49 protein-coding genes (2 of these 49 running past the window's edge) are annotated in these 57,671 nt (G+C 49.1%); 15 read left to right on the top strand and 34 right to left on the bottom strand.

Annotated elements, in window-relative coordinates:
* Nucleotides 1-320: the end of an iron-hydroxamate ABC transporter substrate-binding protein gene (locus F4V51_RS05135; protein WP_153977133.1), read on the top strand. The gene continues 634 nt to the left of window position 1, outside the view; only the last 320 of its 954 coding nucleotides appear in the window; its start codon lies off the left edge, out of view; it ends in the stop codon at nucleotides 318-320.
* A 140-nt stretch (nucleotides 321-460) separates the two neighbouring features.
* On the opposite strand, the gene F4V51_RS05130 is transcribed toward F4V51_RS05135, so the two are convergent.
* From F4V51_RS05130 to F4V51_RS05115, 4 genes are read right to left on the bottom strand one after another with little or no spacing between them, the layout of a single operon-like run.
* Nucleotides 461-883, bottom strand: coding sequence for a macro domain-containing protein (locus F4V51_RS05130; RefSeq protein ID WP_153977132.1), 423 nt, complete (start codon nucleotides 881-883; stop codon nucleotides 461-463).
* A 43-nt stretch (nucleotides 884-926) separates the two neighbouring features.
* Nucleotides 927-1,820 (bottom strand): TIGR02452 family protein, encoded by an 894-nt coding sequence (locus F4V51_RS05125; RefSeq protein ID WP_153977131.1) that lies wholly within the window; start codon nucleotides 1,818-1,820, stop codon nucleotides 927-929.
* Between the two features lies 1 nt (nucleotide 1,821).
* A complete protein-coding gene (locus tag F4V51_RS05120) occupies nucleotides 1,822-2,298 on the bottom strand; it encodes a riboflavin biosynthesis intermediates N-glycosidase (protein ID WP_153977130.1) in 477 nt (158 codons plus the stop codon).
* A gap of 33 nt (nucleotides 2,299-2,331) precedes the next feature.
* Nucleotides 2,332-3,261: an NUDIX hydrolase gene (locus tag F4V51_RS05115; RefSeq protein ID WP_153977129.1), complete on the bottom strand. Its 930-nt coding sequence runs from the start codon at nucleotides 3,259-3,261 to the stop codon at nucleotides 2,332-2,334.
* A gap of 423 nt (nucleotides 3,262-3,684) precedes the next feature.
* On the opposite strand from F4V51_RS05115, the gene F4V51_RS05110 reads away from it, so the two are divergent.
* From F4V51_RS05110 to F4V51_RS05095, 4 genes are all read left to right on the top strand, one after another.
* Complete coding sequence (locus tag F4V51_RS05110) at nucleotides 3,685-4,836, top strand: DUF418 domain-containing protein (protein ID WP_153977128.1); 1,152 nt, start codon at nucleotides 3,685-3,687, stop codon at nucleotides 4,834-4,836.
* Between the two features lie 224 nt (nucleotides 4,837-5,060).
* A complete protein-coding gene (locus tag F4V51_RS05105) occupies nucleotides 5,061-5,495 on the top strand; it encodes a MarR family winged helix-turn-helix transcriptional regulator (RefSeq protein ID WP_153977127.1) in 435 nt (144 codons plus the stop codon).
* Nucleotides 5,496-5,555: 60 nt separating this feature from the next.
* The gene (locus F4V51_RS05100) at nucleotides 5,556-7,337 is read left to right on the top strand and encodes an ABC transporter ATP-binding protein (protein ID WP_153977126.1); all 1,782 of its coding nucleotides are present in this window, start codon (nucleotides 5,556-5,558) and stop codon (nucleotides 7,335-7,337) included.
* Complete coding sequence (locus tag F4V51_RS05095) at nucleotides 7,321-9,150, top strand: ABC transporter ATP-binding protein (protein ID WP_236146697.1); 1,830 nt, start codon at nucleotides 7,321-7,323, stop codon at nucleotides 9,148-9,150. Before F4V51_RS05100 ends, F4V51_RS05095 begins: the two co-directional genes overlap by 17 nt.
* Nucleotides 9,151-9,251: 101 nt before the next feature.
* Here the strand turns inward: F4V51_RS05095 and F4V51_RS05090 are convergent, their stop codons facing one another.
* The 8 genes from F4V51_RS05090 to F4V51_RS05055 all read right to left on the bottom strand — a co-directional run bounded on the left by F4V51_RS05090 (nucleotide 9,252) and on the right by F4V51_RS05055 (nucleotide 20,867).
* Complete coding sequence (locus F4V51_RS05090) at nucleotides 9,252-10,829, bottom strand: ATP-binding protein (protein ID WP_236146696.1); 1,578 nt, start codon at nucleotides 10,827-10,829, stop codon at nucleotides 9,252-9,254.
* Nucleotides 10,830-11,157: 328 nt separating this feature from the next.
* On the bottom strand, nucleotides 11,158-12,177 hold the full coding sequence (gene mglC, locus F4V51_RS05085; protein WP_153977124.1) for a galactose/methyl galactoside ABC transporter permease MglC: 1,020 nt from the start codon (nucleotides 12,175-12,177) through the stop codon (nucleotides 11,158-11,160).
* A 14-nt stretch (nucleotides 12,178-12,191) separates the two neighbouring features.
* The gene (locus F4V51_RS05080; protein ID WP_153977123.1) at nucleotides 12,192-13,697 is read right to left on the bottom strand and encodes a sugar ABC transporter ATP-binding protein; all 1,506 of its coding nucleotides are present in this window, start codon (nucleotides 13,695-13,697) and stop codon (nucleotides 12,192-12,194) included.
* Nucleotides 13,698-13,770: 73 nt separating this feature from the next.
* Nucleotides 13,771-14,832, bottom strand: coding sequence for a galactose ABC transporter substrate-binding protein (locus F4V51_RS05075; RefSeq protein WP_153977122.1), 1,062 nt, complete (start codon nucleotides 14,830-14,832; stop codon nucleotides 13,771-13,773).
* Nucleotides 14,833-14,966: 134 nt separating this feature from the next.
* Complete coding sequence (locus F4V51_RS05070) at nucleotides 14,967-16,124, bottom strand: substrate-binding domain-containing protein (protein WP_162009897.1); 1,158 nt, start codon at nucleotides 16,122-16,124, stop codon at nucleotides 14,967-14,969.
* Entirely contained in the window at nucleotides 16,111-17,928 is a 1,818-nt protein-coding gene (locus tag F4V51_RS05065) for a cache domain-containing sensor histidine kinase (protein WP_153977120.1), read from the bottom strand. The genes F4V51_RS05070 and F4V51_RS05065 overlap by 14 nt, the downstream gene beginning before the upstream one ends.
* Nucleotides 17,925-19,649: a response regulator gene (locus tag F4V51_RS05060; protein WP_153977119.1), complete on the bottom strand. Its 1,725-nt coding sequence runs from the start codon at nucleotides 19,647-19,649 to the stop codon at nucleotides 17,925-17,927. Before F4V51_RS05060 ends, F4V51_RS05065 begins: the two co-directional genes overlap by 4 nt.
* 300 nt (nucleotides 19,650-19,949) lie before the next feature.
* Entirely contained in the window at nucleotides 19,950-20,867 is a 918-nt protein-coding gene (locus F4V51_RS05055; protein ID WP_153977118.1) for a tyrosine-type recombinase/integrase, read from the bottom strand.
* A 169-nt stretch (nucleotides 20,868-21,036) separates the two neighbouring features.
* On the opposite strand from F4V51_RS05055, the gene F4V51_RS05050 reads away from it, so the two are divergent.
* Both F4V51_RS05050 and F4V51_RS05045 read left to right on the top strand, forming a co-directional pair.
* On the top strand, nucleotides 21,037-21,237 hold the full coding sequence (locus tag F4V51_RS05050) for a cold-shock protein (RefSeq protein WP_095288763.1): 201 nt from the start codon (nucleotides 21,037-21,039) through the stop codon (nucleotides 21,235-21,237).
* A gap of 110 nt (nucleotides 21,238-21,347) precedes the next feature.
* The gene (locus F4V51_RS05045) at nucleotides 21,348-21,620 is read left to right on the top strand and encodes an HU family DNA-binding protein (RefSeq protein WP_153980568.1); all 273 of its coding nucleotides are present in this window, start codon (nucleotides 21,348-21,350) and stop codon (nucleotides 21,618-21,620) included.
* Nucleotides 21,621-21,894: 274 nt separating this feature from the next.
* Here the strand turns inward: F4V51_RS05045 and F4V51_RS05040 are convergent, their stop codons facing one another.
* The 6 genes from F4V51_RS05040 to F4V51_RS05015 form a co-directional block, all read right to left on the bottom strand.
* On the bottom strand, nucleotides 21,895-22,695 hold the full coding sequence (locus F4V51_RS05040; protein ID WP_153977117.1) for an ABC transporter ATP-binding protein: 801 nt from the start codon (nucleotides 22,693-22,695) through the stop codon (nucleotides 21,895-21,897).
* Between the two features lie 22 nt (nucleotides 22,696-22,717).
* Complete coding sequence (locus F4V51_RS05035) at nucleotides 22,718-23,734, bottom strand: ABC transporter ATP-binding protein (RefSeq protein ID WP_095288761.1); 1,017 nt, start codon at nucleotides 23,732-23,734, stop codon at nucleotides 22,718-22,720.
* Nucleotides 23,735-23,738: 4 nt separating this feature from the next.
* Entirely contained in the window at nucleotides 23,739-24,575 is an 837-nt protein-coding gene (locus tag F4V51_RS05030) for an ABC transporter permease (RefSeq protein WP_095288760.1), read from the bottom strand.
* 1 nt (nucleotide 24,576) lies between these two features.
* Complete coding sequence (locus F4V51_RS05025) at nucleotides 24,577-25,587, bottom strand: ABC transporter permease (RefSeq protein WP_095288759.1); 1,011 nt, start codon at nucleotides 25,585-25,587, stop codon at nucleotides 24,577-24,579.
* 71 nt (nucleotides 25,588-25,658) lie between these two features.
* Nucleotides 25,659-27,470 carry an ABC transporter substrate-binding protein gene (locus F4V51_RS05020; protein ID WP_153977116.1) on the bottom strand — a complete coding sequence of 604 codons (1,812 nt, stop codon included), beginning with the start codon at nucleotides 27,468-27,470 and terminating at the stop codon, nucleotides 25,659-25,661.
* A 190-nt stretch (nucleotides 27,471-27,660) separates the two neighbouring features.
* On the bottom strand, nucleotides 27,661-29,349 hold the full coding sequence (locus F4V51_RS05015) for a methyl-accepting chemotaxis protein (RefSeq protein ID WP_153977115.1): 1,689 nt from the start codon (nucleotides 29,347-29,349) through the stop codon (nucleotides 27,661-27,663).
* A 343-nt stretch (nucleotides 29,350-29,692) separates the two neighbouring features.
* Here F4V51_RS05015 and F4V51_RS05010 point away from each other — a divergent pair, with 343 nt between their 5' ends.
* Together F4V51_RS05010 and F4V51_RS05005 are read left to right on the top strand one after the other, a co-directional pair.
* The gene (locus tag F4V51_RS05010) at nucleotides 29,693-30,187 is read left to right on the top strand and encodes a MarR family winged helix-turn-helix transcriptional regulator (RefSeq protein WP_153977114.1); all 495 of its coding nucleotides are present in this window, start codon (nucleotides 29,693-29,695) and stop codon (nucleotides 30,185-30,187) included.
* 30 nt (nucleotides 30,188-30,217) lie between these two features.
* Nucleotides 30,218-31,159: an NADP-dependent oxidoreductase gene (locus F4V51_RS05005; protein WP_153977113.1), complete on the top strand. Its 942-nt coding sequence runs from the start codon at nucleotides 30,218-30,220 to the stop codon at nucleotides 31,157-31,159.
* A 144-nt stretch (nucleotides 31,160-31,303) separates the two neighbouring features.
* On the opposite strand, the gene F4V51_RS05000 is transcribed toward F4V51_RS05005, so the two are convergent.
* The gene (locus tag F4V51_RS05000) at nucleotides 31,304-33,313 is read right to left on the bottom strand and encodes a CotH kinase family protein (RefSeq protein ID WP_153977112.1); all 2,010 of its coding nucleotides are present in this window, start codon (nucleotides 33,311-33,313) and stop codon (nucleotides 31,304-31,306) included.
* A 123-nt stretch (nucleotides 33,314-33,436) separates the two neighbouring features.
* Nucleotides 33,437-35,545 (bottom strand): RICIN domain-containing protein, encoded by a 2,109-nt coding sequence (locus tag F4V51_RS29360; RefSeq protein ID WP_153977111.1) that lies wholly within the window; start codon nucleotides 35,543-35,545, stop codon nucleotides 33,437-33,439.
* 486 nt (nucleotides 35,546-36,031) lie between these two features.
* Here F4V51_RS29360 and F4V51_RS04990 point away from each other — a divergent pair, with 486 nt between their 5' ends.
* The gene (locus tag F4V51_RS04990) at nucleotides 36,032-36,583 is read left to right on the top strand and encodes a hypothetical protein (protein WP_153977110.1); all 552 of its coding nucleotides are present in this window, start codon (nucleotides 36,032-36,034) and stop codon (nucleotides 36,581-36,583) included.
* A 59-nt stretch (nucleotides 36,584-36,642) separates the two neighbouring features.
* On the opposite strand, the gene F4V51_RS04985 is transcribed toward F4V51_RS04990, so the two are convergent.
* The 6 genes from F4V51_RS04985 to F4V51_RS04960 all read right to left on the bottom strand — a co-directional run bounded on the left by F4V51_RS04985 (nucleotide 36,643) and on the right by F4V51_RS04960 (nucleotide 40,706).
* Nucleotides 36,643-37,398, bottom strand: a complete 756-nt coding sequence (locus F4V51_RS04985; RefSeq protein WP_153977109.1) for an amino acid ABC transporter ATP-binding protein — start codon at nucleotides 37,396-37,398, stop codon at nucleotides 36,643-36,645.
* Between the two features lie 33 nt (nucleotides 37,399-37,431).
* Nucleotides 37,432-38,091: an amino acid ABC transporter permease gene (locus tag F4V51_RS04980; RefSeq protein ID WP_095288749.1), complete on the bottom strand. Its 660-nt coding sequence runs from the start codon at nucleotides 38,089-38,091 to the stop codon at nucleotides 37,432-37,434.
* 109 nt (nucleotides 38,092-38,200) lie between these two features.
* Nucleotides 38,201-38,971: an amino acid ABC transporter substrate-binding protein gene (locus F4V51_RS04975; protein ID WP_153977108.1), complete on the bottom strand. Its 771-nt coding sequence runs from the start codon at nucleotides 38,969-38,971 to the stop codon at nucleotides 38,201-38,203.
* Nucleotides 38,972-39,103: 132 nt separating this feature from the next.
* The gene (locus tag F4V51_RS04970; RefSeq protein WP_153977107.1) at nucleotides 39,104-39,661 is read right to left on the bottom strand and encodes a DUF4825 domain-containing protein; all 558 of its coding nucleotides are present in this window, start codon (nucleotides 39,659-39,661) and stop codon (nucleotides 39,104-39,106) included.
* The gene (locus F4V51_RS04965) at nucleotides 39,658-40,350 is read right to left on the bottom strand and encodes a permease prefix domain 1-containing protein (RefSeq protein WP_153977106.1); all 693 of its coding nucleotides are present in this window, start codon (nucleotides 40,348-40,350) and stop codon (nucleotides 39,658-39,660) included. The genes F4V51_RS04970 and F4V51_RS04965 overlap by 4 nt, the downstream gene beginning before the upstream one ends.
* Nucleotides 40,350-40,706 carry a PadR family transcriptional regulator gene (locus F4V51_RS04960; protein ID WP_110756034.1) on the bottom strand — a complete coding sequence of 119 codons (357 nt, stop codon included), beginning with the start codon at nucleotides 40,704-40,706 and terminating at the stop codon, nucleotides 40,350-40,352. Before F4V51_RS04960 ends, F4V51_RS04965 begins: the two co-directional genes overlap by 1 nt.
* Before the next feature lie 194 nt (nucleotides 40,707-40,900).
* On the opposite strand from F4V51_RS04960, the gene F4V51_RS04955 reads away from it, so the two are divergent.
* Nucleotides 40,901-41,395, top strand: a complete 495-nt coding sequence (locus tag F4V51_RS04955; RefSeq protein WP_153977105.1) for a hypothetical protein — start codon at nucleotides 40,901-40,903, stop codon at nucleotides 41,393-41,395.
* 84 nt (nucleotides 41,396-41,479) lie between these two features.
* Here the strand turns inward: F4V51_RS04955 and F4V51_RS04950 are convergent, their stop codons facing one another.
* Nucleotides 41,480-42,985, bottom strand: a complete 1,506-nt coding sequence (locus tag F4V51_RS04950; protein ID WP_153977104.1) for an alpha-glucosidase/alpha-galactosidase — start codon at nucleotides 42,983-42,985, stop codon at nucleotides 41,480-41,482.
* A 189-nt stretch (nucleotides 42,986-43,174) separates the two neighbouring features.
* Entirely contained in the window at nucleotides 43,175-44,185 is a 1,011-nt protein-coding gene (locus tag F4V51_RS04945) for an AraC family transcriptional regulator (protein WP_153977103.1), read from the bottom strand.
* A gap of 177 nt (nucleotides 44,186-44,362) precedes the next feature.
* Here F4V51_RS04945 and F4V51_RS04940 point away from each other — a divergent pair, with 177 nt between their 5' ends.
* Nucleotides 44,363-44,974 (top strand): histidine phosphatase family protein, encoded by a 612-nt coding sequence (locus F4V51_RS04940; protein WP_236146695.1) that lies wholly within the window; start codon nucleotides 44,363-44,365, stop codon nucleotides 44,972-44,974.
* Between the two features lie 215 nt (nucleotides 44,975-45,189).
* Here the strand turns inward: F4V51_RS04940 and F4V51_RS04935 are convergent, their stop codons facing one another.
* Nucleotides 45,190-47,532 (bottom strand): rhamnogalacturonan lyase, encoded by a 2,343-nt coding sequence (locus F4V51_RS04935; RefSeq protein WP_153980566.1) that lies wholly within the window; start codon nucleotides 47,530-47,532, stop codon nucleotides 45,190-45,192.
* Nucleotides 47,533-48,115: 583 nt separating this feature from the next.
* Between F4V51_RS04935 and F4V51_RS04930 the strand changes: the two genes are divergently transcribed.
* Together F4V51_RS04930 and F4V51_RS04925 are read left to right on the top strand one after the other, a co-directional pair.
* Nucleotides 48,116-48,592: an RNA polymerase sigma factor gene (locus F4V51_RS04930; protein ID WP_162009896.1), complete on the top strand. Its 477-nt coding sequence runs from the start codon at nucleotides 48,116-48,118 to the stop codon at nucleotides 48,590-48,592.
* A gap of 204 nt (nucleotides 48,593-48,796) precedes the next feature.
* The gene (locus F4V51_RS04925) at nucleotides 48,797-51,601 is read left to right on the top strand and encodes a chitinase N-terminal domain-containing protein (RefSeq protein ID WP_416226514.1); all 2,805 of its coding nucleotides are present in this window, start codon (nucleotides 48,797-48,799) and stop codon (nucleotides 51,599-51,601) included.
* Between the two features lie 240 nt (nucleotides 51,602-51,841).
* On the opposite strand, the gene phnE (F4V51_RS04920) is transcribed toward F4V51_RS04925, so the two are convergent.
* The 4 genes from phnE (F4V51_RS04920) to F4V51_RS04905 all read right to left on the bottom strand — a co-directional run bounded on the left by phnE (F4V51_RS04920) (nucleotide 51,842) and on the right by F4V51_RS04905 (nucleotide 55,456).
* Nucleotides 51,842-52,648 carry a phosphonate ABC transporter, permease protein PhnE gene (gene phnE, locus F4V51_RS04920; RefSeq protein ID WP_095361135.1) on the bottom strand — a complete coding sequence of 269 codons (807 nt, stop codon included), beginning with the start codon at nucleotides 52,646-52,648 and terminating at the stop codon, nucleotides 51,842-51,844.
* Nucleotides 52,645-53,499, bottom strand: a complete 855-nt coding sequence (gene phnE, locus F4V51_RS04915; protein ID WP_153977101.1) for a phosphonate ABC transporter, permease protein PhnE — start codon at nucleotides 53,497-53,499, stop codon at nucleotides 52,645-52,647. Before phnE (F4V51_RS04915) ends, phnE (F4V51_RS04920) begins: the two co-directional genes overlap by 4 nt.
* Nucleotides 53,496-54,293, bottom strand: a complete 798-nt coding sequence (gene phnC / locus F4V51_RS04910) for a phosphonate ABC transporter ATP-binding protein (protein WP_153977100.1) — start codon at nucleotides 54,291-54,293, stop codon at nucleotides 53,496-53,498. The genes phnE (F4V51_RS04915) and phnC overlap by 4 nt, the downstream gene beginning before the upstream one ends.
* A 176-nt stretch (nucleotides 54,294-54,469) precedes the next feature.
* Complete coding sequence (locus F4V51_RS04905) at nucleotides 54,470-55,456, bottom strand: phosphate/phosphite/phosphonate ABC transporter substrate-binding protein (protein ID WP_153977099.1); 987 nt, start codon at nucleotides 55,454-55,456, stop codon at nucleotides 54,470-54,472.
* A gap of 252 nt (nucleotides 55,457-55,708) precedes the next feature.
* Between F4V51_RS04905 and F4V51_RS04900 the strand changes: the two genes are divergently transcribed.
* Nucleotides 55,709-57,313, top strand: a complete 1,605-nt coding sequence (locus tag F4V51_RS04900) for a bifunctional metallophosphatase/5'-nucleotidase (protein ID WP_153977098.1) — start codon at nucleotides 55,709-55,711, stop codon at nucleotides 57,311-57,313.
* A gap of 57 nt (nucleotides 57,314-57,370) precedes the next feature.
* On the opposite strand, the gene F4V51_RS04895 is transcribed toward F4V51_RS04900, so the two are convergent.
* On the bottom strand, nucleotides 57,371-57,671 hold the 3' portion of the coding sequence (locus F4V51_RS04895) for a hypothetical protein (protein WP_153977097.1). The gene runs 8 nt beyond the window's last position; 301 of the gene's 309 nt are visible here — the last part of the coding sequence; its start codon lies off the right edge, out of view — the gene reads right to left on this strand; it ends in the stop codon at nucleotides 57,371-57,373.

Below are 57,671 nucleotides of genomic sequence, written 5' to 3'. Positions count from 1 at the left end.
TGGGGCCGATCTTGTATGATGATCTTGGACTGACCCCTGCCAAAGGCATATCGGATATTGATTCCACCAAGCCTTATCAGGTGATCTCCCGCGAGGTGCTGCCTGATTTCGATGCAGATGCCATCTTCGTAGTGGTGAACTCGGATGAGGAAGCGGAGAACATGTTCAAAGAACTGCAAAACAACCCGATCTGGCAAGGGCTAAAAGCCGTTAAAGCCGGTCACGTGTACACGATCGGCGCGCAGCCTTGGCTGGACTACTCTGCCATTGGCAATAAAATGGCGCTGGATGAGGCCAAAGAGATGTTTACCCAAAAATAAACCAACACCTTAATGGAAAAATCATAAAAAAACCTCGCTTGCGAACTGGAGAGGGAACGGCAGACTTGCTGTCCTGTTCTCCTCTGTCCGAAGCAGAGGTTCTTTCTCTATATATTAATGAAAGCCAGGCATTCCTCATCTTATAAGATACAAACGACAATCTCAACATCCGTGTCAGCAAACGTATCCTGAATAATGCCGCTTACTTTGTCCCACTTCAGTCTGTCGAGTCCGCAACCAATCTGCGGCATGGCCAGCTTACTGATTTCTTGTTCTACACAGACGTCTCGCATCGATTGCACCGCTTGGGTAAACGATGAATAGGTCGGTTTATTCGAAAACTTCGCCTTGGTTACCAGATTTAACGTACGCCCCACCGGGTAACACCGTCCAATCTCAAGCGCTTCCTGCTTCGCCTGCTCCTGTAGAACCTGAAGCCCGAACCTTTCCCGAAACTGTACTGCAATACCCGCCCCCATGCGAGCATCAGCGGAAATACAATGAGCGAGCGTATAAGCTTCATCCATTGCAAACAAATCCTTTTGGATCTCACGAAATTGCATCTCAATCCTCCTTCTTCACATCTTAAAATGACTTACTTGCTGTTCAGAGCAATTGTTCTTGAAACGCCTTGATTATTCTCTGTCCAGCTGATCTATCCAACACAGCAAATACAATCCGCTCAAAGGACTGCCTGAAATTCTCCTGTACCAGGACATCATGGAAATACCTCGCCACATCCATCGGGTCATTCCGGAACACCCCGCAACCATAAGCACCCAGAACAAGGGTACGATGACCATTCATCGCTGCCACGTCCAAAATATACCGAATTCGCTCCTTCATGACCGATTCGATCTGCTGGTCATCTGCCTGCTCCCGTTCCTTCACAACGCCAGCATTTACGGCAGGTGCCGTAATAAAAGAAGTCGTGTAATATTGGGCTAGCAGCCGATCCTCATCATCACGTATGACCGGTACACCCGGCGAATAGATCATATAGTCTGAATATAGACAGGTGCGCAGCTTACGATTATGATCATACATTTCATTCATTTGAGAAATACAAGGATATAACCCGGAAGCCCGGGCGAGACTCTCTTCCTGTGCCTGACTTCCACCCAGGAAACCTCCGCCCGGATTTTTCGCTGAGGCAAAGTTCAGGCAAACGACATCCGTTCTCCCCTCTTCTACCACGAGACGTGAAGCTGCGGCAAGCGTCGTCTCACCGGTGACTTCAATCTTGGCAGCTGCAGACTTAGGCGCTCCCTGTAATTGGCGCACCTGCTCCCGAAGTGCCGGAAGCTCATCCGGACGGTATAAAACGGAACCCTGAATCGCTCGTTTCAAATCTTCATCAATCGAAACCCTGCGGTCATATCCGTTAATGTACTGCCCCTCTTCCAGGATGGTCAGTGTTTCCTGGGCAATACGGGCCCGACTCGAGCGCTGATTCGTGCTTTTTAGCTGATTATTTTTCTTATGCTGGTTAGCATTCATTCTAAACACTTCCTATCTCATCTCTTAGCCGGGTCAGAATCTCACCCAGCCAGTTGGTTCCCCGCCATGTTCTGCGATGGCGGATACGTGGATCTTCTTCTGCCAGTCCAACGCCCCAGATCCGGTCATCCGGGCTTGCTTCCACAAGGGTCGTTCCACGGGTGGCGAGCAATGCGGCAAGCAGTTCTTCATTTTGTGTGAATTTGGCGTGATTGCCTTCATAAACAATGCGTTTGCAGCTTGCTTCCCATATCTCTTGGTTGAACCCAGCTACCTGTCTGCCCAGCTTTTTTTGTACTGATGCTGAGCTTGCCTTCAAAATCTTGTCCGCCATGGCCTGATCGCCAAATAGCAGTGCTTTTTGATGCATCATGTATTGTTCAGCACTCGTATAACCGATTCCGTTCACCGTAAAATCAGCCGGATGCCACTGGGAAAAGGGTGACGCGGTACGCCAAAAAAAAGTAAACTTCTCCATGATTCCTTATGTCCTCCTTTCAATACAAAAAAATTATGTCGTCATACGCTCCGGGTTCAATCTGTATAGACGGGAAGGACGATGTCCTGCATTGCCCGTAAACTCTCCGGTTTCGATCACCCAATCCGCGATTTTGCGCCGGAAGGCTGCAGCCAGCAGCTTTTTGCCACCAATAATCTCATAGACCTTCTGCAGGGCAGTCAGCGTAAATGTCTCCGGCATCAGATTAAAAGCAATATCCGTGTATTCCACTTTGGCTCTCAATCGTTCCAGGGCATAATACATGATCTTGGCATGGTCAAACGCTATGCCCTCCACTTCCAAGATGGTCATGCTGCTGCTTCGCACGCTTCCTTCCACAGCTTCCTTCACCTCAATGACAGCCGATAGCTCCTCTGTTCCGTTCGACAACGTCAGCTGAACTCTTCGTTCCGTCGTACGACCTCGTTCATGAATATGACGTTTCTCCTCAAGAAGCCGCTGTTCTACCCTGAACCAGTCCGCATCGCTCGCATCATCGCCTGCTTCCAACTCAAGCTCGCTGCTATCAACTAGCGCCATGTACGAGCAGCTGATCACTCTTGTACGAGGATCACGATGCACATCGCCCCACGTGTACAACTGCTCCAGATAGATGTCATCCAGCCCGGTCTCTGTAACCAGCTCGCGGCGTGCTGCATCTTCCAGGGATTCCTGCATGGACACGAATCCACCCGGCAATGCCCACTTGCCCATATAGGGATGACCACCGCGGCGAATCATTAGCAGCTGCAGTGCCGGCTCAGCAAGTTTGCGATAATTGGACTGAGCTTCGCTCCTTATCGTGAAGACAAGCATATCTACTGTCACCGAAGGACGCTCATAATCACCTGCATCATATGTCTCCAGAAACTGCTGCTCGCTTATATTGCCATGATTCAGATGGTCCAATGGTCGGCCCTCCGAATAACCTTCATTTGTCATATTTAAAACCCCATTCTGTTATTAACAAAATGTTATTAACAATTCGATAATAAGAAGTTAACACATCTATTATCCTTCGTCAATATTTCCCATACCTAAAAATAAGAACTGCTGTACTGGTTAGGATGGGGTGGGTGTTAAACTGCATCATTTCAATGTACAAGGAAATAACTTCCTGTTAAATTCCTGATTCAGGAAAAAAAGGGTTGACGATGCGAAGCGGAGGTCTGTATACTGTGTATATTGATATATACAGTATACACAGCGAACACAGCTTGCATAGTAAAAGTGTGAGATGGAAAGGCAGGCTTGGTGGCTACCCGCAGCAATTATTTCAGTACAACTGTGTTATATCCATTTAAGTACAACTGTGTTATATTAATTTCAATTCATTCGTATTAATAAGGGGGATGTTTCGCGGGAATGAAAAGAATCGTATTATTGGATGTTCTTAGAGGCTTTGCGATTATCGGTACATTGGGGACGAATATTTGGCTTTTTGCATACTTAGGTTCTCTGAACAAAATGTTTGGCGATCCGCTTCAACCCTGGTGGACCTCGGGTGATCGTTTACTGCAAACACTGATGCTTATGCTGGTGAACGGAAAATTCCTCGGACTGCTTACTCTTCTCTTCGGGGCAGGCATGGAATTAAAGCGGCAAAAAGCACTTCGTGAAGGATATGTCTGGCCAGGGGTTTACATATGGACATGTGTGCTGCTGCTTATTGATGGATTGCTGCACTACACGTTAGTCTTGGAATACGATGTGCTGATGAGTTATGCAATTACTGGCATAATCGTGTCCTTCATCATCAACCGTTCCCGCCGCTTTATTTTGATCGTGATGGGGCTCATGGGTGGTATACATCTCATCGGAGTGGGCGGAATTACCGCACTGTTGGCCCTTACAGAGAGTGGTGCCACTCTCAATAACATGGACGTGATTGCCAAGCTATACGCCACGGGAACATGGTGGGAGCAGGTTCTATTCCGGCTGGACAACTTTGCTTTCTTTCGAACAGAGTCCATCATCATCATTCCGCTGAATATATTTCTATTCCTGCTGGGTTCCATGCTCATGCGTGCAGGCCTATTCTCAGACGAGGCATCTGGACGTTTAAGACGCCGCAAATGGATGAATTTCGGGCTTGCCGCCGGCATTCCTCTGAACCTGCTCCTGCTGGTGCCGGGAGGCAGCATGGATTTGTTTGTTCGGTACATCAGTGCACCGATCCTTACGTTCGGCTATCTTGGGCTAATTGCTTACATGCTGGAGAAAAATAGGTTCGCCGGTCTGTTCAGGCGGTTCGAAGAGATTGGCAAGATGGCATTGAGCTGTTACATTCTGCAAAATATTCTGGCTTCCGCCATCTTTTACGGATGGGGTCTGGGACTCGGTGGTTATCCCCCTTCGCTTGTGATTGTGTTACTGTGGGCCGGCATCTGTATTGTATTGATGTTATTCTCACATGCATGGCTGCTCAAATTTAAATCGGGACCGGTCGAATGGTTATGGCGCAAGCTCTCCATCTCTCCTGCCGTCAAGTCACAGTCACGGACGGAACAGATGTAATATCTAAATGGTTCCCTGAATTGAGCAACACAGTATTTCTCCCTCTTTAGTTCGAGCTGCGGATCTGTTCCGGAGCTCTTTTACTTATGTTGCACAACCCTGCATCGCTCCGTGCTGGGGATACGATGCCCTCGATTTCTAATTTCCACCTTACAAATGCCTTGACGGTATGTAAGATCAAACTTATGATTTAGTTAGTCGACTAATTAATAGGAGGGTAGTATATGCATTCAGCCCGCAGCGAACGGCTGCTCGGACAATTATCCGAACTTGTGAAGCTGCATCGCTATAAAGTTCATGAGAAGCTGGTTAACCACCCCGAGCTGTACCCCGGACAACCTCCACTGCTGTTCCAGCTTGACCGTGAAGATGGTCAAACCCAGAAAAGTCTGGCCGAGAAGCTTAGCCGTACTCCTGCAACCGTTACAGTCATGCTGAAACGCATGGAAACATCGGGATATGTAAGGCGTGAAGCCGATCCGAATGACCAGCGCAGTCTGCGTGTCTATTTGACCGACCAGGGCCGCAGCGCGCTCAAGGATTTGAGTGAGGTATTTCAGGAACTGGAGCTCCAGGCTCAGGAAGGATTTACGCCAGAAGAAACGCAACTCATGTCAGCGCTTGCACAGCGTATGGTTCACAACCTTCGTGAATCCTGAATGACGCATGGAATTGTAGCAGCATGATTTTAGACTTCATTGAATGAGGTGATTTTCCTATTGTGGACGTTGAAACGATTTTTGGCGCCTTATAAGTCAGCCGCCATACTCGCCCCACTCCTCATGGTGCTGGAGGTAGCCATGGACCTGCTTCAACCGAAGCTGATGTCCAGTATTGTGGATGATGGCGTGCTTGCCGGTGACCTGCCCCATATTGTACGCACAGGGCTGTTCATGCTTTTGTTTGCCCTCATTGGCTGGGTTGGCGGAGCAGGCTGTACACTCTTTTCCAGCAAAGCGTCTGTTGGATATGGCACTGATCTGCGCCAGGAGCTGTTCGACCATATTCAAACCTTTTCCTTCCGTAATTTGGACACATTCCAGGAAGGATCGCTCATCACGCGTCTAACGAGCGATATTACGCAGATGCAGACCTTTGTACAGATGCTCCTGCGAATGTTCATCCGGTCACCGATGCTGATCATCGGCAGTATTATTATGGCATTTACAATCAGTATCAAGCTGGCGCTGATCCTCATGATGACCGTACCCGTTCTCTTTGTCATTCTGTATATTCTCATATCCGCTTCCTATCCTCTGTTTGCCAGCGTGCAGAATAAGCTGGATCAAGTCAACGCCGTTCTGCAGGAAAATCTCGCTGGGATTCGTGTCGTCAAGGCTTTTGCACGGGCAGGCACGGAGAAAAAGCGTTTCAATCAATCCAATGAGGATTATACGGGAACAGCGGTGAAAGCCTGGCGCATTGTTACGCTGAATGCACCTGTACTCAGCCTGATGCTGAACGCGACGATCGTAGCCGTATTATGGTTTGGCGGGTTTCAGGTTGTAGGAGGCGATATTGCAGCCGGGGATCTGATTGCTTTTATCAACTATGTAACGGTGGTGCTCTCCTCCCTCACCTCCATCGGCATGATGATGATGAGTTACTCCCGGGCGAAGGTGTCGGCTGCGCGGATCAACGAGGTTCTACATACAGAGCCGGACATTCAGTCAGGCCATGAAGCTCATAGAGAGAATGCATTGCAAAATCAGGCCATTCAGGTTGGCTCCAATCCGGCATCCAGGGTTACTCGCCGACCAGGTGAGGTGGAATTCCGGGACGTTTCGTTCCGTTATGACGGCGAAGATGCCCTCACGGGAGTTAATCTTACTGCGCGAGCAGGGGAAAAGGTGGCTTTACTCGGTTCCACCGGTTCAGGCAAGACATCACTCGTGCAGCTCATCCCCCGCCTATATGATGCCTCAGTCGGTGAAGTACTTGTTGGCGGTGTTAATGTACGGAACTGGGATCTTCAACTGCTTCGCAGCAGAGTGTCCATTGTATTGCAGGAATCCATTCTGTTCAGCGGCAGCATTCGGGATAATATCGGCTTCGGCAGACCGGATACCACGGATGCCGAGATCCGTGCGGCGGCGCGGGCAGCGGCAGCGGATGAATTTATCATGAACCTGAAAGATGGATACGACACGGAGCTTGGACAGCGGGGAGTCAATCTCTCCGGCGGGCAGAAACAGCGTATTTCCATTGCGCGTGCCCTGCTCATGCGGCCGGATGTTCTTATTTTGGATGACAGTACGAGTGCAGTCGATCTGCGAACCGAAGCAAGCATTCAGAGAGCACTGCATTCCCTGATGAAAGACAGTACAACCTTTTTAATTGCCCAGCGCATATCTTCGGTGAAGGATGCTGACTGCATTTACGTGCTGGATGAGGGGCGAATCGTGGCAAGTGGTACACATGACGAACTCATGGCCAATTCCACACACTATCAGTCCATTTATGATTCCCAACAACGGAAGGAGGATGTTCAATTTGGCTAAACCTGCATCTTCCTCCGCACAGCCACCTGTCGTTCCTCCAATCGGAAGACCTGGACCGGGCCGGGGGCCTGTTCCGAAAGTAAGAGCCAAGAATGCCAAGCACGCCATCCTGCGAGTATGGTCTTACATGGGACGCCATCGCAAAGGGGTTATTATGGCTCTGGTCCTTACCGCTCTGGGAACACTGCTTAATCTGGCGGGCCCCTACCTTCTGGGCCGCGCGGTGAATGAGCATATTGTTCCGAAAGTGACGGACGGCCTTTTGAAGGACTGCCTCCTGTTATTAACGGTATACGTCTTGAGTTCACTCATGATGTGGGGACAGTCTTATGTCATGATCGGCGTATCCCAGTTGACGGTGAAGGATCTGCGTCAGGCTTTGTTCTCCAGGCTGCAGCAGCTGCCCATAAGCTTTTTTGACAAAAATCAAAGCGGAGATCTGATGAGCCGGGCTACCAATGATATCGATAACGTGTCCACTACCCTGAATCAGAGTGTGACTCAGCTGATGTCCAGTGCAATCCTTCTTGTCGGTTCACTGTCGATCATGCTTGCTCTGGATATCCGGCTGACACTTCTCAGCCTGGTAAAGGTACCGTTAATCACCATTGCAACCAAGCTGATCGCTTCCAGAACACGCAAACATTTTTCTGCCCAGCAGAAGCTGCTCGGTGAGCTGAATGGCTATGCGCAGGAAACGATCGCCGGACAAAAGGTGGTTGCCGCCTATAACCGTCAAGAACAGGCACACCAGCATTTTGAGAGCCTGAATGAAAAGCTGCGTACAGCCAGTACGCAGGCCCAGACCGTATCCGGGCTGGTTGGACCTACGATGAACGTCATGAACAACATTGGATTTGCCATTCTTGCAGCAGTAGGTGGATGGATGGCTTACCACGATTTAACGTCCATCGGACTGATTGTAAGCTTTCTTGCCTACTCTCGGCAGATTGAGCGACCACTTAACGATCTTGCGAACCAGTACAACCTGATTCAGGCAGCCATTGCCGGTGCTGAGCGTGTGTTTCAGATTATGGATACACCAAGTGAGTACGAGGAGAAACAGGAGAAGCAGCTGGATCACATTCAAGGTAAAGTGGTGTTTGAAAATGTATCCTTTGGATACCATTCCGATAGAGAGATTCTGAAAAATGTCAGCTTCACCGCGCAGCCTGGCGAGATGATTGCTCTGGTCGGGCCAACAGGTGCCGGTAAAACAACCATCATTAACCTGCTCCCCCGCTTCTATGAAATTACAGGCGGAAGCATTACCATAGATGGCACGGACATCTCGGAGCTGGAGAAGGATCACCTCCGGCGCGGACTCGGTATTGTGCTGCAGGATGCCTACCTGTTCTCGGGAACCATTCGTGATAATATTGCCTACGGCAAGCCGGATGCGACCGATGAGCAGATCAGGCAGGCAGCTCAGCTGGCCAATGCCCACTCCTTCATTCGCAAGCTGTCCCAAGGTTACGACACCCCCATTATTGCGGGCGGAAGCAATCTAAGCCAAGGACAGCGGCAATTGCTGACGATCGCTCGGGCCATCCTCGCCGATCCGGCCATTCTTATTTTGGATGAGGCAACGAGCAGTATTGATACCCGTACGGAAATGCAGATTCAGGAGGCGATGCGCACGTTAATGAAAGACCGCACCAGTTTCGTCATCGCCCATAGACTGAGCACGATCCGGGAGGCAGATCAGATACTGGTGATTGATTCAGGCCAGATTGCCGAGCGGGGTAACCACGAGGATCTCATGCAGCAAAAAGGATTTTATTATCAGCTCCATCAAGGTCAGCTAAACTGATCCATTAACTGAGCGACAACATAAATACGCCGCACGAAAGTTCCGTTATATTCGGACCTGTGCGGCGTTTTATTTGTTCTTGGAGGGTACCTCTTAAGCAATTATTCCACGGCTGCTACCGGGAGCTCCAGTGTAAACGTAGAACCGACTCCCACTTCACTGCGCACCGTAATTTCTCCATGGTGGTCATGAGCAATCTTCTGGCAGAGCGCCAGCCCAAGCCCTGTCCCTTCTTCCTTCGTTGTATAAAATGGATTAAATATATCGGCAAGGGCATGATCCGGTATGCCGCTTCCCGTATCCGTAATGGATGTATATGCTTTGTCTCCTTCATGAACAAGAACAATATGTACTTCACCCGGATCATTCATTGCTTCGAATGCATTGCGTATCAGATTAATCAGAACCTGTACGATCTTGTCCCGATCCATATTGACCACAATTGATTCGTCTGTCATCTCTAATGTAATCCGGTGTCCACGGGATGCTGCATCTGACTCGGTTAATGACAAAACACGTTCAAGGCATTGGCCCAGCCTCTCCGGTTTCATTAGATGAGCCTGAGGCTTGGAAAATTGCAGAAATTCTGCAGTCAGGTCCGTAACCCGTATCACTTCTCCCATAATCACTTCATACCACGGGGCAATATTGTACGCTTGTCCGCGTGACAGCTGTAAGAATCCACGAATGGCCGTGAGCGGATTACGGATTTCATGCGCCATGCCAGCTGCAAGTTCTCCAACAGCCCTGAGCCTTTCCGAACGGTAGATCTCTTCTTCATTCTTGATCCACTTGGTGCGCTGTGCCTGAAATAGCCGCTCCTCTGCAATCGTTATGAACTGCTGGAGGCTCTCTGCTGTCTCCGGATAGATCGAAATGCTATACGTAACCTGTAATCCTTTCAAATCTGTGGTTTGCATCCTACTCATTCGTTCCTCGATCCCCGCAACCTCGGGCAAAATGATTGAAAATCGATCTCCCGCATAACGGGATATGCCATAAGCATCCGCAAAATGCTTGGAGATGCTCTCCCCAGTCCCCGCTATAATTTTACTCCAATTGTTATCCACTTCCTTGTTAAATCCGCTGAAGTTCTGGATGTTCAGAAGAATGAGCAAAAAGGAGCGCTGCTTCTCTGCCGTCTCTTGCAGTGCATTCATATATCCTTCATAGTTGAGCAGACCTGTAAGTGGGTCGTGCAGAGTGAGGAATTGATTTTTTTCGCGCAATCTGCGCTTTTCGGCTTCGCTGTTAACCAGCGTATGATACAGAAAGATTATAACAATTGCTGTGAGTAGATCGAAGAGGGAAACCAACAAGGTGTAGGCATCTATCGTTACGTAGGATAGCCGAATCGCTGTATATTGCAGCACGAGCAGGAGAGAAATGGGCAGGGTCTGCTCCACACGCTGTTTGTTCTGGATCATTGTCATGATGAGCAGGTAATATAACATATTGCACCAGTTCAATTCACTGAAATAGTGAAATATGCCAAGAAAGATCCACTGAATTTTTTGTAATACAGGATATCGTCTTTCTCCATAAATGCTGGCAATAAATAAGGCTCCGGCAAGGATCATCCATGTAAGGCTGGAGGTACGGCCCAGAAAATAAGAGGACAGGATTACAAGCAAGCAACCCAACGGGAAAATAACCCTTTTCATCGTGTACGTTAGCAAACAACCTCGCCCCCTTTGACAATCTACTCACATCTAACACTTCATTTACATGCATTATATCGATTATGATTAGCTAATGTTGTCGATTAATGGAAGCTCTCCAAATTGGAAAGGATAGCGCTCATGGGTTATATACCATTTATTTAGCATCTTGAATAACGATCCTGCACATCATCCATCTTTTTTCTGGTATGTCATCCGGAATGATGCTGCTCGTCTGTTTTATCGGTCCTCTGGTTACTGTACTCGAGTGGCTTATCCATTCTTAAACACAAAGCCAGCGCTCTGACGTTCCAGAGCGCTGGCTTTGTTCTTCCCCTCAACATATCTATTTCTTCGCCATATATTTGCGGATATCAAATGCAACAGCGGCAACAATAATTAATCCTTTTATAATCAGCTGCCAATAGGGACTTACCCCAATAAAGGTAAGACCGTAGTTGATAACCCCGAAGATGAGCACACCGGCCATAACACCTGGCACTGTACCGATACCTCCGGCTGTTGAAACGCCGCCAACGACACACGCCGCTATGGCATCCAGCTCATACATATTGCCGTAGTTATTCGTCGCTCCGCCTGTGCGCGCTGCCTCCAGCACACCACCCAGACCATATAACGCTCCCGCAATGGCATACAAGGCAATCAAATTACGTGCGACGTGAATTCCCGATACATGTGCGGCCTGGATGTTGCCGCCAATGGCGTACATATTTTTGCCGAGACGGGTTTTGTTGAAAACGACCCAGCAGATTAAGGCTACTGCAATCGCAATCAGTACAATATAAGGGATCGAGTAGCCACCACCCAGATCAATATAGCCTGATCCGATCACCGTAAAGTCCGGTCTAAGTCCTCCGATCGGCTGTGACTGGTTGGGCTCTGTATCAAAATAAATCGAGTTCAACCCATATACGGCCACCATCGTTCCCAGTGTGGCGATAAATGGAGGTACATGCAGCTTGGCGACTATAATTCCATTTACCAATCCGACAATCAGACCAGCCACAATTCCGATGAGAATGGGCAGCCCCACCCATAAATGCGGCAGATCCGGAAAGAAGCGGTTGGCATATTCGTCAATTTGCAGCATGGACGCAGATACCACAGCCGTCAGACCTACCACCCGGCCAGCAGACAGATCGACCCCGCCTGTGACGAGAATGAAGGCCGCCCCAAGTGCAATGATGGCCCGTGTGGAGGATTGCTGCAATATATCCCGTAGGGTAGAGAAAGCAAGGAAGTTCGGGTCCGCGATGGCAATGCCGATGACAAGCAGAATAAGTACGATAAAGATGGCGCGCTGCGTTACATACTGTTTCACCTGATTGATTACTTGCGTGTTCATCTGTTTCCTCCTGTCTAAGCCATCCGCTGCTGAGCGGCCAGCCTCATAATTTCCTGCTCTGTGGCGTCGGCTCCGTCTACAATGCCCGTCAGCCTTCCTTCACTCATCACCATGATCCGGTCCGACATCCCAAGCAGTTCAGGCATCTCCGAGCTGATCATGATAATGCTTTTGCCCTGACGAGCCAGTTCCGTAATAATGGTGTAGATTTCAAACTTGGCACCCACGTCAATTCCCCGCGTCGGTTCATCAAGCAGCAGAATTTCCGGGCTGGTCAATAACCAACGTGCCAGAAGCACTTTCTGCTGATTCCCTCCAGACAGGTTGCGAATCAGCGTGTTAACGGAAGGCGTTTTGGTTCTGAACTTCTGGGTTTGCTCCCTTGCCTCTTCGCGTCCCTTCTTTTCATCCAGCAGCCCAACCCGGTTTCGGTACCTGCCCAGACTCGCAATGATCGTATTTTCATACACGGACAACACGGGAAATATGCCCGTAACCCTACGCTCCTCGGTCAGCAGCGCCATATGATGACGTTTCGCCGCGGCGGGTGAGTTGATCTTCACTTTGCGTCCATGAATCGAAATTGTGCCTGAAGCGAGACCGCGCAGTCCGAACAAGGATTCGATCAGCTCCGTCCGCTGCGCTCCCACGAGTCCGCCAATACCAAGTACTTCGCCTTTTCGGAGCTCAAACGTAATATCCCTGAACGAGTGGGCCTGGCTCGATGTTAACCCTTCCGCCTTCAAAATCACTTCGCCAGGAACGTTGGTCCGTTCCGGAAAACGTTCGTCCAGATCCCGTCCAACCATGCGGGTGATGATCAGGTCTGTAGTCAGATCGGCAGCATCCCACGTACCGACTACAAACCCGTCACGCATAATGGTGACTTCGTCCGAAATCGTGAGGATTTCCTCCATTTTGTGCGAGATGTAGATAATCGACACGCCGCGGCTGCGAAGCTCGTTAATGATGGCGAACAGCTGCTCTACTTCCTTGCCTGTCAGAGATGAGGTCGGCTCATCCATAACAATGACTTTTGATTGAAAAGAGACCGCTTTGGCGATTTCCATGGATTGTATTTTGGATACGGATAATGTTCCTGCCTGTGCCTTCGGGTCGATATCCAGATTCAGGTCTTTAAACAAGGCCAAGGTATCGGCATACATCTTCTTCTCGTCGACCAGCAGCCCTCTCATCGGGAAACGTCCCAGCCATATATTCTCCATCACGGGACGATGAGGCACCGGATTCAGCTCCTGATGGATCATGGATATGCCATGCTGCAGTGCTGCTTTGGAATTCGGAATGTCGACCTCTTTTCCATCGATTCGAACCGTCCCTTCATCCGGTCGGTACATGCCGAACAAACATTTCATCAGTGTCGATTTCCCTGCTCCATTCTCTCCCATCAGGGCGTGGACCGACCCGGGCTTCACCTTCAGGGTGACCTGACTAAGTGCCTGCACACCCGGAAACCCCTTCGAAATTCCGTCCATCTCCAGCAGATAAGGTGATGCCATATTGGTTCCTCCCTTCCATATGCCCAGAAAAAAGGGACGCCACCGGTAAGACGGACGTCCCTCTCTGCTGCTGTTATTGGGCGTCGGCAATGTTGTCTTTCGTAATTTTCTTGTAGGCGATCCAGACATATTTGCCATCCGTAATGTCGTACCCCGTATTTTCCTTCGTTGGTGTCTCACCTTTGGCAAGTACCGCAGCCAAAGCCACTGTTGCTGCGCCCTGGTTCTTCGCATCATTCAATACGGTGCCGAGCATCGTGCCATCCTGAAGCGCCTGAATGGCAGGAGCCGTTGCATCTACACCTACGACAGGCATCGCCTTGCCGTCCTTGAAGTATCCTGCTGCCTTCAATGCCTCGATAGCACCGAGTGCCATGTCGTCATTGTTGGCAAGTACAGCTTCAATCTTGTCGCCGTGGGAAGCGAGGAATGCCTGCATTTTCTCCTGTCCTTTGACCCGATCCCACATCGCCGTGTCTTCCGCCATTGCCTCTACTTCAATACCGGCATCCTGGATCGCCTGTACGGAGTATTTCGTCCGCAGCTCTGCATCCTGGTGACCCGGCTCGCCTTTCAGCATGACGTATTGCAGTTTGCCGTCCCCGTTTTTGTCCGCTTCGGGATGGGCTTTCCAGTAATCCACAATCAGCTGGCCGGAGATCGTACCCGACTCTTCCGCTTTGGCACCAACGTAATACACCTTATCCCATTTATTCATGTCTTCAGCAACCGGCTCACGGTTGAGGAACACGACAGGAATGCTTGCCGCCTTGGCCTTGTCAATGATGACGCCTGCCGCCGTCCGGTCAACCGGATTTACAGCCATTGCACTGTATTTCTTGGATACAAACAGGTCCACCTTCTCATTCTGGGTCGGCTGTGCGTTCTGGCTATCCACGATATCAAGTGTGGCTTTGCCTTCTGCTGCTGCCGTCATTGCATTCCGCACGCCCGTCATGAACGTATCATCGAATTTGTAGATCGCAACACCAATTTTCGGTGTCTCCGTTCCGCCTGCTGCCTGCTCCTCCGTACCGGTTCCCGTACTTCCACCCGCACTGTCTCCACCGCTGCTGCAGCCCGCAGCCGCAACCATGAATGCAGTAAGCAGCAGTGTCATCCACGTTTTCTTCATATCCTAATGACCTCCCCCAAGTTCATTCGGCTTCACCGATGTCTTTATTATGAAAGGGTTTACACGATTTTCGAATACAATATCTTCATCTGTTTTATCGAAATCTTCCTGTGTTCGGTTCATGTCTTCCATCGTCATTGAACAAACGGAAACAGCAGCTTCTGGTTATCCATCCAGAACATATTGTCCGTACTGACCAGCTTCGTTTCCAGCTTCACTCTGGCCTGCACCTGCTGATTATTGAGCCGTGCCACGGCTTGATTTAAACCAAGATACCCTGCGCTGAAGCCATTTTGCACAATAAGATGCTGGAATACCCCTTCCTGCAGCTGCTCCAGCTGCTGCTGCTCACTCCCGAAGCCTACAATGTTGATCTGGTGCTCCAACTTGCGGCGATGCAGCTCATCCGCTGCTCCCAGAGACGCGGGCTCCTGCAGGGCAATGAAGCCGTCTACCTGCTGCTCGTCCAGCAGCTGCTTCGCTGCCTGCCAGCAAACCTCCCGTGTGCTGCATACGGACTTGGGTTCAACCCGAATACCCGGATACTGGACCAGCGCTTCCATGACCCCCTGCTCCCGGTGGATCAGCCCTGGATTCACAGGATCGGGCCCCAGCAAGGCTACACTGCCTCTGCCGCCCAGAAGTTCGGCCATCGCTTCACCTGCCTGCCGCCCAGCCTCCACATTATCCATGGATATGACACTCGTAATCCCTTCTACAGGAAACTCATCGTTGAGAACAATCACTGGAATACTAGTACCGCTCTTATTCATCGTTTGGGCCTTCTGAATAATGTCGCCAAGTACCTTCTCACTCAGTGGATCAACGAGTAGAGCGGAAGCGCCCTGTTGCAATGCCTGCGTCGCTGCTCGGATCTGTGCCTGTTCGCGCTGACTGTAGGCCGAAACGCCCTGCCCGGACAACTCCTGCGGCTCTCTGACTCGGTGGATCGCCGAATCGGGATTGGATGGCGCATACGTTGCCGCCTCGGATGGAAAAGCCTCCACCGTCAGCAGTTCAGCTCCATGCTCCTTGGCTGCTGCTTCTGCCCCGAGCCTGATCGCTTCTGCAAGTTCACCTGTCCCAGCAGGGGTGATCAGAGCGACACGAGGTGGCGGTAGTATCGAATCGGCATTGGAGATGCCACATGCCGTACTCAGGAATAAACAGCAGCCCGCCGCAGCGATCCCCATACATCTGAGTGCACGAAGGATGGACGGACTGAATTTCTTGATGGAGTCTGCACTAATAATCCTGCTGATGATTGCTTTATCTTCCTTACCTTTTATCATAATAATCGCCATCCTCCCGTTCGCATTGAACCGGTATCCGAATCCAGACCGTCGTTCCTTCCTCCAGCTCACTCTCGAATTCAAGACCGCACCCTTCCCCGTAATAGAGCTGAATCCGGTCATGCACATTGCGTACGGCTACCCCTGATCCAGCACCACTCTTCACGATGGGACTGCCCTGAAGCAGTCCTGCCACCTGCTCCTCCGTCATGCCGACACCATTATCCGTGATGCGGAATACCAGCTGGCCGCTCTCCCGATAGACGCGGATCTCAATGCAGCCTTCATCCGTGTGATACTCAATCCCATGCACGATGGCATTCTCAATTAACGGCTGAAGAACCAGCTTCAGTGTCAGACATTCGAGTGTATCCTCATCTGCATCCAGGCTGAACCGGAATTTGCGCTTGAACCGCATCTGCTGAATGGTCAGGTAATGGTGCGCATGCTCCAGCTCTTCGCGGACAGTAATAATGGTTTTCCCTTGGCTGAGACTTATGCGAAATAGGCGTGAAAGCGATGTGATCATGGTGATCACTTCTTCATTGCGACTCATGCCCACCATGCGCACGACAGAGTTCAATGTATTGTAGAGAAAATGAGGATTAATCTGGGCCTGCAATGCTTCAAGTTCGAGACGCCGTTTCTGTTCCTGCTCATGGATGATCTCATTCATCAGGGTACGAATCTTGTACACCATCAAGTTAAACCGACGGGATAGCCGCTCCACTTCAAGCGGTCCCTGAACAGGCAGCTCAACATTGAAGTCCCCTCTCTCCACGGCTTTCATCTTCCGCTCCATCCGCCGAATTGGACGTGTCAGACTGGAAGAGAGCAGCATGGACACGAGAATAACGAGTATTAACACAACCAGCAGTACCCGAACAAGATAGCCATTGACCTCCTGCCGGGTTGTCATGATTTCATCCAGGTAGGCCACACCGACAATTTTCCATCCGATATTGGCTACAGACTTCACGGTATTCAGTCTTTTCTGTCCATCCGCCTCATCTTCATAACTGCCTGTCGCCACCAGGGCCTGTTCGATATTTTCGCTTTTGAGTCCCATGTACATCAGCTGCTGCTGCGGATGATAAACAATGTTGCCTGCGCTCTCGTCGATGATGTAGACATATCCCCGCTGCCCCAGACTGACCCGGCGGCTCAGTTCATCCATCTGTTTGAAATTGATATCCACCAGCAGAATGACCTGTCGATCCTGACCATTTTGCCGTACAGTAATGCCTTTGCTCATCGATACGACCCACTTATAGGGGCCTGAGTACATGTTCTGAATATGAGGCAGTGAAAAGCTAAGGTGGTCCGGCACTCTGAGCGCAGATTGAAACCACCCTTGCTGTGTCACATGGGCGCTTGATTTTAGCTCGGCGGAAGGTCTGTTCTTGAGCAGTTCGCCCTTGGAGTCGAGCAGTGTAATGGAGATAATGTCCTCCCGGCTGCTGAGCAGGGTATCCAGCTGTTTGTCCACCTGTTCTCCTTCCCAGGTTCCGTCCCGCAGCATATGCTCCTCGATGGCTCTGTACAGATGCGACATGCTCCGGACATAGTCCTCCAGGTTGTAGCTGACCTGATCGACGATCTGCCTCGTTGTCAGTTCAGCGCTTCGTTCGGCAGCCTGTGTGAATTTGTCATGCAGAAGCAGGGCCATGATGGTGAGCACAAGTACAATGAAGATGGAAAAGGACCACGTGATAATCGACCGAATACTGCTGACCTTCGAGGATCGAAGACGGAAACGCAGCCGGAGCCATAACTGGCCTATCCATCCGGCTAACGTTCTCATCGTTCTGCACCTTCACGCGTTGTCAGCGCGAACTGCTTGCGATATTCTTTGGGAGAGACGCCGATATGTTTCTTGAAGCAAAAACTGAAATAATTCGGTTCGGCGAAGCCTACCCGTTCCGCGATCTCAAACGACTTCAGCTCCGTGGAGCGAAGCAGTTCCTTGGCCGCCTCCATACGGATCTGCATCAAATATTGCAGGAAGGTAAGCTGCACTTCTTTTTTGAAAATGCCGCAAAAATAACCAGAACTGATATGCAGATATCCGCATACCTTCTGTATGGACAGATCGGGATCGGCGTAATGTTCCTTCGTAAACCGCAGCGCCTGCTCCACAATATCCTTGTATACATGCTGGCGCCCGCTGGCAATCCGGTGCTGTACGAGCACGCAGACCTCCCTCACTTTGTCCTGTGCTTCAGACAGTCCCGGCAATCGGAACATATCCGCATACAATTGGAAACCGGAACCGAAGATATCCTCCATGTCCTCACCCGATGCCTGCGCGGCCTTCCATACCGTCGTCAACACCTCAATCAGGTACAACTGGATGTCCCCCCGACCATGCTCGACCGTAATTTCCCGGAAAATGATATCCAGTGCATCTTCAAGCTCCGTTCTGGTTCCTGCCTTGAGCGTACGGGTCAGCGTCTGCTGCTTCAGCTCGTCAAAACGCAGCTTGCCTGCAGTCTGCCGCTCCACGTCTGCAATATAGATCAGCGAATCGGTCCCCGGCACCAGTCTGTAGTCGAGCGCCAATAATGCATCCTCATAAGCGTGTTTCACATCCGAGAGGGTATCGACCATGGATCCAGAACCCACGGTGGCCGGGATGCGCAAGTAGTGATTAATGCTGCGGATGACATTTTCAAGGGCCTGCTGCTGACGTTTCTCCCCTTCGCCCTGTCCCCAGCGATCAATAAAAAGCAGAACAATGGCTTCCTGGTGCATAAAAGCATGTCCTGCTCCGTGTTCCTTCCATACCTCTTCGGCAATGTTAAGTGCAGCGAACTGCTTCAGTTCCGCATCCTCGGAGTGACGCAGTGATCCCCCGGAACCGTGGTTACCCTTATTCTCCGATACGTTGTCTGCCTTAACCGATGCCTGAGTATTCGCTCCCACTTGATGGCCATTCTTCTTCCCGTCACCCTCCATGTGCAGCGTCAGAACGGACACCCCATAATGCTCACCGTTGAGGTCCAGACCGCACTGTTTGGCTTTGTCGTGAATATACGCCGGCGATTTCTGCCGATGCAGCAGCGTAGCCATCAGATCAGCCTGCACCAGCGGCAAGCTTGTATAATAATGATCCCGCAGCTGCTGAACGTCTTCGCGTTCTGCCACCTCAGATGCCATCTGCGCTCGCAGACGTGTAAGCAGTTCGGTCAGATGCCCGGCTGAGAACGGCTTCAACAAATATTCATCCACACTCAGTGAGACCGCCTGCCTGGCATAATCAAATTCATCATACCCTGTCAAAATGACAACCTTCACGAGCGGGTTGCGTTCCCGCAGCCTTCGCGCAAGTTCCAGTCCATCCATAAACGGCATGCTGATGTCGGTTACCACGATATCGGGCTCAACTCTCTCGGCCATCTCCAGCGCTTCACGGCCATTCTCTGCCAATCCGACGATTCGCAGATCCAGGGCCTCCCAATCTACCTCTATGACTAATCCTTCGCGTACGTCTTCTTCATCATCCACCAGCAATACCCGGTACACGTCCGAATTCCTCCCCCAGCTCTTTGAAATCATGCAAGATGCCTCATGTATATGTCGTTTTGATCCAAGGTTGCCATCATACTATACAATATTATTTCATTTGTGTAACCGCTTACTTTTGGGAGGAGAAAATAGCATCAGAAACGATTATATGAAGACGGAAAGAGCAGATGGCTTGAAAGCGGTGCGCAGATCATCAATAAGCCCTGACCCGCTCAACAGCAGATCAGGGCTATCGTATAAAGTCCAGGATCAACGCAATTTAATTGCAGATACACTAGACGCCTTTATATCTTTTATTCAATCCAAGTGATGAGTTTCCTTCTCCTGCTCGACGGGACTGGCATTTAACCCTTTTACATATATCATTGTTCGATCTGGATTCGTATGTCCCATCATTTCAGCCAGACGATGGAGTGGAACACGCTCAGCCATGGCATAGCCAAACCGATGACGCAGATCATGTGAACTTAGTCCTTCCAATCCGGCTGCGGTCATTACTTTTTTAATCAAATGGCGAAGCGCCCTTTCGGTCAAACGATCGTTAGTCTTCTCCGAAGGGAACAGGTAAGGGCTACCTGGACTCAGACTTTCCATATACTTTCTCAACATCGTAACACACACCGTATCCAGCGGAATTCTTCGTTGTCCGTTTCGTTTATCGGCCCGCACTGTAAGCTGCCCGCTTCGCTTGCCCAGTTCGATATCGATTGGCTCCAGATTGCATACCTCCATCGTCCGCAGCCCCGTATGAAACATCAAGATCAAGATGGTCTGATCCCGCAGGGAATTCCCCTGTTCGACCGCAGAGAGGAAAGCTTCTTCTTCTCTGGCTGTCATTCGGCGAGGGCTCACCTTGTCTTCGGGGATAAACTTTAATGGTTTGGAAGGATCACTGCTAATTTTGGACTCTGCTGCAGCCCATTTGAATAAACGCTTCAGTGTAATCAGTCTGCGGTTAATCGTAGCTGGCTTCAGCTGCAAAACGTTCTGCGAATAATCACGGTAGCTCATTAATGTGGACAGATCCATGTTTTCAATCCGGATATCCTTATCTCCAAATGCCGTATTAGCTTTGCACCATTCTAGAAAATGTTTCAGATCACTCGCATATTCCCTTAATGTTTTGGGAGTCAATTTAGCCTGAATGGTAAGCTTATGTATGAATTCCTGAACAACCATTTCCCCATGCACCGGCACACCAGAAACCTTATCCATTAGAAAAAACCTCCAAATCTTGACTTATATTAGCGGACATGGTATTATCATATTAATCGATACATTAGCGGACATCAAGTCTGTGGTTTAAATGCACCTGATAAGCATTAATTTCTCATTAACTCTTATCAAAATGGTCGCTTAAAAACTTATTTTTTGGAGGAATCACATGCAAACAGGTACAGTGAAATGGTTCAACGCGGACAAAGGGTTCGGTTTTATCGAAATTGAAGAAGGAAATGACGTTTTCGTTCATTTCAGCGCAATCCAAAGTGACGGTTTCAAAACATTGGATGAAGGACAACGCGTTCAATTCGAAGTAACCCAAGGTAACCGGGGACCACAAGCTGAGAACGTTACAGTCATCTAATAATATCCAAGCTGCCTTTACAGGCAGCTTTTTGTTTTTATACTCTTCCCTTTCTATTTGGATTAGCAGACTGACCCGAACGCCAAAATCATACAAAGCGAGGGATTATGATGGATAAGGAACAATTGATAGCCGAAGTAGCCAAAGCTGGCGGGTTCTCCAAAAAGAATGCAGACAAGGCCGTAACTGTCGTCCTTGATTCAATTCTAGAGGCCTTAAAAGATGGCCAAGACGTTCAGCTTGTCGGATTCGGAAAATTTGAGGTGCAAACGCGTGAAGCACGTATGGGCAAAAGTCGGAGAACCGGCAAGGAAATTCAGCTTCCGGCAGGGAAAGTCCCTGTATTCACGGCAGGATTGATGATGAAAGAAGCTTTGAATTAAGGCAGCACACCACAGTATCGGAAAGAAGGTTTTTATTCAAACGAACAACAATAATTATAATGCAAATGCGACATTTTCAACGGTTGATGACATTCTTAACTATTATTCCGACAAGAAGACCAACCAGGATAACGCAAAGGATCACACCCATTCAACAGCCCCTTCAGCAGAGTCTGAACACACTTCATCATCACCCACTCGCTAATAGACCCTTTCATATTGGACAACAAAAAGCCCTGCTCCGCTTATAAACGGTCCAGGGCTTGATTTATGTTTACTCCAACACCCAGGGGGAGTGTATCTTGGGGACATCATTAATCAACTGCCTTGTATAGGGATGCTCCGCATGGTGAATGACTTCCTCTGCTTTTCCTGCCTCCACCATCCGCCCGTGTTCCATAATGCAGATCGTATCGCTCACATAATAGGCGAGACCCACATCATGGGTAATAAACACAATGGTCATCCGGTTCTCATCACGCAGCTTGAGCAGCATATCCAGAATGGTGGAGCGCGAACAGGCATCTACCATGGAAGTAGGCTCATCGGCGATCAGCACTTTCGGGTGCAGCATGAAAATTCTCGCAATCATTAACCGCTGCATCTGTCCACCGGACAGCTCGAACGGATATTTGTTGTACAACTCCTCAAACTTCAGGTTTACGAAGGAACATGCTTCCTTCATTTTGATGTACGCCTCATCCTGGCTGAGCTTCAAGCCTTGCAATTTAATGCAATCCACGAGCAGCTTCTCTACCCGGTGAAAAACATTGAACGAGGAAAACGGATCCTGGAAAATCGCCTGGATATCCTTCCAATAGGCTTTGCGTTCACGATATCGTCCAAGCTGCCTCGGTTTTCCGTTATATTCAATGGTCCCACTCGTTTCCTTAAGCAGGCCCATAATCATCTTCGCAAGCGTGGTCTTGCCACTGCCGCTCTCTCCAACAATCGAAATAATCTCGCCTTCGTGAAAATCAAAGCTGACATCGTCTACCGCCGCCTTTTTACGGTTGCCTGTACCGTATACCTTCGTCAGATGACGGCCGCTGATCAGTACCTTGCCCATCGCCATGCGGGTTCACTCCTTCCGGGAGTCATGAATCAAGCTGCTCTTCTTTCCTGATCTGCTCCAGGATTTCCGGTGTCAGCAGGCAGCGATAGATCCGTTCTTGCACTTGGATATTCTCAATCTTGCCCTGACGACATTCGTCTGTAACCAGCGTGCAGCGCTCTGCGAATCTACAGCCTTCAGGCACATGCTTCAGATTGGGCGGAGCGCCAGGTATCGCTGCAAGCTTATGTTCCTTCATCCCTTCTTCCGGCACAATGATGGACCCCATCAGCTTACGGGTGTATGGATGCAGTGGATTGAAGATCATCTGGTCCGCCGTTCCCCGTTCTACAATTTCGCCGGCATACATGACCATAATCTCATCCGTGACATGATACAGAAGCGGCAGCTCATGGGTGATAAACACCAGGGACTTGATCACTTCGCGTTTCAGCAAATCCTTCAGCAGACGGATGACCGCCTTCTGTGATGTCACATCCAGAGCGGAAGTCGGTTCATCCGCAATGAGCACTTTGGGATTCAAGATGGTTGAGATGGCAATGACGGTTCGCTGCTTCATGCCACCGGACAATTCATTCGGATACATATCCAGCACATCCGGCGACAGATTCAGCGATTGGAAACGCTCGGCTGCCATCCTCCGCACTTCCTGACGCTTCATCTCCGGACGATGTTCCTTCATAATATCCTCGATGAAACGGATAATGCGCAGCGTTGGATTAAGTGCATTCATAGCAGCTTGCGGAATATAGGCAATTTCCTTTCCGAGAATGCGGGAGCGCAGCTGCTCCTTGTTCAGCTGCATGATGTCCGTGCCATTGATCCGGATCGAACCACTGCCATAATGTAGGGGAGGGAAATAGAAGCCCATCAGGCTGAGTGCCAGTGTTGACTTGCCGCAGCCGGACTCCCCCGCAATGCCTAGCGTCTGCCCTTCTTTCAGTCCAAACTCCACCCCGTCCACCGCATAAACATTCTCTTTGAGCCGGGTACGGTAATAGGTTTTGAGGCCGCTGACCTGAAGTATAGGTTGGTCCATGGTCTTAGCTCCTTATTTTCGGATTAAAGATTTCGTCCATGCCTGTATTCATCAGATAGAGCGAGAACGTAATGACGGCAATGGCCATGGCCGCAGGAATGAATGCCCACCATGCTCCTGCTACCGGAGCTTCAAATACCAGTGCCCAGTTCATTAGAATGCCGAGTGATATCGTATTATACGGACCGAGCCCCAGCATCGAGATGGAGGCTTCGGACAGAATGCCCGAGGCGGTCTGAAGCACAAAGGCCATGACGACATAGGACGCGATATACGGCAAAATCTCATGGATGATGATACGCGGTGTGCTATGTCCCGAAATTTTCGCGATATGCACATGATCCCGGCTCCGCAGGGATGTTGTCTGTGCACGTACTGCCCTGGCTGTCCAGGGCCAGCTCGTGATGCCAATAATGATGGCCGTTACGAGCGAACTGCGGGAATCGATACTGACCGAGATCAGAATCAAAATGATAAATGACGGAATCACGATGAAAATATTCGTAACCGCAGTCAGGAAATTGTCCAGCATACCTCCGATATATCCGGATACCAAGCCCATAATCAGACCTATGACCGTTGCAAAAACGCCCGCTATCAGCCCCACCCGTATGGATGTCTGAATGCCATACATCAATTCCAGAAAGATATCACGCCCAAAGTTGTCTGATCCCAGCAGCAATCCATCCCCCGGAGGCTGGAACGCCATCGCAATCATCTCCAGCGGATCACTGCGATTAATGAGCGGATAGATGGTAACAAGCAGCAGCATGCCTACAAAAGTCACCGCACCGATCATAAACTTGGGCGACTTCAGCAAAATAGAGATCGAATGCTTCATGTCATTGTTCCTCCATCTGAGCAGCCTTAATGCGCGGATCAATGAAGCCATAGATTACATCAATCGTGAAATTGGCCAGCAGCACGGCAACGGCAATCAGCAGTGTACATCCTGAAATGAGCGGATAGTCAAGCTGACGTATGGCCGTGAACAGCCAGGTGCCAATGCCCGGATAACTGAACACAATTTCACAGATCAGTGATCCGCCAACCATGGTGCCAATGGAGAGCGCCAGTCCCGTGATCTGCGGCAGCATGGCGTTGCGGAACACATAACGGGCAATGCGGCCGTCCCGAATACCAAGCAGTTTACTGTACAGCACATAGTCCGAATTCAGCTCATAGATGGACATCTCCCGCATGCCAATGGCCTGACCGCCAATGGTCACGAGCACAATGGACAGGAACGGCAAGGTATGGTGGCGTATAACCGACATGATAAAGTCGAAGCTTAGCTGGGGCACCATCTGGAAGTCGTATCCACCGGACAGCGGAAACCATTTCAGTGTTAAAGCAAAGACATACAGCATAATAATAGCCAGAGTGAAAAAAGGAATGGAATTGATAAACAGCGCTACAGGAAACAGCACTTTATCAAAAACACCTTTCCGGTATGCCGCGATGGCACCGAGCAAATTGCCGATCAACCAGCCCACCAGGATAGCTGGGAGCTGAAGCCCCACCGTCCAAGGGACGGCGGAGGCCAGAATGTCCGTTACAGGCTTCGGATATAATCCGAAGGACGTGCCGAGATTGCCTGTGAAGAGATTTTTCAGATAAATGCCAAACTGGGTCCACAGGGGCTGATCAATACCAAATTCAACGGTAAATGTCTCATACACCCGCTTGATGGAATCCGAATCAGTCATGCCTGCGGTCATTTTGGAAGCGATCATGCTCACCGGGTTGCCTTCAATCAGTCTTGGCAGAATAAAATTCAATCCGACGGCGATGATCAGGGTCAGGCCATACCAGAACACTTTTTTCGCTACATATCTGGCGTAGGCATTCATTGGATCCAGCACCCCCCGAATTTTACGGATAAGGCCATATTTGTACTAAGGTGAGAACCTTTTTGCATCTCCTAATTATGAATTTGGTAAAGGGCCTTGATGCCTGCGCCATCCATGGAAATCTGCGGCGGAATGTTGGTGCCGTCCCCTTCGGACGGGAAGCCTTTCCAGACGGACTCATTCACGGTATCAAACACCCACGGTCTGTACATTAGTGGAATGGACGGAATGTCTTTGAGCCAAATCGTATTCAGTTCGGTGTATAGGGATTTCAGTTTCGCCTCATCAGAAACCGAAGGAATCTCTTCAATGATTGCATCTGCACGGTCATTCTGGTAACGGCCCCAATTCCAGAATGCCATCTCGCCGAGAGGAGCAACGCCTTTCGAATACATGATGGTCATGGCACGGTTCCACGGCTGGCTCGGACTCACACCGCCCGCTGGCGTGTTCATGATAATATCGAATTTGCCGGTCTGCAGATCATTGGTCCATACCGGGGATTCCGGGAATTTGGTTCGAATCTCAATGCCGATTGCTTTGGCGCTCTGTGCAACAATCTCCAGCGCCGCATTCCAGTCAGACCAGCCGTATGGACACTCAATTTCAAACGGTCCGAGACGGGTACCATTCAGTACACGAATGCCATCTTTGCCTTTGGCAGCCCCAATCGAATCAAGCAGCGCATTGGCCCCTTCCACATCGGTGGTCCACTGCAGAGACTTGATTGCATTCTGATCAATATATTTGGACTCGGCATCCGAGTTCAAGGTCAGCGAAGGCTGCATCGGTGCAGAATAACCGCTCATTGCCAGTTCGGAGATCTTGTCATAGTTGATGCTCATGGCAATGGCCCGGCGGACATCTGCGTTATCCAGTCCGGCTTTGGAGAGATTGAAGAAGATGCTCGGCATGGAACCCGGGAGATAGTAAGGAGCATCTTTCAGATAGGTTTTGACCGGAGCGCCGCCTTCCCACATTTTCCACACCTGCGGGATAAACTGTTGGGAGACGTCCACTTGCCCACTCTTGAAAGCCAAATCCCCTGCCGCATTATCCTTGTAGATTACATGGGTGATATACTTCGGTGCCGGCAGCTTGCCGAACAGCTTTTGTCCCCAGTAGTTGTCGTCGCGAATAACGGTAATTTTCTGATCATTGTAGAAGTGCAGCTTGTAAGCTCCGGTGCCCACCGGATTATCGTTGATTTCTTTGCGGATCGCTGTCAGATCATTATTATTTTTCTTCTCAATCTCTTCCCAGATATGCTTCGGCAGCATCGGGATTAACTCAATGCTATCCAGGACGGTCAGTTTGTTGGGATTATCAGGGTTCAGCTTGATTTCCACGGACTGGGCTCCGTCTGCTTTCACTTCCTGAATGTAGGTCCAGAAACTGCTCCAGTTAATGTCGTATTTTTTGCCCAGTTCATAGGTGTACACCACATCATCTGCGGTAAAAGCCGTGCCGTCACTCCACTTCGCATCTGCGTTCAGCTCAATCCGCAGTGTCGTATCATCCGTCCATTCATATGACTTGCCGAGCAGCGGCTCAAGTGCTCCATCCAGCTGGTTCACCATAAATAAGGTCTCATACAGGAGTTCCCTGGAGTTTCCGTAATTCACAGGGAAGGCGGGATTGCCGCTGAGCAGATTGAAGTTGGTGGGAGGTCCCCACTGCAATCCATTGACATACAGCGTCTCGTTGCGCGGAGTCTCCTGATTGGTTTGTGGTGCCGGTTCATTTTGGGTCGTTGCAGCAGGTGGATCTACCGTTCCTTGCGGTTCACTTACCGACGGTGGCTGAACACTTTGGCATCCGGCCAATAGAGCAGCCGACAATAACAGGGCGATGAGCGGTTTTGCAGCACTCTTGACTCGCATCCTGAACCCCTCCGTGAATTCATATTGGTATTTGGAAGCGCTTACTTAACGATATTCTATGAGATATATCACATGAAACATTCCACCTCTTTCCTCAATGTCGAGACATTATTTTGGGCAGTCGTCCCAAAAAAGACGAAAACCAACTTCGGAATTGCGAAGTTGGTTTTTGCTAAGATGACCAAATTGGTTAGATCTTAAACGGGCTGAGCGATGTCTGAAGCTCTGAGGAAACATCGGACAGCACCGCCGCAGACGCCTTAATCTGTTCCACCGACTTGAGCTGTTCATGAACCGAACCGGCAGCCTGCTGTGAATTGGCACTGGCCGTCTGCGCATGGCGTGCAATCTCATGCACGGAAGCAACGATCTGTTCCACGCCGGCAGACATCTCCTCACTTGTCGCTGCCATGTCCTCAATTTCCGTTGCGATCCTTACGTTTGTATCCCGGATCAGGCTGAAGTTTTGTTCCGTTACACGAGTCAAGCGCAGCCCTTCCTGCACTTCATCCTTCACTCGAGACATGGCTGATAGGGACAAAAGCATGTCCTGCTCCATGGCTTTGACCAGTTCCTCAATGCGGCTCGAGGAGTCCCCGGCCTGTTCAGCCAATTTGCGAACCTCGGTAGACACAACGGCAAAGCCTCTGCCATGCTCCCCTGCTCTGGCTGCTTCAATGGATGCATTAAGAGCGAGCAGATTCGTTTGATTCGCAATCTCATGAATGGTGGTAACCATCTGGCTAATCTGTGCAGACTTCACTTCAAGCGTACGTATGACTTCATCCGTTGTAGTAACGGAAGATTCAATCGTCGACATTTGCTGAACCGTCAGCTGCACCGCTTCCCCTCCGGTTTCCGCTTGCTTCCGGGAGTACAGGGCAGATTCCGAGATGCTGGAGGCCTTGTCTGCCATCCGCTGCACTCCAATGGCCACCTCTTCCATGGCCTGCAGGTTCTCTTCGGTACTGATGGTCTGGCTCTCTGCCCCTCTAGCCACCTGTTCCACGGACAAAGCAATTTGTTCGGATTCTTGTGCTGTGCGTTCCGCAATGGTCAAGAGTATTCCGGTCGAATGTTTAGCTTTCTCCCCTGCTTGAAGACCACCCTGAATAATCAGCTGCAGGCTGCTTCTCATCTCGTTGTATCCGGCACCAAGCATGCCAATCTCGTCCTGGACGTGATCGACGACCGGCTCAGTGAAGTCCCCCGTGCCTGCACGCTTGATGGCCATAGACACCCGTTCGATCCTTAATTTCACTTTGCGGACATACAGGATAATGGCTGTAATTGCTACCCCCATCGCGAGCAAAAATACGATCAGAAATGTCTTCAGAAATGAAGAAATAATGACATCAATCAGCGATTGAGATGCCCCTACATAGAGTATTCCGATGATTTCCCCGGTTACATCCTTGATCGGCTGATATGCCGTCTGTACATTCTGTCCAACGACAACGGCCTCACCGTAGAATTTATCTCCCTGCTGCAACACAGCCTGGGCAACCTGTTCCGATACTTTTGTTCCGACAGCACGTTCTCCATCCATCATCACATTGGTTGCCACGCGCTCTTCCCCGCGAAAGATGGTAACGGTATCTCCCGATGCCTCACCGATCTCATCCACAAGTTCGAAGTTGCCCTCCATTGCGGTTTCGCCTTTGTAAAGCTCGCCATCCTTGATGGCCCAGTCGCCGGGGTGTTTGTATGTAATAATTCGATCCGCCATCTCCAAATCCCGCTTCGCCTTTTCCGTTGCAAATGTCGTAATCCCCTGTCTCATTTCCAGAATTACGCTTACCGCCACGGCTGAGGAAAATACGATAAATATGCTGATAACGATCAAACTGATTTTGGTACCGATGCTCATGCCTCGCATGTGTTGAGCCACCCATTTCCCTAAGTAATTGAGGTGATTCCGAACCGAATTTCGAATCGATTTCGATAATCACATATAGAGTTATCGGTAGGCACATTCACATTATTTATAAGTTTTCAGTGATATTTATCACAATTTTCAATGAAAAAAACCAAAACATTTCCGTGTTTTCCGTAATCATGTGCGAATGTCCTTCCGTTTGGAAATTCTGATGCCCCGCAAGTCCAACAAGATATGTCTGAATTCGTATAAGGATAAAAAAACCAAATAATATGTTGCCAGCCACATAAATTGATGATATATTTATGTTGCCGACAACATAAATGAGAAAGTTGAGGATACCATGACATCAAAAGATGCTTCGAATAAAGATCACCCTTTCCTTAGTTCAGCTAACGATGAATTCAGCGCTGAGCATTATCCGGTCAGCTTTGGTATTTTTGCTCTTGCACGCTCGCATAAAGGGCTGGCTGCTCAATTGATTCGGGATACAGGATTGTTTCCTGGTCAAGAAATCATGTTGATGCAGCTGTTCGCACAGGACCATCAATCCCAGAATTCGCTGGGTCGTACACTCCGTCTGGATCATTCAACCGTAGCCAAGTCCGTTCGCCGCCTGGAAAGTGCAGGTCTCGTTACTCGCAGTCGCTCCAAAGAAGATGGACGGGTCACCATTGTCTCCCTGACGGAAGCAGGACGCGCCCTGGAGGATCAAGTGAACTCTGCCTGGAGCCGGGTTGAGCAGATCACTACCGCAGTCCTCTCAGATGAAGAAAAGAACTTACTGCTGTCTCTATCACAGAAAATTGCTTCACATATTGATTCATCCTTATCCTAAAAAATCCCCTAAACGATTGGAGCGAATAACATGTCTACATTCAAAATGAAAGCGATCCAAGTTCATCAATACGGTGGTCCGGAAACATTGCAATTTGAACAGGAAGTAACTCGGCCCGAACCTGCGGCGGGAGAAGTACTGGTACGTATTCAATATGCCGGAGCCATTCCGCTGGATTGGAAAATTCGTAATGGCTGGCTGCAGGACGTGTTTGTCAAAAGTCTGCCGTATACACCGGGCACAGCCATGGCAGGCATTGTTGAATCCGTAGGTGAGGGTGTCCAGGATTTCCAGCCAGGAGATCGTGTGTTTGGCAATGTGAAGGGAAGCTACGCAGAGTTCGGCATTGCTCCTGCTCAGGATCTGGTACATATGCCAGACGGACTAAGTTTCGAGGAAGCAGCAACCATTAAAGGTGGAGCCGAGGCTGCATGGAAGGCCTTGTTCACGGAAGGAGAGCTGGAATCCGGGCAAACTGTTCTGATCCATGCTGCTGCGGGCGGTGTCGGACAATATGCTGTACAGCTCGCCAAATGGAAAGGTGCCCATGTCATTGCTACGGCTTCTGGAAGCAATGTGGATTTTGTATCCTCCTTGGGTGCTGATCAGGTCATCGATTACAAAACAGCCGCGTTTGAAGAGCTGGTCCGCAACGTGGATCTCGTTGTAGAAACGGTTGGCGGAGATAATGAAGATCGTTCTTGGGGTGTACTGAAACGCGGTGGCAAGCTGGTTTCTTTAACTCAACTCCCCTCCCGCGACAAAGCAGAACAATACGGAGTAACAGCCAAGTTCAATTCAAAATTCCCGACTTCAGAGGATTTGACGATCATTGCCAAGCTTATGGCAGACGGTACCCTTCGTTCAGAAGTTGACTCCATTTTCCCTCTGCGTGACGCGGATCAGGCTCATGCCAAGAGTGAAGCCAGACGTGGCCGAGGACGCATTTTGCTGGATGTCCGCTCCATGTGATCATTGCTTCAGTGAGACTAGTTCTATCTGCCATTCCGTTTTGCAAACCGGTTAATCCCACAATAAAACAAAGAGGGATTCGATGTTATCATCGAACCCCTCTTTTCGTTCTCCATGGACTAAGGTCTATAAAGAAGATACTTTTTAGTTGGATGTAAGACTTACTTGTGCTGCCGTTTGATCCCAATCGACAGTCAGTCCCAATCCTTCAGAGATGAAGCGTACAGGAACCAGTGTACGGCTGTTAAGGATAATGGCTGGTGCATCGATATCAAGCGTCTCGCCATTCACCGTTGCGGTACTGCTTCCAATCTGGAGTACGAGTGTCTGGTCGTTCAGAACGGCAGTTACCGTCTTCGCCGTTTTGTCCCAAGTCACCTCGGCACCCAGCGCTTCAAGAATGGCATTGACAGGCACCATCACCCGGCCGCTCTGCTCCAGCGGATCCTGATCCGGGAACGAAATGGCTTGGCCATCCAAAGTAACGGTAATGGTTTGGTCTGTTGTTCCCGTTTCAGTAGAAGTTTCCGAGCTTGCATCTTCCGTAGTCTCAGGCAGCGGTGTCACTTCGCGTCCGAGCTGCTCTTGCAAGTTCGCAAGTCGGTTCAGGGCAAACGTCGTCAGCGATCCTGCTGCCATGGAGCCCATACCTCCGCCACCGCCGAAGTTACCGCCGGGACGTGCCTGCGTATTTCCTGTGCTCCCTGCCGCATCTGTTGGTTCTGTTCCGCTGGTGCCATCCGGCTGCGAAGGTGGTGTCGTTCCATCTGGAGGTGTCATTCCTTCAAAACCTTCAGGCGGCGTCATACCCTCCATGCCCTCTGGCGGCGTCATGCCTTCGAACCCTTCCGGTGGCGTTCCACCCATGCCGCCAGCTGCATCTGCGTTAGCAGAGTAAGCGATGTTGGATTCGAACTGTTCGGTTGTGTAGAATTTGGTTGGATCTGCTTCTACATAAGGTCGGATGACATCAGCAAGTTCTGTAATACGGTCTTGGATGCCTTCCAGGTAATCCGTCAACTCGTTGACGTAGCTCAAGTATTTTTCCTTATACTCCGGCACGGCAAGCAGGTTGTTAATCATCGGTACATTTTCCATGCTTATGCCAAGTACAGGCTCGTCCACGGATACGTTCGTTGCATTGGTATTGGTCGTAGTGGATCCGGTTGTCGTTGTTCCACGTCCGCCTCCACCCGAATACCCATTGAAGGACATGTTAAAGTCCCAAGGTACAACCGTGAACTTGCCATCGGCATCGCTGTAGAGCATGTAGTTATGCCCTTTGTCGCCGTTATAGCTGTCATAGTTGCCGAAAACCATGTTTCCCGCGATATACTGAAGTGCGGAATCAACGTCGAGCACGCTCTCGATATCGCCTTTTTCTCCTTCAGGCATGTCATTCAGCGTTTTGATAAAGTTTTTGAGTTTGGTTTTATTCTCGTCCGTACCCAAATCTTCAGTGAGTGTGCTGTAGTCGCTGCCCTCTTCATATTGAAGATAACTTCTCTCGTCGGTATCATAGAGGACACCGTCTTCGTAATCTTCACCGTAGTTCCGCTCCAGGTAGCTGTCATCCACTGCTTCAACACCTGTATAGAAACCAACCAATTCGCCGTTGACGTACAGGTTGACGTAGTTCGTCATCGGTACATCCATACCGATACTACGCAGCGCTTCATAGTGAAGAACTTCTCGCATGTACGATGGATCCGCGTAGTTGTTGTTCAATACCATTTTATCGAGGCCAAGCAGGGATTGCGTTTTATCGTATTTATCAAACTTCAGTCTGAAGCTGTAACGGTCCGAATCTTCCATGGATGCTACCGACTTCAGTGTCAGATTGCCTTTGGTGGAGAAACCGACATTATCCAGCTTGTTGCCATCCACTTCCACGCTGACCTTCTTGTAATCCTTATCGAGCGGACTTTCAAGCATGCTCTCCCAATCTGCATCATCAATCGTAACGTTGATATCAATGACATTATCTGTCTGGAATAATGATTCGTAAGCTTGCGTAATGCCTGTGCTGGTCGTTGTCGCCGCCGTATCCTCTGCGGCATACGCAGCGTTAGGGCTAACGACCAAGCCGAATGACGACGTTACCATCGTCACAGACAGTGCCGTTACTGCAACTTTTTGTAGTAAATTATTCAAATGATACATCCTCCTTCTTGGTTTCTGTTAAGCACCTGAGGCTTATAGGAACCATCGTAGAGGACAAACCTTTAATGAATCTTAAATGTGTCCGAGGATATATCGACTAATGGGTGGGTGATCCTATTTGGACCCCCAGATCGATTGATTGTTGGACCCGATCAACGAGAAGGTCATGACTTCATTATGACTGGCCGACTCATTTTTCTGTTTGAAGAATACGCCCTTGTAGGTCACACCGTTAATAACCATCGTGCAGTAATACGTACCGGCAGTATTGGACCACGTACCGGTTACTGCACCGGTGATCGTACCATTGGAATTCAGCGTCACGCTTTGGGTAGGCAGCATGCCCACACCGCTGATGGAAGCATCCAGTCCCATGTTGACGAACTGATACGTTCCCGTCATGTCGCTTGTGCTATAACCCGTGGACGAGATGCTGCTTCCCAAAAACTCGTATACGGCCGTCACCGGCCATTTGTCGGCGTTCAGGAATTGCTGATGCGCACGAACCTCATGATACTCGGTCCCGTTATTGAACCGGGTATGGTAGATCAAATACCTTGCACCATCCGTATCTACAAAAGCAGAGTTATGCCCTCCTGATTTGTAACCGAGCGGTATGCCTGAGAATGCATAGTTACCAAAAAGTTTTATGCCACGAGTCGACTGGTCGACTGAAGCGGAGGCATATACGGCCTGATTACCCGCAGCGTCGGTATACGTTCCGTCGATTGTCGCAGAACGGTACAAGCGGATATGGTAACCACCTTCATTGGCCAGACCGCCGTAGGTTACATATAGGTAGTAATACCCTGCACCCTTGTCATAAACGATATAGGGAGCTTCTCCTGTTTTACCGTAACCTCCAGCAATACGCTTGCCGAAATAACGGTCGGTATTGCCGTTATCTGATCCCGGATAGATAGGCTGTCCGGTATCCGGATTAATTTGCAGAATATAAATTCCTCCTGACCAAGACCCGTAGCTCATCCACAACTTTCCGGAACTGTCGTACGTTAAGGTAGGGTCGATGGCATTCGGGAACAGAGTATTGTTAAAGCCTCCATTGCTCAAGAACCAACCGCTCCGCGTGCCGGACAGACTGCCTTTGTCGATCAGCTCAGGAATGTTGGTATGCTGATACCACGTGTTTACGGTTTTGGTTCCAAGTGAGGACGTGGTCGTAATTGGATTGCTCCCATTTGTGAATCCAGAGTAGATAATCGTATCGATGTATTCGTACGGCCCCTTCACGGATTTGGATACACCGAATCCGATAGCTGAGCGAATATAGGTGGAAGAAGTGGAGTAATACAGCATGTAGGCTCCCTTGGAACCGTCCGCCCATGTGTATGAAGCATTGTAGATTGGCGATGCAGGCGCCCATACCGCATGACCACCAGAGCTGTCTTGGTCATTATATCCAGCCCATGCATAGGAAACGGCCAAGGCAGATGTCAAGGCAGCTCCCGAGCTGCGGGAGGCATTACCGGTACCGCCTGCCTTGACCAGCTCCCATTTCTGCATCTCTCCGCCCCAGTAGTTCCACTGCTGTATATTGGCGCCAGCAGTCGTGCTGCCACCTGCCACATCCAGCGCACCAGTATAACCGGAAGCCTTGGTCAGGAAAGCAACGGAGCCATCCGCATTTTGCTGGATCCGGAACAACTGCATCGTACCGCCCCAATAGGCCCACTGCTCAATGAGAGCTCCATCGGCAGCTGAGCCGCTATTAACGTCGATGGCACTTTTATAGGCCGAGTTGGCGGTGAGGAGATAGTAGTCCCCATTGCCGTAGTGCATAATTCTGAACTTCTGCGCATCAGAGCCGTTATAGGACCACTGCCGTATGCTTGTCCCGTCGGCAGACGAGCCATCGGCGACATCCAGGTAGAGGCTGCTATTTTTATTTTTGATGTAATAATACCCTTCAAAGGTGGATGGTGCGTACAAGGTACTGTTGGCATACCCCTGCGTTCCCTCGTAAGACCAGTTTCGGAGATCCGTGCTGCTGGCTTGAGCCAGATGAGATCCATAAATGTAGTACTTGTTCGTGGACGAATCATAATAAATGGAAGGGTCATGCACAGACACCCGGGTTGTATTCGAAGTTGTTGATGAACTTGCGGCCCCTAGTGCATTCCCACTGCCCATGCTGACAGCCAGAAGCACAAATAAGAGCATCATTGCGCTCAGCTTGTTCCATAGCTTGTATACACGTTGCATAATTGAATCGATCTCCCTTCATAATAGGTTGCTTATATTGCGTGTTAAGAATTATGTTCTTCTATTTATCTAACAAGTAAAGCGCTTTCATATATATGATAAAAAATAATTTCTCTCTCTTTTGCAATCCATTTTTAAATGGAACGTACTTTTGTTACTTTATGAATGGATATATTAACCTCCTCTCATAATGCTAAGCTGCATAGCGATTCTGGATTCGAACACTATACTCCACCTCATAATAAAAGCATATCCTTGTCGAAGTAAGGGGATTAATGTCGTTATGGAAAATAAATATGTATATTAATAAATTTGTAATTATACAATCTTTATCTATCCCCTATTAAACTTTTCCTTATTTTAAACTGCTCAGCGGCACGTGAATTGGTTGAAAATAGATATGACTCACACTGATATCTAGAGTCGATCGAATCATGTAAACGCAGAGAAGATATGTTACTATTTCCCAGTATAAGGAGGGTTATCATGTATAAAAGATGTCTTTTACTTGTATCCGCCGCTTTCCTATTAACAAGCTGCAGTGAACCCGGTGCACCTGCCCAGAACACTCAGTTGAGCGAGCAGATTGCCGAAATGACCCAAACCATCAAGGAACTCAGAGAAGAGAACACTCGCCTACAGGAGCAAATTACTCGCCTACAGGAAAGCGTAAATGACGAGGAAACCAGGACAAACCTGAGAGAAACCCTGAATATGACGTTTAAACTTATGGCTGCCATGGAATCAGAAGATACCGCATATATCGAGTCTGTATCTTCTCCCAATGTGGAGATTGCTACTAGCAGAAATGCATTGGTAGTTCAGCATGGAGATTCCTCTTATGAAGCTAATTTTATCAAGAGCATACTTTGGGATGAGTTCGAGTTCAGAGGTTATAATCAAAAGGATTCAGATCACTTCATGCTTTTTATTGCCCGAACGATGACGACAAAAGGTTCTGAGGGAACGATCGAGTACGAGTTTTCCTTCATACGCTCACCCGAAGGGGAGTGGTTGTTCGACGGGTACATCTCTTAAAATGAACTCATAAAAAAAGTGGTGCTCCATGTATAATGGAGCACCACTTTTTTTTTGATTTAAGAATCGATTTCCACCCGCTGAAGAAAGGTGCGAGTGCGATTCAGCTTGGGGTTGCCGAAGATTTGCTCCGGCGGGCCTTCTTCAGCAATTTCGCCATTGTCCATGAAGAAAACCCGGTCCGCAACATCGCGAGCGAAGCTCATCTCATGGGTAACGATCATCATCGTCATATTCTCCTGTGCGAGGTCTTTAATGACTCGCAGCACTTCTCCAGTCAACTCGGGATCGAGTGCTGACGTCGGCTCATCAAACAGCAGAATGTCCGGCTGCATCATCAGTGCACGAGCAATGGCTACGCGCTGTTTCTGTCCACCGGACAGATTGGCCGGATAGGCGTCCGCCTTGTCGGACAGCCCGACTTTACCGAGCAGTTCCAGGCTGCGCTGCCGAATAATTGCATTGCTTTCCTTTTTCAACGTCTTCGGTGCGAGTTCCAGATTGGCTTGTACAGTCAGATGCGGGAACAGATTAAAGTGCTGAAACACCATCCCCATCCGATCCGTGATTTTGCGAATTTCCGCAGTCCCTGCATAACGGCCATTATCAACCAGTGTCTGATCCTGAATGCGAATCGTTCCACCGGAGATATCCTCCAGATGAATCAGGCTGCGCAGCATCGTACTCTTGCCCGAGCCTGATGGGCCAATCACGGCAATGACTTCACCCGGTGTCACATTAAAGGTTACCTGCTTCAGTACATCAAGTGTGCCGAATGATTTTCTTAACTGATTCACTTCTATAATATGTGTCATATGCAGACAGTCCTTTGATTAATCAGATTTAATTTATTCAAATGAAAACCGCTTCTCCAGCGCTTTGAACAGCAGTGTGAGCACCAATGTCATGAGTAGATACATGATCGCTGCAACGAAAAATGGGATGAGCTGCAAATCCCGGTTGACCGCGGCTTGGGCGTAATACAGCAATTCAGGAACCGCAACCGCATAGAGCAGAGCCGTATCCTTAATCAAAGTAATGGACTCATTCGCCGTTGCAGGCAATACGACCCGAATCATCTGTGGAATAATGACTTTGGTCATCGTCTGCCACTTGGTTAAGCCGAGAACCTGTGCAGCTTCATGCTGCCCTTTGTCGATGGAGAGCAAACCCCCCCTGAAAATTTCGGCAAAGTACGCCGCATAGTTCAGAATGAATGCAATTGCCGCAGCAACGAAACGATCAAACACCAGGTAATCGCCAATGACAGGAAGCAGCGGAAGACCGAAACAGAAGAATAGTACCTGTAGAAGCAGTGGTGTTCCCCGCATGACATAGACGTACGTATGTGCAATCCATGCCAGTGGTTTAATTTGGCTTCTCATCGCCAGGGTGACCACGAATCCAAGCGGTATGGACAGCACGATGGCGAGCAAGAACATAAAGATCGTTGTCTGGGCTCCCTCAAGCATAGGTTTCAAAATAGTAGATATATAATCCCAACTCATGATTTTTTGTCTCCTCTAATCTGTTAACCCCGCACTCCAATGGAGTCGATGCTCCAAGAGGAATACGGGGTCATATTGGTTTCTGATCGTATGTCAGGCGCTAACCTGTCTATTTCAATACCTTGTCTTCACCCAACCACTTGGTTGAGATCTCGGCAGCCGTTCCGTCGGCATTCAGTTCATCCAATGCTTTTTGCAGCTGATTGAGCAGTTCCTCGTTACCTTTTTTGATACCAATACCATATTGCTCCGGTGCAAGGGATTCATCCAGCAATTTGAACGTACCCTCTTCCTTCGACATGTAGTATCTTGCCACCACTTCATCAATGATAACGGCATCCAGACGTTTCGTCTTCAGATCCGTCAGTGCAAGAACGTTATCCTTGAATTCGGAAGCCTTCACTTTGTCCTTCAGTGGACTGGCTGCGAGTGCATCTGCCGCTGAAGACAGAGCCTGCAATCCCACATTTTTGCCATCCAGCTCATCCAGCTTCGTAATTGGGGAATCGGCCAGTGTAATCGCAACCTGACTGTTTTCCAAATACGGCTTCGTGAACAGCACTTTCTCCTTGCGTTCGTCCGTAATCGTGTACCCGTTCCAGATCATGTCAATCCGGCCGCTGTTCAGCTCTGATTCTTTGGAAGACCAGTCGATCGGCTGAAAGGTCACTTCTTTACCCATTTTCTCCGCTGCAGCTCTGGCATAATCAATGTCGAAGCCTACAATTTCATTTTGTTCATCCCGGAATCCCATTGGGGCGAACTTGTCATCAATCCCCACAACAATGGAGTTGTCGTCCTTGCTTCCCGAGCTCGAACAACCTGCCACAATGATCATGCATACGCTGATGAATAATAGGAATATCGCTTTTTTTCTCATCTCTAGAACCCCTCCATGTCTGTAACCAAAACCCAAACGCTTTAGTTCGTTACCACGTTATCAGAGCCTTATAATAACATAGCATGGGAGAAGAGTCGAGTGTCTTGCCTATTTCCTACGTTTTCATGCAGCTCAATTGTCAACAATTTGTGAAAATGCCTCTTGAACTTTTGCTGGTTTCTCCAGCTTCGAGCGTACTACGGAATCCCATTGGACTGGGTCCTGAAGTGCCTTCAACTCCGTGCCCGCCCATTGCTGAGCTGCTTCACGGCTTAATGCATGGCTAGTATCCTTGAACTGATATACAACCTGCTCCAGATTATCAATTAGCACAAAATTGGCAGTCGCATTATATACGAGTATTTGCTCAAGATCTGCCGTGTCCATTTCACTCGTATCCAGGCTGTAGTTGACTTGAGCCGTGAAGGTTTCCGGGTACAACTGGTATCCGTTCAATTGATCATGTAATGGCAATGCCTGATTCAAATGACTAAGATTGGAGAAATCCCCCATGTATGGACTGTGATATTTCTGTAATGCGGCAAAGTCATGGGTCATTGGATGCTGCTGCTCCGCTTCGTACTCCGCTTGTTCGGCCTCCAATTTCGGATTAACAACACCTTCTACAATAATGAAGCCAATGATGCCAATTGCAACGAGAGCTATAATCCATTTATTTTTTATCGTCATATTACATCACCCACCTCATACTTGCTAACGATACGATATGCTCTGTGCACGACGAGAGGAATAATAACGCTTAATAAGGGAATGGCGAATGCAATTGCAATTACGGCAAACTGGTACGGCCCTTCTACCTGGATCGGCCTGCTATACCACAGGTTGCTGCCAAAGCGCACTGCAGCCTGTGTTCCCCACAGCACCAAGATGAAGCCAGCCCATATGCACCACAATCTTCTCGCCCACTGCATTAAGAGTGGCGTGCGAATAACTGTGATGTCTTCCCTGCCCGGATGATTGTTTTTGTTCTTCAACATGTAAAATACATACGTTCCACCAACAATTAAGCTGACCATCATGAGCAAGTTGTTTAATACATTCCCTTCAACAAGTACTCTCATTGGAATCGTAATAATCCAGGCGATCAAACTGTAGATCAGAGCCGACTGTAAAACAGCCGTCCAATAAGGAACCCGCTGCACCCGGTGGTTACCGGTAAAAATATTATCCAAGCCGACTACATGCTGAATTGCGTTCTGAAACGCCTGATCCTCATCCATTCCCCGTTCCACATAATCTTCAATTCTTGCTGTAAGGTTACTCTGAATCTCTTCTTTTAATTCCCGGTTGGCCTGAGTGTCCTGCGCTTGTTCAAAAAGACGATTCACATGGCGCGTAATACGAGCTTCCATTGTCATTACCTTTCATCTCCTTCTTGAGCGGAAATAATCATGCAGTCGATAAGCGCTTTGGCTGCTTGCCAAGCTTGGACCTGCTGCTTATAAACTTCACGTCCATCCACAGTAATCCGGTAATATTTACGGCGTCCTCCCTGTGTCTCTCCCCCCCAATAGGATTCAACATATCCGCCCTTCTCTAGTCGTTTCAAACTTGAATACAGCGTAGGTTCCTTGAGTTCGAACCGCTCTCCACTCTTCCGGTAGATCTCCTTGATAATGCTGTATCCATAGTTATCCTCCGGTATAAGTACACTTAGAATAATGGGGTCAATGTTACCCCGAATTAAATCACTGTTAATGGCTTGCTCATCCATCTGTCCCACTCACCGACTTTCTTCATTCCTGTGTATACTATAAGACATATTACTATGTGTGTAAAGGTAATATGTGTTGTGATGTATATACTCATTCTACTGAGCAACATTCCCTTGCTGTTTTTCGTATGGAATATATTGGGGAGGTGTTTGAGATTAATTTCATACATTCAATGAGAGTTTGGACTACCCTTATGCTGCTTGGATCTGTGTTCCTATTGTCCGGATGCAATACCAACCAGTACAACATGAACAACGTGGAAAATAACCCTTCAGGAACAAGTCTTCGCAATAACTTGCCAACGGAACTTCCTACACCCATCATCCAATCCGTGAGCGGCAGCCCCATCCCCGCTGTACAGGGAAGTTATTGCTGGGAGGGCTTGTGTGCCGACTACGCAGGAGACCTGGAGCTGCTGGAAGGAATAACTCCTGTTACTCTACTAGTGGGAGAGGATGTATCCATTAATATGGGTACTGACGTTGCCCCGGATGAATTTACTTTAGTCGAATATGTGGATGGAAAAGCTCATCGCGTCTCATTGAAAGCAGGATCATTCCAGTTGGCACAGGAAACAGGCATTCACTATTATGGAGCATTTGCCCGCTGGTCCTCTCCTAAAGACTCTAATGTCTCCCTAGGAGATACTTCGTTTGCTTTTGCTGTTCATCTTGTGGAGAAAAAATAAAAAAACAAGCCCACTCCAACACATTGGAGTGAGCCTTGTCATGGCTAATGTTCAGGTTATTTTCTGACCAGATGAATCTTACGATTATTGCTGCACTTTCTCGCGGTCTTTCCCCTTATCGGACTCACCCGCATTTTTGTTCGCTGCATCACGATCCTGCTGCATCTCTTCGATCGTTTTCACCTTGAGACGTGCTGCACCTTCATATTCCTTCGTAGGAATAAGATTACCGGCAGCAAGTCTGGCTTCTGCGGATGCAATGGCTTCACCATATTGCGGCAGCCACTTCGCCTGAGCAACCAGCATTTCGTCAACCATCTGCCAAATTTCTTTTGGATTACACACGGCACCGACAAGCGGATCCATCATGAATGCTTGACGAAGCAGCTTGTCGTCTCCGTGTACAGCCGCTTCAACCGCAAGCCGCTGCACCGAAATACTCACATTACATACCGCAGCCGGACCCAGTGGCAGGTCACCGACATGCGGCATCGAGATCCCGTTGCGATCCACATATCCTGGTGCTTCAATGATTGCATCATTCGGCAGGTTGGAGATTACGCCGTTATTCACTGTATTAAAGTGTCCGCGATATACGCGTCCCGTTTCCAGACTTTCTATAATGTATGAACCATGTTCTCCGCCACGTTTTTCCGGAACAAATTGCATCGGTTCATCCTTCATCCAATTGGGAAAATCGGTCTCGAACCAATTTCTGCCCTCTGTACAAACGCGTAAATACCCGCCCGTCTCTCCGTTAATCCAGTTGCCCAGATCAATCCAGTCCTGAATCTCTTCTGGACGTTTGCGGTACCATGGCACATATTCGCTCAGGTGCCCATTCGATTCCGTGCTGTAGTAGCCGAAGCGGCGCAGCATATCGATCCGGACTTTCTCGGTACGGCTGTACTCGGGGTGTTTTTCAAAAGCTTCAAGCAAATCACCTGTAAGATCCTTGCCTTCATGAGAAGCCTTGATGTACCAGGTCTGATGGTTGATACCCGCGCACACAATATCCACTTCATTCATCTTCAATCCAAATGCTTCTGCAATCTGATGATGTCCATGCTGCACACCGTGGCACAATCCGATGGTGCGAACTCCGCCATATTTATTACAAGCCCACGTTAGCATAGCCATCGGGTTGGAATAATTCAGAAGCAGTACGTCCGGTGCACTCTGTTCCCGAATATCTTTGCAGATGTCCAGCATTTCGGCAATTCCGCGCTGCCCATACATAATGCCTCCAGCACACAACGTATCGCCGACACATTGATCCACACCATATTTGAGTGGAATGTCCACATCGGTTGCAAATGCCTCCAGCCCTCCAACACGAATTGTACACAGTACATACTTCGCGTCCTTAAGCGCCTCTTTTCGATCCGTGGTAGGCTGAATCTGAATCTGGAGTCCATTCTCGCGAATATCCCGCTGGCATAGCTCTGTCACCATGTCCAGATTGTGCTGATTAATATCGCAGAACGCAATCTCTATGTTGTTAAACTCCGGTACCGTCAACAAATCCCGCAGCAAACCTCTTGTAAAACCGATACTCCCTGCCCCGATAAATGCTACTTTAAACGACATTCGCATGTCCTCCCGTAATCCGAAATGTTTCGTTTCGGTTAATGACCTCACTTCATGAGATCATTGTATCAACGGTCATTGAGGAAGCGTTATCAAAATCATGACCAGTTCCAGATGAGGTTGTCAAAAATCCTAACTTATATTATCCAATGAAACACCTTTATCTTGGCTAAAAATAACATGCTCCGCTCATTCCTCTGTTGGGTACTGGCTGACATGTCTCTCCATCATGGACCGATATTCAACTGGAGTCCGGCTTGTATATTTTTTGAATAACATGTGGAAATACTGACGACTGCCCACGCCTACATACTCCGAAATTTCCGAGATCGGAATGTTGGTCTGCTGCAGCAGCATCTTGGCCTTCTCCATTCGAAGCATGGTAAGATAATCCGTTGGGGTCCGCCGGGTGTGCTGACGAAAAATGCGATGCAGATAGCCGGGATGCAGATTGACCGCTGCCGCGATATCCTTCATCTGAATGCTGCGATCCATGTTGTGATGCATGAACTCAATGGTTCGTTTAACATATAGCTCTGACTGATCCGGTGCACTCCGGCTCATCTCCCCACGCAGCCGTGCAACCCGGACCAGCAGCTGGATAAACAGTGTACGCACCAGCGTACCCTGTTCCGGTGACTTGAGATTCCTGGCTTCGCGATGGTGGGATCGTTCATCAGAAGGAATGATTCGCATCGGGATCGCAGCCCCGCCGTGATTCATGAGGCCGCGTTGATCCAGCTCCAGTACAAGGCTTTTCATAATGTGGTATACCTCTTCCGGATCAGGCAGTACCATGTAAGGCGAGGCGTGCGTTAAGAAGGTACCGACTTCCTCCTCTTCCTGAGCGAGCTGCCGAATAGAGGGTTGTCCAGGCGCCGAGCCGGCAAAGCCAAACTCCACATTTAACATCCGGCATGGAACACCATCCTCGACCAGTAAACGGTGCGGAACACCTGCATCCAGCAGAATGAACTGCCCCTTTTTCAACACAGCCTGCTCCGAATTCCCATCTGGCATCTGCACATCCACCCTGCATATCCCCGAAATAATATACATGATTTCAGTCGAATCATGATGGTGATAGGCCATGCTGTAATTGTCCCATTGCTTATAATAGTACGCGTAGAATCGCGGCCCGCAGTCCGCTGTTCGCAGCTCCTCCTGAAACAGGCTTCCCGTAAAATGTTTCGTGCTCATGTCCATACCTCCGTTGATGCAGCGATCCTCACTTTTCTCCATTGTAGCAATTCTGCAAGGTGGTTTTAAACTCCTTATGCTTCAAAATAGATTGCTTACTTTAATTAGATAATTATATAATTAGTTAACCACCTAATTCGATTCGCACCTATTATCCATCCTATAAGGAGGTCGTGTATGATGAGTACCATCTTCCATCTCGTGAGACACGGTTTAAAAGAAAGGCGTATCGGTGATGTACCCCTTACTCCTGAAGGGATCATACAAGCGGAGTTAACAGCAAGGCATTTGGCCAAGGCTGTTTTCCCCATCACCAAAATTGTTACGAGTCCCCTTCAAAGAGCAAAAGAAACTGCCGAAAGGATTGCCTTGTATACTCGCTCTCCTGTAGCCGAGGATTCCCGCTTGCGAGAGCGTGCCAATTGGGGCGATTGTCCTGACCAGACCTTCGAGCAATTTATCGCGATGTGGGACCAGTGCACGTCTGATCCGGATTACATCCCGCCTGTGGGTGACTCGGCCAAAAAAGCGGGTCAACGACTGGCCTCCCTACTGGCCGAATTGCACAATGAAGAGCCGGCAAACCGTCACATCATCGTGGTTACCCATGGCGGACTTATTACCGATTTCCTGGTTCAGGCGTTCACCGAGCGAGAGCTGAACGTCTGTCATCCTGATTTTAAAACCGTACAAAACCGTCTTATTCCCGAATGTTCCATAACCAAGCTAATCTATGATAAAGGGAACTGCCAGATTGAAGCATTCGCGTCCATTGAACATTTGACATGAGATAAGGGTATAGCTCTGATAGCTCTGATAGCTCTAATATAGTGCCCCTCGACTGGATATAGTGTCCCTCAATTGGATGAGTTATCGATCCAGTCCTCCTACTTCTTCTTACGATCCTACGTGAAAAAGCTCTGGAACCCCTCATGTGCCAAGACACACCGGGATATTCCAGAGCTAGGTTTATTAGAAACCTGTTTTCATTAATCTGAGCCTGATCACTTTCCACCCTTGCCTGATTGGGGAGTGGAGAACTTGGGCAGCGTTACCTTCGACCAGTCGATATCCGATGCCATGTAGAAGGACGGGTAGGAAGGCTGGTTATAACCGCTGTTCTGTCCGGCAATACCTACGCGGTACATGGCGTCATGCATCAGCGTGTACAGCTTCCGGTCCGTTTTCTCCGTACTCAGATAGATGCGGATCGCCGAGCTGTCCTCGGTTCTCACCAGCATCTCTTCCCGCCAATCCCCGAAAATATCGGCCACCAGAGATGGCGTACCTTTGGTGTGATTGTTGGTTAATGTGCCTGTGGCGGTCAGCAGCGTGCCGCGATTCCAATCCTTGATGGTTGGAGTCACATCAATCGCTCCGTCTACAATCTGAGTCGTCATATCTGCTGCCCAGCGAATATTCATATTCGTACCAGGCGCCTTATCACTTATTTTCTCTCCACTGGCTGTCCACAATCCTACGGCCCATGTCTCCAAGCCCCGGCGAGTAGGATCTACATCCCCAACCATCCCGCGCCCGGTATCTTTCCCTGTATAGCCGCCATAGATGACTTCTCCCGTTTTGGCATCCCGCAAGGAATATCCATATGGAGCCCACGGACCGCCTTCATGTACCATGAAGATTTCAAGTCCCGGACGATCCGGATCAATATCTGCCACATGCAGTGCATCCCCATGACCCAGGCGGGCAATCGTTCCGGGTGCAGCACTTTCAGCAGGCATCAGATCGGTTGAGCTGTACAGCACACTGCCGTCATGGTCAATCGTGGCCGAACCGTAAATAATCTCCTGCTTACCATCTCCATCGACATCCGCCACACTGAAATAATGAGCGCCTTGGGTTGTAATGGAGCCGTACTCCGGATCTGTGCCATCTACACCATGTGGTCCGTCGTTGAACGGATTTTTCATCGGTGTCCAGCCACTGTCCACTTTCCATTCGCGTTTGAGCTTTTTGCCGTCCCAGTTATAAGCCACCATCGTCGAGCGTGTATAGTACCCACGTGCAAAGACAGCAGATGGTCTCTTGCCATCCAGATACGCCACGCCTGCGAGGAAACGATCCACCCGGTTACCCGGCTCGATCCGTGCCATGGCATAATCGCCCCACATCAGACCGTCATCATGACGTTCCGGCTCGTAAGGAATGGTCTCGAGCTCTTTGCCGGATTCCCCTTCAAACACGGTCACATACTCAGGTCCATCTACGATAAAACCTTCGAATTTGCGCAGCTCGTTCTTGTCACTGCGGCTTGGCGCATAGACATCGATGAAGTAATCAGCCAGACTCTCGGCATCCTGCTGGGACAATGGATAGGCATACTTCTTCTCTATGCCAAAAGCCTCCTCCAGCGTAGCAGGCCAGTTCCCCTTCACAACCTCCTCGTGTTTGTGCCAGTTTTTGAACATGTCGACCACATGATCATAGTAACCATCAGCACTTAAACGATAGTCGTCTTCGTTGGTGTATCCTGCTTTGCGGTCTTCTTTTGGCAGTGTTATATATTTCTCGGACGTCACTTTTCCCTTTTTGTTATATTTGATAATCTTGGTTCCCGGAGCGGTCTTGAACATTAATTCTGCCTTGCCATCCCCGTCAAAATCATAAACCAGCATCTGTGTATAGTGAGCACCCGCACGGATGTTGACCCCGAGATCAATTCGGTACAACAACTGGCCGTCCAAGGTGTAGCAATCGATGTACGTTTTACCGGTGTAGCCTTTTTGAGATACATCCTTGGCGTTGGAAGGGTCCCATTTGACGAAAAATTCATATTGGCCGTCTCCGTCCACATCACCTACGCTCATGTCATTCGCGGAGTACGTATAGGCTTCGCCAGCAGGTGTAACCCCATCAGCGGGTTTTTGCAGTGGAATATCCATATAGCCATTCGCCCACGGCTTGACGGAGCTGCTGCGTTTGCTTTCCTTTCCCTTGCTGTTAACAGCGGCTACTTCATAGCGGGAAGACGATTTTCCTGCGGGATCGATATAGTTCGTACTGTCCGTAACGGTAGCAATCTTCTTGCCATCGCGGTATACGTTGAAGTTCGTGCCTGTCAGCCCTTTGCCGCTATACCCCGTTGCCTCGTCCCCAAGTAACCTCCAGCTTAGAAAAACACCTTCGGACGTGGATGCTGCCACCAGCCCCCGATCCAAATATTCGAGCTGAATCTCTTTCAACGAACCGCCCCCCTTGTGTGATTGAAGGCTAGCCTCTGATGCACTGCTGCCATTCGAAGCCGCTGCTCCGCTTGTCCCTGCGGTTCCCGCAATAAGCAAGGCTACACTGAGCGCCGAGGATAACACCTTGGCCGCAAGCGGCATACGCATCTTCCGTCGATTGGTCTGTACACGGGGAAACTCTTCCTTATGTACCCTTACTGTTGTTTTGGAATTCATCAACCTTCACTCTCCTTGAGACAGAATAGGTGATGCTTATCTTATTTTTGAACAGAACAGGTCGCCACAACATAATGATTGCGCTTACAAAAGTAGAGCCGATCAACCACTGAATCGACTTCCAGAGCACTGTCCTCCTTCCATTCCTCATTTCCATTCTAAGCAGGCATTCCCGCCCAACGGGTACTATTATAGACACCCTTTCCGCTGTGACATAGGCAAATATCCGTTCAAAACGATCAATATTCAGTGTTTTATTGAGACTCATTTCAAAAAAAGTCCAGAATCGACTTCGTCTCCTCCACTACCTTTCACATGTCCATCGAAGTCTCATTTTAAATCTAGTGGTCTCAACCTTGATGCGGGTTGTAAAAGTCGCTACGCTCCGATTGTTACAAGTTAGATACAAGTTTGGTGCGCTTTGGAGACATCCTCTCGCTATACTGACAATCGAATCGCACCAACCGGAACGGATATGCAGACGGTAATTAAAGGAGACACACACCACATGAACAGCACAACAATTAACAACGCTTATGTTAACTATAAATCAGAAATCACACGGTATTTATCCCATATCGTCAGGCTGCCTCAAGATGCGGAAGATCTGACGCAGGAATGCTTCATTCGGCTTATGAACGTTCATGCAGACATCCCTGAAGATCGACTGCTCTACTATCTCAAAAAGATTGCTTACAACCTCGCTCTGGACACCTTCCGCAAACGAACGCGAACCATGAAGCGGGATAGCAGGCTTGACGTCCCTACGTACCACTGTGACCTATCCGAACTGGAGATCACCGAGAGTGTCAACGATCTCTTCTCCGTCATCCGTAATCCCGAACATCGCAAAATCCTGGAGCTGCGCGTCATTCATGGATACAGCATCAGGGAAACCGCTCAGATCGTCAATCGCAGTGAAGGCATGATCAAATCTTCGGTATTCCATGCCGTAAAACGCATACGTGCCAAAGTCATCTCCTAAGAGATGGCTTTTTCAGATTAGGTAAGAGCAAAAATAAACAGAGGATGTAAGCTTTTATCGTATATTCTCCTTTTGACGTATGACTAATGGCTCAATTTTACAAAACTCGAGGTATTTTTTACAAATTGTTATGACTATGTGAGATTTTGGTGTGATAAAATATGGACGAACTTACGAATCGACTAATATTTGGGAGGGATTTGGTTGGGTAAATTGACAAGCATGCGCGGAGTATGGTTAAAATCACTCCTTGCATTGTCCATGGCTTTACCGCTTCAGGTCGGATTATGGCATGGGAATGCTGCCGTTCACGCAGAGGGTCCAACGGATCCGGCACCGTTCATCCAGGCGAAAGTGGTGAACGAAAATGCCGGCAAAAAGGTATTGTTCGATAACTCGCACGCACAGACGGCTGGTGCTGCAGACTGGGTTATCGATGGCGGCTTCTCAGACTTCGGTAATGCACTCGCAAATGAAGGGTATTATGTAAAAGAACTGCGCAAGACCACCCCTTTTACCTATGACGATCTCAAGGAGTATAACGTATTTGTTATCGCTGAACCTAACGTACCGTTCAAAACGACAGAGCAGGCAGCGATGAAAGAGTATGTGGAAAATGGCGGCAGCATCTTCTTCATCGGGGATCACTACAATGCCGACCGCAACAAAAACCGTTGGGACGGTTCCGAAGCAATTAATGGATATCGCCGGGGTGCCTTTGAGGATCCAGCCAAAGGCATGAGCACAGAGGAACGTAACTCCGCAGCCATGCAAAATGTAACCAGCTCAGACTGGTTGTCCGAAAACTTTGGTGTACGTTTCCGCTATAACGCACTTGGGGATATCGATGCAAATATCATTGTCCCGGCTGATCAAGCCTTCGGGATTACGGAAGGGGTATCGGCTGTAGCCATGCATGCCGGTTCAACTCTTGCCATTACTGATCCGGAAAAAGCAAAAGGGATCGTCTATCTGCCAAAAACCAATGCAAAATGGAATAATGCAGTCGATCAAGGCGTCTACAACGGCGGCGGAATCGAAGAAGGTCCTTACGTAGCCGTATCCAAACTGGGCGCGGGTAAAGCAGCCTTCATCGGAGACTCCTCCCCGGTAGAAGATGCATCTCCTAAATATTTGCGTGAAGAGACAGGTGCACGCAAAACAACCTATGATGGTTTCAAAGAAGCTGACGATGCTGCGTTACTCGTTAATACAGTGAACTGGCTTGCTACGCAAGAAAACTATACCGATTTTACCCAGGTAAACGGTTTGGAACTGGATAATCCAACTGCATTGCTCGCATTCGAGCAACCAGCAGCTTCCACCGAGCCACAGGCTGAGCCTTGGGCTGCACCCGCTGCAGGTTACAAATGGTATGACAGCTCCACCTTCAAACCAGGTTCCTATGGCGGACCTGCTTCCAGCGCCAATGCGTCCTACAGCTTCGTGAAACAGGATACACTGCCTAACGCAGAGGACTTCCAGATTCGCGTTGTCGTGGAAAACATGCCTGCCAATACAACTGTATCCGGGTACAGTGCAGGAATTTATCTGACTGGCGGAACTCAAGTAGCGATGATTCAGAATGAGAGCGGCACTTGGCCGACTTCCTATGGCTACAGCTCCACATTCAGCGTAACTTCCGACAGCAAAGGCCGGGCGATCAAGGATCTGAACGTTCGTATCAAGCCAGGAACTTCCGGTGCCGCGAACTTGCGTCTTCGCCTGAACGGCAGTAACCTGATCACGAATGCTGTCACGATCAGCAATGTTCCAGCCGAGCAGCTTCCGGAAGAGGAAGGACCGATTCCTGCAGCCATTACCATTGCTGAAGCACGTGCCAAAACAGCCGGAACAACGGTAACGGTTGAGGGCGTTGTAACTACCGAACCAGGCGCTTTTGGTGGACAATCCTTCTACTTGCAGGATGAAACGGGGGGACTGTATGTCTTTCAAAGTACAAGCGGTTTCCATGCAGGAGACAAGGTTAAGGTTACTGCAGCTACGGCGCTGTATAACTCCGAGTTCGAACTGACTGACATTGTTGCCATCGAGAAAACAGGAACAGCGGATATCCCGGCTCCTGTTGAAGCAACGACAGTAACGGATAACAATCAAGGACAATTGATCCAACTGAAAGACGTAACGGTTGAAAACATCGTCAGCGCAACACCTGTTGGATCGTTTGAATTTGACGCAGTTGCAGCAGACGGGACAAGCACTCATGTACGTGTGGATACACGCACAGGGGTAACTGAATCAAGCTTCCCATATGCAGCAGGTGACAAAATCAATGTTACCGGTGTGGCTGCCATCTTCAAGGATGTATATCAATTGAAACCAAGAAACCTGAATGATTTTGCTGCTGCCGAGGAAGAAGGCGGCGGTGAAGAGCCTTCGATTCCTTCGGCGGGTGCACCGGGTAAACCCGTGCTTTCCTCCAATAATGGCCATACCAATGGTCTTCTTGAAGGATCCTATACCGTTAGCATGAACCTCTGGTGGGGTGAAAACGCAACAAGCTACAAATTGTACGAAGACGGCGTGTTGATCGATTCGCAAACGCTGACCAGTGCTTCTCCGCAAGCACAATCCGCTAAAACGACGATTACAGGCAAAGCCAACGGTACCTATACGTATGTGGCTGAGTTGACGAACTCCAGCGGTTCCACTCGCAGTGAAGTACTGACGGTTCAAGTTGCCAATGCAGCCCCAGGCAAAGCAGTCCTTTCCCAGGACAACTGGGATGGAGATGGCAGCTACAAAGTAACCATGAACCTCTGGTGGGGTACAAACGCAACCGAGTATCGCCTCTATGAGAATGACGTATTGATTGATACTCAAACCTTGAAAGCTGCAACTCCAGCTGCTCAAAGCGCGGCAACAGACCTGTCCGGTCGTGCCAACGGAACGTACACGTACCGTGCTGAGCTGGTGAATTCAGCTGGTGTGACAAGCACCGAAACAATTACGGTTCAAGTTACCAAAGCACTGCCTTTGGCTAGCTAAGAGATATAGAAAAACCGAAACCAACCGTTGCCCCAATGCCGGGCAACCTGGTTTCGGTTTTTTATTTTATTTATGCATGTTGTGCTGACTTTTACTGAGCTAATCTGTACTCAATTGAGACGGTACAAACCTTTATAGATCATCTGAGAATCAATGATTCGTTAAAACAAAAAAAAGGCTATCAGAGCCTTTATAATTCAGCACGTGATAGCCTATCGTTAATCCAAGAATGCTTATAACTTACACCAGCTTCTTCCGAATATACCCCGAGATCAAGTCAATGATCGTGATCATCACGATGATCCCCAGCAGGATAATCCCTACTCGCGGCCAGTTCCGCGTGCTCAGTGCGAAGATCAGCGGTGTACCAATTCCCCCTGCCCCAATAACACCCAGAATGGTTGCAGAACGTACGTTAATCTCGAAGCGATACAATGTGTAGTTGAGGAATCCAGGCAATACTTGCGGCAGCACGGCAAACCACAGCTGCTGCATACGAGTCGCTCCGGAAGCGAGCAGCGCTTCAGAAGGGCCATAATCGATATTTTCCACTTCATCCGCAAACAGTTTACCCAGCATCCCGATAGAATGCAGTCCAAGGGCAAGTACACCCGCGAAGGAACCCGGTCCTACGGCCTTAATAAACAGCAAAGCCATAATGATCTCAGGAAAGGTACGGATGAAGCTCAGCACCATTTTCCCTGCACCCGATATGCCGCGGAAGCGGCTCATGTTTCTGGCAGACCAGAAAGCAAACGGAATACACAGCACGGCTGAAATAACGGTTCCCAGGATCGAAATCGCCAGCGTGTCCAGCAATCCTCGCAGCAAATCTTCACCTTCCGGCAAATAGACAAAGTCCCAGTCAGGCGAGAAAATCCCGGCAATAATCGCCTTCATAATCTGTCCGGCTGTTTCCTTGAGGCCCGTAAACGGTACACCTGCCAGTGCCCAGGCATATACCAGGATGAGCAGCAACACAATGACCCAGCGAAGCGGGTTTTTTCGAGGTTTGCGCCGGATGACGCTCGTTTCATTTTTCATCATAACAATTTCTCCCGCAGCTTAGTACTTACATAATCAATGATTAGAACAATAACAAGGGTAAAGAGAATGATTACGCTCGTTTTGTCATATTCCAGGAATCCAAGTGTCGCTTCATAGTACAGTCCAATACCGCCTGCACCTACCAATCCAAGAATGGCAGCCGCACGCACATTGATCTCAAAGGCATACAGAACATAGGACGTAAACTGGGCAGCCAATTGTGGTACCACACCATAGACGATCAGTTGAATCCGGTTCATGCCAACAGCCGTCATCGCTTCCAGCGGTCCCTGATCAATCGTTTCCAGCGTTTCATAGGTCAGCTTGGCAATCAGTCCGACGGAGAATACGGCAAGTGCCAGAATACCCGGGATTGGGCCGAGACCGAATACAGCAACAAACAGTGCAGCGAGCAGCAGATCGGGTACGGTACGAATCAGGTTCAGTACAAACCGGGCCGGATAGTAGATCCAGCGGCTTGGCATCAGGTTGCCTGCACAGATAATCGAAACTGGAATGGCAATAATTGCACCAATGGTGGTGCCAATCAGAGCCATACGAATGGTCTCCAGCATGCCCTGAACAATGTTATCGAAATAGGTCCATCTCGGTGGAAACATGTCCTTCAGCAGATCCCACATGTTAGGGAATCCTTCGAGCAGCTCGCTGAAGCTCGCATCGGTCTGTTTGGCACTGGCCCACAACAACAGCAAGATGATAACTAGCGTGAGCAGATGTTTGGTGCGGCCGGGTGGCTTGGGACGATTGACGACCTGTCCAGGTCCGGAACCGGGCTTCTTCCCCGCTCCCGTTAGTGGTGTATGAAGTGAAGCGCCAGACTGCCCCTTCATACCAGTACTTCTCCCTGCTCGGTTACAACCTGTTTGTCCAACAACTCGTCTGCGAGAATCGGTCTGCCATAGATCTCCGCAAAACGCTCATCTGTCGCCTCTTCCACAGGACCGTCAAACACCACTTCACCTGCACGCAAACCGACAATACGTGTCGCATACTCCCTTGCCAGATCAATAAAGTGAAGGTTAACGATGGTCGTAATGCCGAGCTCCTGATTAATGCGTTTTAAATCATCCATGACTTGTTTGGTGGTGAGTGGATCCAGGGAAGCAACCGGTTCGTCTGCCAAAATGATTTTCGCTTCCTGTGCAAGTACGCGGGCAATAGCCACCCGCTGCTGCTGTCCGCCGGACAGCTGATCTGCACGGGAATATGCCTTCTCTGCAATGTTCACGCGTTCGAGCGCTTCGAATGCCAGTTCCGTATCTTCTTTGGGAAAACGGCCCAAAATGGTACGCATCGTGGAATGATAACCGACGCGGCCCGCCAGAACGTTACGCAGGACACTTGAGCGTTTAACCAGGTTAAAGCTCTGGAAGATCATGCCGATATCCCGGCGAATCATGCGCAATCTCTTGCCCTGTGCCTTCGTGATGGAACTGCCGTTGATCACGATTTCGCCTTCACTGATATCGTGGAGACGATTGATGGAACGCAGCAGCGTGGATTTACCTGCACCGGACAAGCCTACTACCGCAATGAATTCACCCTGCTTAAAGGTAAGATTGATATTATTCAGGCCTTTGGTGCCATTGGCGTACGTTTTGGTTACGTTGCGAAGCTCAATCATGACATTAATCCTTCTTTCATTAATAGAGTTCTATTTCGTTGCAGGCAGTAACGGGACAAGCCAGTGCAGCGTATATCACGCTGAACTGGCCTGTCCGCACTGCGAATACATCTGTTACATTCATTGGAAACGAATGACACCATCTACATATTTCAAATGTCTACTTGTAACAAAGACTACTCGGTTTTTACTTTTTCGCCGTATTGACGAACGATTTCAAACTTGCTGTCATCAGACTCTACATAACCTTCATGCGTATAGATTTCCTTGATGATTTCATGACCTTCCGGATCTGTACCGATGTCGATGAACGCCTGTTTGATTTTACTTGTCCAGTCCGCATTCATGTCTGTACGTACAGCGATCGTGTCGTTAGGAATTGGCTCTGTGAACGCCAGTACACGTGTATCTTCGAATACCGTTGGGTAGTCTTTGGAAACCGTGTTACGTGCATCTTGGAAAATAGCAGCTGCATCAACGTCACCGTTCAGTACAGCGATAACACCTTGGTCATGACCCTTTACCGTTACAGGAGTTACGTCTTTCAGTGGATCAATGCCTCTGTCCAGCAGCAGACCTGCCGGCCATACATAACCTGCGGAAGAAGTTACGTTTTGGTAGGCAATCTTTTTGCCTTTCAGTTCTTCAATGGATTGGATTGGCGAATCTTTTTTCACGATAAACATGGATTTATAGGAATCAGCCAGTTCTTCCGTTGGAGCACCTGTCTCATCATTAACGCCAAAACGTTGTGCCTGCAGAATAACTTGTGCTGCACCTTTTTCTTTTGCCAGTACATAAGCCGTTGGTGGCAGGAAGCCCACGTCTACTTTATTGGAAGCCATCGCTTCGATAATTGTGTTGTAGTCAGTGGATACGCTGACTTTTACCGGAATGCCCAGTTTGTCGCCCAGCAATTTCTCAAGCGGTTTTGCTTTCGCTTCAAGGGTGTCTGCATTCTGGGATGGAACGAACTGCACAGTCAACTCGGTTGGTACATACCCTTCGGCTTCTTTGTTTGTTTCTGCCGTATCGGTAGATGCACCGGAAGCATTGGAACTCGAATTCGTCTCGTTAGCCGAACCCGTTGTACTGCTAGACCCACAAGCACTTAGAAACAGAACCAAAATCAACAATGGTAAAAATAAAGCGGACTTCTTCAAGCGAACACCCTCCAAAGAGTTTCTATTTTTCAATACTTGTCTACTATAATTGGCAAATATTTGCGCGATGTGAAACGAAATTTGGAGTTTTGTAAAGTTTCCTGTCAGGCTGTCAGACGAAGTTTCATCTGTTAGAATAGGCTCATTATGGTTGAAGATATAGGTACAGAGGCTGATCTTCACTCGTTAATCATTGGCAAACCAGCCTGTGATTCCATATATTCATATTTATATATTAGAGGAGATTGTAAAATGACATCCATAACCCGCACGTCTAATTTCGACATCCTGTTCACCAGTGATCTTCACGGGGCCATCCGTCCCATTCATTACAATACCAATGCGTACCGTCCAGCAGGTCTTGCCCTACTCGCTTCGCTGATCCGCAAGGAGCGTGAACGATCACCCGAACTCATGCTGGTGGATAACGGCGATTTGCTGCAAGGCTCTCCTTTGGCCTCATATGCCGCCTCCATGAATTCGGATAGCCATATTCATCCCTTCATCAATGTTTTGAATGAACTGGGCTATGACGCTGCTGTGATGGGCAATCATGAATTTAACTATGGTCAGGAGTTGCTGCGCGGAGCCGTTGATGCCTCCCAATTTCCATGGTTGTCCGCCAATATTGTAAGCTGCGAACAGCCGGATGTACCGGCGTATGGCCCTCCTTACCTCATCAAGATCTTAGCTTCTGGTGTTAAAGTAGCTCTGCTTGGTGCAACCACTCACTATATTCCGAACTGGGAGCATCCAAAAAATATCGAAGGTTTACAGTTCCTTGACGCATTGGAGACCATTCGAAAATGGGTTGATTACATTCGCGAGCACGAGCGGCCAGACGTGATGGTGGTCAGTTATCATGGCGGATTTGAGTGTGATCTGGAGAGCGGTGAGCCTGCCGAACGGTTAACCGGAGAAAACCAGGCCTATGCCATCTGCCGTGACATCGAAGGCATTGATGTACTCCTCACGGGGCATCAGCATCGCCAGCTTACCGCCGATATTCATGGCGTGACTGTCATACAACCAGGCTTCAGCGGAAATGGTGCAGGACATGTATCCGTTCAGTTAGCACAGCATACAGACGGAACGTGGAAGATTACGGGGAAAGAAGCTCGTTTGCTGCTTCTGGATGAGAACAGCCATGTACAGCCCGATGCTGTTGTCATGGATCTAACGGAAGACTTGGAAGCTGCAGCTCAAGCATGGCTCGATCAGCCGATTGGCGATGTAGCCGGGGACTTGTCCATCAACGATGTCACTGCTCTGCGGCTCGCATCTCATCCTTTTATTACCTTTGTACACCAGGTACAGATGGAAGCAACCGGAGCTGAACTTTCCAATACGGCACTGCTCAGTGAAGAAGCCCGCGGCTTCGGCCCCCGCATTACGGTGAGGGATGTGTTATCCAACTTTATATATCCCAACACATTGACGGTATTGGAGTTAAGCGGTCAGGACATTCGGGATGCGCTGGAGCAAACAGCACGCTATTTTGAATTGAACGCTTCCGGTGAAGTGGTGGTCAATCCGGCCTATATGACTCCGAAACCGCAGCATTACAACTATGATATGTGGGCAGGCCTCGAATACGAGCTGGACATATCAAAGCCTGTGGGGAGGCGAGTGGTCCGACTGGAACGTGAAGGTAAACCACTTGATATGGAGGGGACGTACTCTGTCGTGATGAACAGCTACCGTGCGGCAGGTGGCGGAGATTACGCCATGTATCCTGGCAAAAAGGTACTGCATGAAGGCGCCACAGATATGGCGTCACTAGTGGAAGACTATATTCGCAGACATCAACCACTGAAAGTGGAGCAGTCGAATAATTGGCGTGTAATCGGCGGATAGTCAAAAAAGGCATAACCTTCGCGTATGAAGGTTATGCCTTTTCAATTTGCTTTTAACCTATATCACGGTAGAAGCAAGCGCAGCCAGCAGCAGGACCGCCACCCAAACCAGTAGCAAATTTGCCATCATTAATGCAGCTTTGAACTTATAGTTCTTATAGAATACCCAGCAAGTGAATGATGCAAGGACGGGAACCGGATACGTAGCCAGCACCCCTGCGGCAATGTACTCCAGTATGTAATCATCTGTATTGCTGCTGGCGAACATATAGAAACTGATAATTAACATATAAGGATAGGCTACGAGAGTAATCAAATTGATGGCGTTGATGGATAAAAGCCAGTATGCTACGGTACGA

It is taken from the genome of Paenibacillus xylanilyticus (assembly GCF_009664365.1).
Taxonomy (GTDB): Bacteria; Bacillota; Bacilli; order Paenibacillales; family Paenibacillaceae; genus Paenibacillus; species Paenibacillus xylanilyticus_A.
The sequence above is the reverse complement of the archived record's forward strand: the minus strand, read 5'-3'. Positions and strand labels throughout refer to the sequence as shown.

Bases quoted from the DNA above. Each gene is read 5' to 3' on its own strand.
- F4V51_RS05015 (WP_153977115.1), bottom strand. From the start codon at position 29,349: ATGCGAGGCATGAGCATCGGTACCAAAATCAGTTTGATCGTTATCAGC.
- F4V51_RS05125 (WP_153977131.1), bottom strand. From the start codon at position 1,820: ATGAATGCTAACCAGCATAAGAAAAATAATCAGCTAAAAAGCACGAAT.
- F4V51_RS05115 (WP_153977129.1), bottom strand. From the start codon at position 3,261: ATGACAAATGAAGGTTATTCGGAGGGCCGACCATTGGACCATCTGAAT.
- phnE (WP_153977101.1), bottom strand. From the start codon at position 53,499: ATGAAGGGGCAGTCTGGCGCTTCACTTCATACACCACTAACGGGAGCG.
- F4V51_RS05055 (WP_153977118.1), bottom strand. From the start codon at position 20,867: ATGGATAAGGTTTCTGGTGTGCCGGTGCATGGGGAAATGGTTGTTCAG.
- F4V51_RS04990 (WP_153977110.1), top strand. From the start codon at position 36,032: ATGTATAAAAGATGTCTTTTACTTGTATCCGCCGCTTTCCTATTAACA.
- phnE (WP_095361135.1), bottom strand. From the start codon at position 52,648: ATGATGAAAAATGAAACGAGCGTCATCCGGCGCAAACCTCGAAAAAAC.
- F4V51_RS05065 (WP_153977120.1), bottom strand. From the start codon at position 17,928: ATGAGAACGTTAGCCGGATGGATAGGCCAGTTATGGCTCCGGCTGCGT.
- F4V51_RS04985 (WP_153977109.1), bottom strand. From the start codon at position 37,398: ATGACACATATTATAGAAGTGAATCAGTTAAGAAAATCATTCGGCACA.
- phnC (WP_153977100.1), bottom strand. From the start codon at position 54,293: ATGATTGAGCTTCGCAACGTAACCAAAACGTACGCCAATGGCACCAAA.
- mglC (WP_153977124.1), bottom strand. From the start codon at position 12,177: ATGAACACGCAAGTAATCAATCAGGTGAAACAGTATGTAACGCAGCGC.
- F4V51_RS04935 (WP_153980566.1), bottom strand. From the start codon at position 47,532: ATGCCGCTTGCGGCCAAGGTGTTATCCTCGGCGCTCAGTGTAGCCTTG.
- F4V51_RS05025 (WP_095288759.1), bottom strand. From the start codon at position 25,587: ATGAATGCCTACGCCAGATATGTAGCGAAAAAAGTGTTCTGGTATGGC.
- F4V51_RS05005 (WP_153977113.1), top strand. From the start codon at position 30,218: ATGTCTACATTCAAAATGAAAGCGATCCAAGTTCATCAATACGGTGGT.
- F4V51_RS05130 (WP_153977132.1), bottom strand. From the start codon at position 883: ATGCAATTTCGTGAGATCCAAAAGGATTTGTTTGCAATGGATGAAGCT.
- F4V51_RS05050 (WP_095288763.1), top strand. From the start codon at position 21,037: ATGCAAACAGGTACAGTGAAATGGTTCAACGCGGACAAAGGGTTCGGT.
- F4V51_RS05030 (WP_095288760.1), bottom strand. From the start codon at position 24,575: ATGAAGCATTCGATCTCTATTTTGCTGAAGTCGCCCAAGTTTATGATC.
- F4V51_RS05075 (WP_153977122.1), bottom strand. From the start codon at position 14,832: ATGAAGAAAACGTGGATGACACTGCTGCTTACTGCATTCATGGTTGCG.
- F4V51_RS04955 (WP_153977105.1), top strand. From the start codon at position 40,901: ATGCTGCTTGGATCTGTGTTCCTATTGTCCGGATGCAATACCAACCAG.
- F4V51_RS05120 (WP_153977130.1), bottom strand. From the start codon at position 2,298: ATGGAGAAGTTTACTTTTTTTTGGCGTACCGCGTCACCCTTTTCCCAG.
- F4V51_RS04970 (WP_153977107.1), bottom strand. From the start codon at position 39,661: ATGACGATAAAAAATAAATGGATTATAGCTCTCGTTGCAATTGGCATC.
- F4V51_RS05095 (WP_236146697.1), top strand. From the start codon at position 7,321: ATGTTCAATTTGGCTAAACCTGCATCTTCCTCCGCACAGCCACCTGTC.
- F4V51_RS04975 (WP_153977108.1), bottom strand. From the start codon at position 38,971: ATGAGAAAAAAAGCGATATTCCTATTATTCATCAGCGTATGCATGATC.
- F4V51_RS05035 (WP_095288761.1), bottom strand. From the start codon at position 23,734: ATGGACCAACCTATACTTCAGGTCAGCGGCCTCAAAACCTATTACCGT.
- F4V51_RS04980 (WP_095288749.1), bottom strand. From the start codon at position 38,091: ATGAGTTGGGATTATATATCTACTATTTTGAAACCTATGCTTGAGGGA.
- F4V51_RS04945 (WP_153977103.1), bottom strand. From the start codon at position 44,185: ATGAGCACGAAACATTTTACGGGAAGCCTGTTTCAGGAGGAGCTGCGA.
- F4V51_RS04965 (WP_153977106.1), bottom strand. From the start codon at position 40,350: ATGACAATGGAAGCTCGTATTACGCGCCATGTGAATCGTCTTTTTGAA.
- F4V51_RS05020 (WP_153977116.1), bottom strand. From the start codon at position 27,470: ATGCGAGTCAAGAGTGCTGCAAAACCGCTCATCGCCCTGTTATTGTCG.
- F4V51_RS05040 (WP_153977117.1), bottom strand. From the start codon at position 22,695: ATGGCGATGGGCAAGGTACTGATCAGCGGCCGTCATCTGACGAAGGTA.
- F4V51_RS04900 (WP_153977098.1), top strand. From the start codon at position 55,709: ATGACATCCATAACCCGCACGTCTAATTTCGACATCCTGTTCACCAGT.
- F4V51_RS05070 (WP_162009897.1), bottom strand. From the start codon at position 16,124: ATGATAAAAGGTAAGGAAGATAAAGCAATCATCAGCAGGATTATTAGT.
- F4V51_RS04930 (WP_162009896.1), top strand. From the start codon at position 48,116: ATGAACAGCACAACAATTAACAACGCTTATGTTAACTATAAATCAGAA.
- F4V51_RS05105 (WP_153977127.1), top strand. From the start codon at position 5,061: ATGCATTCAGCCCGCAGCGAACGGCTGCTCGGACAATTATCCGAACTT.
- F4V51_RS04950 (WP_153977104.1), bottom strand. From the start codon at position 42,985: ATGTCGTTTAAAGTAGCATTTATCGGGGCAGGGAGTATCGGTTTTACA.
- F4V51_RS05045 (WP_153980568.1), top strand. From the start codon at position 21,348: ATGGATAAGGAACAATTGATAGCCGAAGTAGCCAAAGCTGGCGGGTTC.
- F4V51_RS04960 (WP_110756034.1), bottom strand. From the start codon at position 40,706: ATGGATGAGCAAGCCATTAACAGTGATTTAATTCGGGGTAACATTGAC.
- F4V51_RS05010 (WP_153977114.1), top strand. From the start codon at position 29,693: ATGACATCAAAAGATGCTTCGAATAAAGATCACCCTTTCCTTAGTTCA.
- F4V51_RS29360 (WP_153977111.1), bottom strand. From the start codon at position 35,545: ATGCAACGTGTATACAAGCTATGGAACAAGCTGAGCGCAATGATGCTC.
- F4V51_RS05080 (WP_153977123.1), bottom strand. From the start codon at position 13,697: ATGGCATCACCTTATCTGCTGGAGATGGACGGAATTTCGAAGGGGTTT.
- F4V51_RS05110 (WP_153977128.1), top strand. From the start codon at position 3,685: ATGAAAAGAATCGTATTATTGGATGTTCTTAGAGGCTTTGCGATTATC.
- F4V51_RS04940 (WP_236146695.1), top strand. From the start codon at position 44,363: ATGATGAGTACCATCTTCCATCTCGTGAGACACGGTTTAAAAGAAAGG.